The organism is Arthrobacter rhizophilus, assembly GCF_026241105.1.
Classification (GTDB): Bacteria; Actinomycetota; Actinomycetes; order Actinomycetales; family Micrococcaceae; genus Arthrobacter.
The window spans coordinates 56,932-112,557 of record NZ_JAPFFT010000005.1; the positions used below are offsets into that span (position 1 = coordinate 56,932).

Here is a 55,626-nt window from a genome sequence, read left to right on the forward strand (position 1 = left end):
CTCGCTGTGGACTGGCCTGAACGGCCGCTTTCCTGTCTCATCCGACGCTAGTACGAGCCGCTGACAATTTTGCGTGCGACTTCGTCTATGTGGAAAACCACAGGATTCGAATGATGCGAAAACCGGTCCGCTAGGGTCAATTTTCCTCTGAAAGGAGCATAGCCTCATCCGAACAGATATTCGAACAAATTTGTTGGCGTGTCCCCGGGAACTGGAAATCAGAAGGTTCCTGAGCCCTTGTCGGCAGGCTTGACGTCCCTGCCGAGCCGTCGCTCCGGCGGAACGTCCTGGACGTCGCACAAGGCAAGCCAGACGTCGCGGGGGCTGTAGCCCGCAGCCAGGGCGTCGCTTGCCGTACGGCCACCGACGCCGGCCAATACAAGGGAGCTGCTGAGGACCCGGGAGTAGCCAGCCCCGAATTCATCGTCCATCAGCCGCCAGAAGTCACTGATCCGCACCAATAGAGTCTCTCACGGGACCGGACTCTAGAATGGTTGTCATGAGCAACACTCCCGACGACGCACCAGAGATGGTGGAGGCAGGCGACAACGTCGACGCCGCCCTCCAGCAGGTGGAACACCAGCTGAGCATGTTCTGGCGACGCGCACGATCGCTGTCCCATCAGTTATCTCGGCAGGTCCATCCCGACATGGAACCAGCTGCTTACGGACTGCTGTCGATCATCCGGAAAGAGGGCCCCATTCGCCTGACGGAGCTCGCCTCATGCATCGGCGTGGGGAAACCGTCGGTGAGCCGCCAGATCGCGTTCCTCGAGAGCATCGGCATGGTCTACAAAGAGGCCGATCCCCAAGATGGCCGTGCGCAGTCGATTCGGCTCACCCCTAAGGGCGAAGAAAAGATGCACCAGGTCCAGGATGCACGCCGGCAGGTATTCCGGGAACGGCTGGGTGAGTGGCCGCTGGAGGAAATCCAGACGCTGGCAGACTACATTGAGCGGCTCAACGCCGCTTACGGCGAAGGAATCGGCAAGGACTGACCCAAGCCACACAGACCCAAGAAGGAGGACCTCCAACTGGAGGCCCTCCTTCATTACTTCAAGTATTCGGCTATGTCTCACCGCACGGTATCCCGGGCGACCGGGCATGAACGTGCTGGATCGCGCTCCGGTAACGGCTTACCGGAGCGCAGGGTCCGTCTAACGGGCTCCGGAGAGCATGCCCTGGGTGAAGTCACCGTTCAATTCGGCGCTCAGCTCACGGTCGAGATCGCGGCCATAGCGCTGGGCGAATTCCTGCGGGACGGTGTCCGGAACGGCGACGCCTTCGGCCACGGCAACCCGGTCACTGACTTCGCGGAGCATGCCGGACAACGGAACGTCCAGGGCCGAGCAGATTGAGGACAGCAACTCTGAGGATGCTTCCTTCTGACCACGCTCAACTTCGCTCAGGTAGCCAAGGGAAACGCGGGCGCTGTGCGAGACTTCGCGGAGCGTACGGCCCTGACGCTGGCGGACATCGCGCAGAACATCACCGATTTCGTGACGCAGTACAACCATTTTGCGCTCCTTCTGTTCGCTCGGTGCCTTCTCGGCCAAGCCCACATCCTTCCAGCGGACAACGCCGTTTACGGATACGGGCTGCTTAACCATCTGTATCGCCTTGCTCCCTCGTGAGTCCGGTTCACCGCTCAGGTGCACCGGTTGTTTCTACATCCTAGGCGCCTCGGCCATTCCGAGGCGACACAATGTAACAACTATTGAGCCTCGGTTTTTGTTCCCGGCTACTTTACGCGTGGTAGGTCGGTCCGAACAAGGCACTCCAGCAAGCGCTCCAGCGCGGCCACATTTGCCTGCGCGCGGATGGCTGGGCGATCCCCGTGGAAGGAGTAGGCGTGCGCCGTAGTTCCGCTCGACGTCGCGACGCCGATGAAGACGGTTCCCACCGGTTTTCCGTCGTGCGGCAAGGGCCCGGCAACCCCCGTTGTGGACACCCCGACGTCGGCGCCGCATGCGCGCCTGGCGCCGTCGGCCATGGCCACCGCCACCGCGGCGTCGACGGACCCGACCGCAGAGAGCAGCTCCGACGAGACCCCCAGAACCGCCGCCTTCACTGAATTCTGATAGGCGACCACGCCGCCCTGGAGCATGCCTGAGGCGCCCGGTGTATCAGCGAGGGTCGCAGCAACCAGGCCGGCCGTCAGCGATTCCGCGGTAGCCACCGTAAGGCCGCGCTCGATGGCCAGGGCGACGGCGGTCGCGGCCACCTCGTCGGCGGTCCAGCTCATGCAGCCCGCCTTCCTGCGGCTCGGAGCTTGACGGCCTCGATGACGTACTCGGCGCCGGTCCACACCGTGATGGCGAGGGCGACCAGCATGACCCAGAAGGCAACGCTCCCGAGCCATGGCGCAAGGGAATACAACGGCAGGATGTAAAGGAAGATGGCGACCGTCTGGATGACGGTCTTGAGCTTGCCGCCACGCGAGGCCGGCATGACGCCGTAGCGGATGACAAAGAAGCGCAGGGCGGTGATCCCCCATTCGCGCACGAGGATGAGGATGGTGATCCACCAGGGCAGCTCCCCCAGGGCTGAAAGAAGAACCAGCGCGGATCCTATGAGCAGCTTGTCCGCGATGGGGTCGGCTATCTTGCCGAAGTTGGTGACGAGGTTGCGGCTCCGGGCGATGTCGCCGTCGAGCTTGTCAGTATAGATGGCCACAGCGAAGGCGACCACGGCGGCCCAGCGCCATATGCCGTGCTGGCTGTTGTCCGCGAGGAGAAACCACACGAAGAACGGGACCAGGACAATTCGAAGCATCGTCAGGATGTTTGGCAGGTTCCAGATGTCCGATCCGTTGGAACCGGCTTTGCTGCCCTCGGATGTAGTCACTCCCCTAGGCTACCGTCCGGTCAGTGACCAGGCGTCCTCGCCGCCGTCGTCCTCGTCATCGGGGCTGTCTGCCACGTCGTGGTAATCCGTCACCTGCTTGCGGCGTTCGAGATCGGCGGCGACCAGGTCTTCGGCGTAGCCTCCGACGGCGATGTTCGCGTTCGCGTTGTCGCTGAGGGCGGCGGTGTGCGCATCAGGCGTAGCTGGCGCCTCCTGGCCCTTCATGGCTGCCAGCACGGGAGCGAGGTCGTCCGGCTTGACCAGGACATCGCGGGCCTTGGAGCCTTCCGACGGCCCCACGACCCCGCGCGATTCCAGCAGGTCCATGAGGCGGCCGGCCTTGGCGAAGCCGACGCGAAGCTTGCGCTGCAGCATCGACGTGGAGCCGAACTGCGTGGTGACCACGAGTTCTGTAGCCTGCAGCAGGACTTCGAGGTCGTCTCCGATGTCGTCGTCGATCTGCTTCTTCTGCGCCTCGGGCGCGACGTCGTCCCGGTAGACGGCCTTGAGCTGGCCCTTGACGTGCTCCACCACCCGGTGGATTTCGGATTCGGTGACCCAGGCGCCCTGCACACGCATCGCCTTGGAGGCGCCCATGGGAAGGAAGAGCGCGTCACCTTGGCCAATGAGCTTCTCCGCGCCGGGCTGGTCCAGGACCACACGGGAGTCGGTGACAGAGGACGTGGCAAAGGCCATGCGGGAAGGAACGTTGGCCTTGATCAGGCCCGTCACAACGTCCACCGAAGGACGCTGGGTCGCCAAAACCAAGTGGATACCGGCGGCGCGGGCAAGCTGGGTAATTCGAACGATGCAGTCTTCGACGTCCCGCGGGGCCACCATCATGAGGTCGGCGAGTTCGTCCACGATCACCAGCAGGTAGGGGTACGGCTTGATGACGCGCTTGGAGTCAACCGGCGGAATCACCTTCCCGGCGCGGACTGCCTTGTTGAAGTCATCGATGTGCTTGAAACCATAGTTGGCAAGGTCGTCATAGCGGGCGTCCATTTCGCGGACCACCCATTGCAGCGCCTCAGCAGCTTTCTTGGGGTTGGTGATGATCGGAGTGATCAAGTGTGGAACGCCCTCGTAGGCGGTGAGTTCCACGCGTTTGGGGTCCACCATGACCATGCGGACCTCGTCCGGCGTGGCCCGCATGAGGATGGACGTAATCATGGAGTTCACAAAGGACGACTTACCGGCACCCGTGGCACCTGCCACGAGCAAGTGGGGCATCTTGGCGAGGTTTGCGACGACGTAGCCGCCCTCGACGTCCTTGCCGACGCCCATCACCATGGGATGGTCTGTGCGCCTCGCGTTTTGGCTACGCAGGACATCGCCGAGGGACACGGTCTCGCGATCCGTATTGGGGATCTCGATGCCGATTGCTGACTTGCCGGGGATCGGGCTGAGGATACGGACATCGCTTGACGCCACCGCGTAGGAGATGTTCTTGGACAGGGCTGTCACGCGCTCCACCTTGGTGCCCGGCGCAAGTTCAATCTCGTAGCGGGTCACGGTGGGGCCACGGCTGAAGCCGGTGACCGTGGCGTCCACGTTGAACTGCTGCATGGTGTCCGTCAGGGCAGCTACCACGGCGTCGTTCGCTTCCGTGCGTTCCTTCGGGATGGAACCAGGAGTCAGGTTGTCCGACGACGGCAGTGTGTAGGTCACGTCGCCGGCGAGTGAAAGTTGTTCGGTGCGCTGCGGAATCGGTGTCGGGGGCGGCGGCGGACTGACAGGCGATGAAGGCACAATGACGGGCGGCACGGCCGGCGAAAGGGCTGCGGCCGGCGCGATCATGGGGATAGCTTCTGTGGCGTTGTCCGCATCTGCCTTCGGGCTTCCAAGTCCCTGTGCGGCCTTGATCTTCTCGACGGCGATTTCGGCTTGGGTCGGGCGGCGCACCCCGGGCGGCACGGAAGGCGCGCCCTTCGCGGGAGGGGCGTCGTCGTCGACGATTGCGTGCTCGAAAGCCTCATCGCCGACGTAGCCTTCAAGCCCGGCGTCGTCGTCGTGGTCCCTGCCGAAGAAGCGCTTGCGGCGTTTCTTCTTCGGCCCCACGGCCACCTCGTTTTCGTGGAGGTAACTGCGATCGTGCGAATCACCGTGTCCGGCGTCGGCATCCATCAGGTCGACGCCCATGAGGTGCTCGTATGCGCCGCGGATACGTCGGGGAATGGCGCCGAAAGGCGTGGCCGTGACAATGAGGAGGGAGACGAACGCCAAGGCGCCGTAGACGATGACCGGTACTGCGGGATGGATGACGGCAAGCGGCGACGCCGCCAGGAAGCCAAGGATTCCCCCGGCTCGCCGGAGACCGTCGAAGCCATCAGCGACGGTCGGATGGCCCCCGATGATGTGGGCCAAACCGGTGCCGGCGAAGGTCATGACCAGGAAGCCGATGCCCACGCGGTTGTTGCCGCGACTGTCCCACGGCTGCCGGAAGAGGCGGATTGCGCAGACGAAAAGCATGAGCGGCAGAATCAGCGACACCCAGCCGAAGGTCCCGTTCACGATGCCATAGACGACGTCCGGGAACCAACCTTTGAAGCCCCACCAGGCGAAGGTTGCGATGAAGACACCGAGCGCCAGGTTGAAAAGCGCGGCGCCGTCCCGGCGGTCCGAAGGATCAAGGTCGCTGACGTCGTGGCCGATCCGGCGAATGCCTGCACCCACCACGTGGCCGATTCCCAGCCATGCTCCAGCAAACGCACGCAGGATCCAGGGTTGTTGGGGTTCGACGACGGCAGCCTGCTTGCCGCGGGCCGTCGCTGTGCCGCTCCTGCCGGACTTGGCCGGGGTCCGGCCGCTGCCCGAGCCGCCGGATTTGTTATTGGAGCTGCCTCTAGGCGCGGAGGTAGTACGAGTCGCCATACCCGCCACGGTACCCCAGTCCGTGCGGAATCCCGCGGATTTCAGGGGCGCGGAGGAACCATGTTGCCCCTGTTGAACAATCAGTGGGCTCGGTGTCACCCGGACCTGGGCCCGAGCACACGAACGGCCCGGTTCGCAAGAACCGGGCCGTTCGGAGACTGGCTCCGGGGCGTCCGTGCTGGTTATGCCTCTAGAAGCTAGGCCTCCAATACCAACGGGATGATCATGGGTCGCCGGCGAAGCTTGCGGTTGACCCACGTTCCGATCACGCGACGGACCACTTGCTGCAGCTGGTGGTTGGTGTGGTCCGCGTGGTGGAGCACTGCGTCTTCAAGGGCGGCGTTGATCTTGGGAATGATCTCATCGAACACGGAATCGTCCTCGGCCACGCCGCGGGCGTGGATCTCCGGGCCTGAGACAATCTTGCCCGTGGTGCGGTTGATCACGGTGATGACGGAGATGAAGCCCTCGTCGCCGAGGATCCTGCGGTCCTTGAGGTCGGCGTCGGTGATTTCACCCACGCTTGAGCCGTCAACGTACACGAAGCCCACTTCAACCTGGCCCACAACGTTGGCCTTGTGGTCCCTGAGGTCGATGACCGTGCCGTTATCGCTGAGGATCACGCGGTCCGACGGGACGCCGGAGTCCTCCGCCAGGTTGCCGTTGGCGATGAGGTGGCGGGTTTCGCCGTGCACGGGCATGGCGTTCAGCGGTTTGAGGATGTTGTAGCAGTAAAGCAGTTCGCCCGCGGCTGCGTGGCCGGAAACGTGCACCTTGGCGTTGCCCTTGTGGACGACGTCGGCGCCGAGTTTGAGCAGCCCGTTGATGATCCGGTAGACGGCATTCTCGTTGCCGGGGATGAGGCTTGAGGCCAGAATGACGGTGTCGCCTTGTCCGACCACTACCCGGTGGTCGCCATTAGCCATGCGGGAAAGAGCTGCCATGGGCTCACCCTGGGAGCCCGTGGACATCAGGACTACGCGGTGGTCCGGCAATTTTTCGATGTTCTTGATGTCCACGAGGATTCCCGGTGGGACGTCAAGGTAGCCCAGCTTTGCCGCGATGGCCATGTTGCGTACCATCGACCGGCCCACAAAGGCGACGTTGCGGCCGTGCTTGGCGGCGGCGTCGAGAACCTGCTGGACACGGTGAACGTGCGAGGAGAAGGACGCAACGATGATGCGCTTTTTGGCCTGGCCGAACAGACGGTCCAGCGTGGGACCGATTTCCTTCTCGGCCGTGGTGAAACCTGGGACATCCGCGTTGGTGGAGTCGGCCATGAACAGGTCCACTCCTTCTTCGCCGAGGCGGGCGAAATGGCGCAGGTCCGTGATGCGGCCATCCAGGGGCAGCTGGTCCATCTTGAAGTCGCCTGTGTGCAGCACATTGCCGCCGGCGGTTCGGATGAAGACAGCCAAGGCGTCCGGAATCGAGTGGTTGACTGCAACGAATTCACATTCGAACGGCCCGAACTGCTCTACTTGCCCTTCGGCAACCGTGAGCGTGTACGGCTTGATCCGGTGTTCCTGGAGCTTGGCCTCAATGAGTGCAAGCGTCAGCTGGGAACCGACCAAGGGCAAGTCCGGGCGCAGGCGCAGAAGGTACGGCACAGCGCCGATGTGGTCTTCGTGGCCGTGCGTCAGGACGATGGCAACGACGTCGTCGAGCCTGTCCTCGATGTACGAGAAATCGGGCAGGATGAGGTCAACACCCGGCTGTGTCTCTTCAGGGAAGAGCACGCCGCAGTCGACAACCAGCAGCTTGCCGTTGATTTCGAAAACGGCCATGTTGCGGCCAATCTCCCCCAGCCCCCCAAGGGGCACAATCCGGAGTGTTCCCTGCGGAAGTTTGGGCGGGGTGGCAAGTCCGGGAAGGGCGGTTTGGGTCATAATGCGCTACTTTCCGGCGGAATCCTTCTAGACAGTGAAGTCCATTCCAGCTTCCGCCAAGTCCTCGCGGATGGTTGCGATCTCGGCGGCGTCCGGCTCCACGAGGGGCAAACGGACAACCGAGTTGGGCAGGACTCCCTGCCATTTAAGAATTTGTTTGGCGGCGACAGCGCCTTGGACCCGGGTCATGGTTGCACGGACCACCGGTTCCAGTTCGAAATTGATCTTGCGCGCCGTGCCGAAGTCGTTCGCGTTGATGGCGTCGACCAGCTCACGGAATCGGCGGGTGACCACGTGCGTCGTGACGCCTACCAGGCCGACTGCGCCCAGTGCCATCCACTGGAGGGTCAGGCCATCGTCCCCCGAGTAGAAAAGAAGGTCCGTTTCGGCCATGACGCGCGTTGCGGCAGCGAAATCGGCTTTGGCATCCTTGACCGCGACGATGTTGGGGTGGGCGGCAAGACCGATCATGGTCTCCGGTGCGATCTGGATGGAAGAACGCCCGGGAATGTCGTACAACATGACGGGCAGCTCCGTGGCCGACGCAATGGTCTCGAAGTGGGCCCGGACGCCGGCCTGGCTCGGCTTGTTGTAGTACGGCGTGACGATCAGGAGGCCGTCTACGCCGAGTTTCGCCGCTTCCTGGGAGAGGTGCACTGAGTGTGCGGTGTCATTGGTTCCGGTTCCCGCGATGATTGCGGCGCGATCGCCGACGGCTTCCTTCACGACGCGGAACATGCCGAGGTTTTCCGCATCCGTGAGCGTTGACGTCTCTCCGGTTGTTCCCGTGACAACCAGGCCGTCGCAGCCGTCGTCGACGAGCTTGACTGCCAGTTCCGCTGCCTGCTTGTAATCGACTTCGCCGTCCTTGGTGAACGGGGTGACCATGGCGGTCAGAAGGGTACCGAGAGCAGGAACGTTCGTACGAGAGTCAGACATATGAAAAACGTTACCCTGTCAGCTGCGGGATAGGAGAATGGCGGCGTCGCGATTGTCGTCAAATTCAGCGAAATGGGAGCAAGGCCTCAGGCTGAAGCGTCGCGATGGCGATTGCCGAACGTCGTTGGGCTGTCCGGGCTCTTCCCCTCGGGCTTCGCAGCCGTCTCCGACGAGCAATACCGGGCAACCGCCGATTCCCGCATGCGGTCCGCCCACGCACACAGCCGCTGGGCGGCACGCACATAGTTGAACAGTTCAACAGGGGTCAACGCTTCGAGGTCAGTCTCCGCGAGCCGCCTGGCAAGCTCGGCTCCCGGTTGCTGATCGCCCAGAACGGTTCCCTCGCGCCGCCACTGCACATCTTCCGGCGGCTCCCCCGCGACGAGTTGCCGGAAGAGGAAATCGACGACGCCCGGGCTCATCGCCTTCATGGGCGCGTCCAGGCCTTGGGGGTACGCGTTCGGCCGCTTCGAAGGATCGTTCATGCAGCCATGGTATTCGAACATATATTCGAATACAAGATTCTTCCGTTCGGACCGACCGCGGCTACTGCTCGGCCGCGGTGGGCTGCGCACGGAAGAGGCGCACGGCGTCGCGCATGGATTCCCTGGCACGCTTGCGGTCGCCGGCGGCATCGTAGGCGCAGCTAAGACGGAACCAGGAGCGCCAGTCCTCGGGCGCAGCCTCGGCCTCCACGCGGTACTTCTCGAACTCTGCGTCCGCGGCGGCGCGGACGATGCGCCCACCAGGCGTACGCGGCAGGTTGTCCACAGGCAGGCCGCCCTCGGCTTCGAGCACCTTGGCCATTTTCTCGGTGCGGGCGCCAAAGAGCAGTTCGCGGACCAACGCCCAGGCTCCGATGATGGGGAGCACCAGGTAGGCCGCGCCGATTCCCTTGGCTACCAGGTTCTGGTCGCTGAGCAGCAGGATCGAACGCTGGAAGGTGACCACCAGGTAGAGAACCAGCAGCAGCGTGACAGCGCCCACCCAGATCTTGGTGCGGTTCTTCTTGAATGCGTTCCAGAGCGAACCCATGCGCCTACAGCCCCAAGTCCAGGTAGCAGTCCAGGCCGACTGTCAGCCCGGGGTGGGCCGCAACGTTGCGCAGTCCCAGCAGCACGCCGGGCATGAAGGAAGCCCGGTCGAAGGAATCGTGGCGGATGGTCAGTTGCTCCCCCGGACCACCGAGTAGCACTTCCTGATGCGCCACGAGCCCGCGCAGGCGGACGCTGTGGACGCGGACCCCGTCTACGTCGCAACCGCGCGCACCGTCGAGGGCGGTGGCCGTAGCGTCCGGGCTGACCGGGACGCCGGCTTCTTCGCGGGTGGCCGCGATGAGCTGCGCCGTACGGACGGCCGTGCCCGAAGGCGCGTCCACCTTGTTCGGGTGGTGAAGCTCGACGATCTCGACCGATTCAAAATATTTGGAGGCTTTGGCCGCGAACGCCGAGGCGAGGACGGAACCGAGGGCGAAGTTAGGTGCGATCAGGACCCCTGAGCCGGGGTTCACTGCAAGCAACTCGCGCAAGGCGTCAAGCCGCGCGGCGTCCCAGCCGGTGGTGCCGACAACAGCGTGCATACCGTGCTCGACGGCGAAACGGACGTTAGCTTCGGTGCTGTCCGGAACAGTCAGGTCCACAACATACTTGGCACCGGCGTCGAGCATTACATCAAGGGAATCGCCGCGTCCGAGTGCCGCGACGAGCTTCATGTCTGCGGCTGCCTCCACCGCCTTGACGGCTTCGATACCCATGCGCCCGTGGGCGCCCAGCACGGCAACAGCAAGTTGTTCGGTCATGCCCTTAACCCTACCGGGCGGAGCGCGCCGGGATCGCCCGGTGACAACCCCCAGCTACTCCCCTGCGCCGCCGGCTACTCGTCCGCCCCGACCCATTCCACCGTCCCGTCGCTGAAGAACTGTTCCTTCCAGATGGGCACCTGCGCCTTGATCCTGTCCACAAGCTCCGAGCACACGGCGAAGGCCTGTCCACGGTGGGCAGCGGCAACGGCACAAACGAGCGCAGGCTCACCGATCTCCAGCATGCCGATCCGGTGGGCCGCCCAAATGCGGACAGGCTGGGCAGCCTCTCCCGAGTGCTCCGCCACGAGCTGCGCCACGACGTCGGCCATGACTTGGTGGGCGGTGGGATGGGCGCTGTAGCTGAGCCTGTCCACGGGCTTGCCGCCGTCGTGGTTGCGGACCACGCCGCTGAAGCTCACCACCGCTCCCGCCGTGTCGGATTCCACTGCTGCGATGGCTTGATCCACGGAGATCGCTTCAGCGCTGAGGATCGCGCTGATTACTTCGAAGTCGGTTTCAGTGGTCATGGTTTCCCTCCAACTGATCGCACAGGTGGGCGATCACGGGATCAAGGACGGCAAGCCCGTCCATCACGCCCTTCGGCGAACCCGGCAGGTTCACGATGAACGTCTTGCCTGCAGTGCCCGCATGCCCCCGGCTCAGCATGGCCATAGGGGTCTTGGCGGCCCCTGCGCGGCGGATGCCTTCCATGAGGCCGGGTATTTCGCGATCCAACAGCGGCAGCGTGACTTCGGGAGTACGGTCGTCGGGGCTGAGGCCCGTGCCTCCGCTGGTAATCACGACGGCGGGTTCCTGGGTCAGGAGCGCACGGATTGCCGCACCGACTGGCTCGCCGTCCGGCACCACCATGACGGGGAACGTCTCGTAGCCGTGTTCGGCCAGCCAGTCCAGGATCACGGGACCGCTCTTGTCCTCATAGATTCCTGCCGCGGCCCGGGTGGAGGCAATGACGACGCCGGCCTTCCGCGGGCCGCGCTGGGGTTCACAGGCGCTCATGCGCGTGACCCCTCGCTGGGCGAGCCGGACGAGGTTGGAAGGACCCAGTCACCGCTCTTTCCGCCGCTCTTGGCGAGCACCTGGATTCCGCTGATCACGGCGTGCTTGTCCACTGCTTTGATCATGTCGTAGACGCTGAGCGCGGCCACGGATGCCGCAGTCAATGCTTCCATCTCCACCCCGGTGACGCCCCTGGTCTTGACCGTCGCCAGCACCACCACTGTGTCCGGACCGAGTTCGAAGTCCACGGTGACCTTGGAAATCGGCAGCGGGTGGCACAGCGGAATGAGTTCGGAGGTCTTCTTGGCCGCCATGATCCCGGCAACGCGCGCCACGGCCAGGGCGTCCCCTTTGGGAAGCTCGCCGGCGCCGAGCAGGGCAAGGACCTCGGAGGTGCTGTGGACGGTTGCGGTGCCGGTAGCCTCGCGCGTGGTCACGGCTTTCTCGGAGACATCGACCATTTGGGCCGTTCCGTCCTGGCGCAGATGCGTAAGGCCGCCAACCATGCCGGCGGGGTCTGAAGTGTCATTCACAACATCCATACTTCCACTTCCGCCCCGGCGTCGAGTTCCGTTACGTCCGCCGGAACCTGGACCAGCGCGTTCGAGTTGGCCAGCGCATGGACGAGATGGGAACCGACGCCGCCCTCCAGCCGGACTGTTCCACCCGGAAGCAGGGTTCCGCGGCGCACCTGGTGCTTTCCCGCGGGAGAGGTAAGCGACTCAGTAAGGCGCGCCTGCAGGCTCGGCCGCAATGCCGGGATTCCCACGACCGCGGCGAGCGCGGGGCGAAGGAACATTTCGAAGGACACGATGCAGCTCACCGGGTTGCCGGGAAATCCGAGGAGGGGCACGCCGTCGAACGTTCCGATCCCTTGGGGGCCGCCGGGTTGCATGGCCACGGACACGAATTCGACCGTTTGGCCATCCATGGCCTGCCTCACCACTTCGTAGGCGCCCTTGCTGACTCCCCCGGTGGTCACGATGAGGTCGATTGCTCCGAGGTGGGTGTGCAGGAGGTCTTTCAGGGCAGCAGGATCGTCACCGCTGATTCCCGTCCGCGTAACCCGGAGACCGGATTGCACCATGGCGGCTTCCAGCAGGGTTCCGTTGGAATCGTAGATCTTGCCCTCCGGCAGGGACGTGCCGGGTTCCACGACTTCATCGCCCGTAGTCACGAGGAGCACTCGTACCGGGGTGCGGGCCTCGACGGCGGTCATTCCCAAGGCCGCGAGCAGCCCCAACTGCCCGGGCCCAAGGACAGTTCCGGCCCGCAAGGCAACGGTCCCCTCGGTGATGTCGCTCCCGGCGTCGCGGACGAACGTTCCCGGCTCGGTTGTCGGAAGGCGGACGGTTGCTGCCACCCCGGGCGCGGGGAAGACATCAGGCACAGCCTGTTCGATGGGCACGACGGCGTCTGCACCCTCGGGCATCATAGCGCCGGTCATGATGGGGGCCGCGGTGCCGGGCACCAGCCGCGCCGGGAACGCGCCCGCCGGTACTGGATCCACGACTGTCAGCTCCGCTCCGACGTCGCTCCCTGAGTGAGGTGCGAGGTCCGCCGAGCGAACGGCAAATCCGTCCATCTGGGAGTTGGCGAACGGCGGCAGGCTGAGCGGCGCCAGGACATCGTCGGCGAGGACGCGGCCGAGCGCGGCCATCAAGGGCAACTCTTCGGTGCTTCCTTGGCGCGCAAGGCCAGACAGAAGCTCCTTGACCGCTTCGCGGTGGGCTGCGACGGATCTGGCCACGGTGTTCCTCCCGATTGTTTTCGCTCAGACCTACACAGCCTAGTGTCAGTTGACGGTGATCCGGATGGTGTGGAATCCCGTGGCCCCGTCCGGAGCCACGGGAGTGCGGGCTTCGGGCTGGGGTGTGCCGGTAGCATCCGTGGCACGGACCTGGACCTCATGGCCTCCAACACCCAATTCAAGGCCTAGCTGCCACTGGTACCACGTGTCCGTGGAGATTCCCGGGGCGAGCTTGGCTTCCTGCCAATTGCCCCGGTCGACCCGTACCTCCACCTTGGCGACACCGCGGTGTTGCGCCCATGCGACCCCGCCGAACTGGACCATTCCGGCCTTGACCGAGCGGCCATCCCGCGGCACACCGATCCGGGATTGCGTCTTGATGGGTCCATGGTCGCTCCAGCCGCGCGGCGTCCAGTAGCCCTGGTCGTCCGCGAAGCGGGTGACTTTCAGCTCCGTCAGCCATTTGGTAGCCGAGACATATCCATAAAGGCCCGGCACGATCATCCGGACGGGGAAGCCGTGTTCCAGCGGCAAGGGTTCACCATTCATTCCGACGGCGAGGATGGCGTCCCGATTGTCGGTGAGCGCTTCGAGGGGAGTACCGGCAGTCCAGCCGTCGGTGCTACGGGACAGCACCATGTCCGCACCGGGCTTGGGCCCGGCCATGGCCAGGAGCTCGCGGACGGGCCAGCCCAGCCAGAGGGCATTCCCGATCAGGTCTCCGCCGACCTCGTTGGATACACAGGCGATGGTCACGTGGCGCTCGATCATCGGTTTGCTCAACAGGGTGGCGAAATCCACTTGGACTTCGCGCTCCACCAAGCCCGTCACCTTGAGGATCCACTCCGGTGGATTCACGGCCGGGGGAATCAGGGCGGTGTCGATCCGGTAGAAGTCGGGGTTCGGCGTGACAAGCGGTTGCAGTCCCGCCAAGGTGAGTGCTGCGCCGTCGGGGACCTTCTGGGCCGGCGTCGCCGGCGCTGGCAGGACAACCCCGCGGCGGAAATCGGAAACCACGGTTCCTGCCCTGCGCGCCACGGTCGTCACGATTCCCGCGACCACGGCTGCTATTGCCGTTCCGCCCAACAATTGCACGAAGCTCCGGCGGGCCAATGGCATGTCGCTGGCCTCCGGTCCGGGGCGCCAGGTTTCGAGCCGTTGGGTCAGGAGGCGGAGGAACAGCATGGTGACCATCGTGGCTACGACCGGCGCGATGGCTGCGGTGGGTGCCGCCTGGGCGCGGGTCAAAACGGCAGCCAATCCGGCGGCTCCGGCGAGCAACGCGAGCACGAGCCCCGCTCCCTTTCGCCGGTACTCCAGGAAGCCGGCGAGCGCAGCAAGGACCAACGTCACCAGCGCGATGCTGACGATCAGGGCGATTTTGTCCGCGGTGCCGAAAAGGCTGACGGCCAGTTCCTTGGCCCAACCCGGTACGGCGTCGATCACCACGCCGCCAAGTGCTGTGACGGGTGAGACGGTCGGACTCAGGAACCCGGCCAGCAGCTCTCCGGCTGCCACCCCGAGACCGATGGCCACCACGCCGCACGCCGCAGCCCAACGTGCCGCCGTCCTGGTACTGCGTTTCTCTGCCTTCGGAGCGGTACTGCTCATGTGTTGCCTGCCTGTTTGGTGCCCGCTAAAGGAGTTGTGTCAGCGGGAGCTGCTTCTATCGGGTATGCGCCGGTGTCCGATGCTGCTGCTTGTGCGCCTGAGGGAAGGCGCAGAGTGAATCGGCACCCCTCCCCGGTATTCGCTACCGTGACGCTGCCGCCATGGGCCTTGACGATGCCTGCCACCATGCTGAGCCCCACACCGGCTCCGCTGTAGCGCGGTTGTCCTGCTTCGAACCGCATTCCTGGGCTCCTGGAGCGGTTCTTTTGCCATCCGGTTTCAAAAACGTGTGCGAGATCTTCGTCATCGATGCCCCCGCAACTGTCCGCGACGTCGACGACGGCGTCGCCGCCTTCGCGTCCGACGCTTACCCGGACGCCGCCGTCGGGCCGGCTGTAGATAATCGCGTTCAGCAGCACGTTGCGGACGGCCCTTCCCAGGCTGGGCCCGTCCGCGACGGCCATGCACTCCCGCTCGCCACCTCCGTCGAGTTGGATGCCGCGCTGCGCGGCAAGCGGGGCAAGATCGGCGATGGCGTCGCTCACGAGATCGTAGAGGTCCAGGGCTTCCGCGCTCAGACGGAGCGTTCCCGCCTGGATTTTGGACAGTTCAAGGAGGTCGTTGACCATCACCGCCATCTGGTCCGTCTGCCCGATGATCTTGCGGTAGTAGGCGGGAACGTCGGCCACCATGCCGTCTTCCAGTGCTTCGGCCATGGCCCGCATGCTCGCCAAGGGAGTCCGGAGGTCGTGCGAGATCCAGGAGACCAGTTCGCGGCGGGCGGTCTCGACGGCGGCTTCCCGTTTCCGGGATTCCTCCAGTTTGAGGCTGCTCGCTTCGAGTTCCTGGGCGAGCTGGGCCAGCTCGGAGTTCATGGCCGGCGCGGTTCGCCGCGATGCCGATGGTGGCAGGACGGAGCCGTCGAGGGCTTCGCCGCTGCCGAGGCGGCGCGTGGCGGCCACGAGCCGGATGACGTTGCGGGACACTCCGGCGCCGAGGACCAGGGAGATGGCAATTGCTACGGCTGAGGCCACCGCCAGGATGTACCACATGACTTCGAGGTCCCGGGCCGAAATGAACATGGCGTTGAACGCGCTCACCATGCCGGCCACAAGAACGCCAACGGTGGCCACCACCACGAGGCATATCTGCACCAGGATCGAGGCACCGCGCAGGAAACGCAGTAGGGCAAGGGTCAAGGCGCCGATGGAGACAGCCCAAAGGAGCATCCAGGACAGGATCGTGAACATTTCAGATGCCTGCATGTCCACCATCCTTAGCGTCGAAGCGGTAACCGACTCCCCAGACAGTCTTGAGAAGAACCGGGGTTGTGGGGTTGTCCTCGATCTTTTCGCGCAAGCGGCGGACATGTACCGTCACGGTGGACAGATCCCCGAAGTCCCAGCCCCACACCGCCTTGATGAGGTCCTCACGGCTGAATACCTGGTTGGGCCGGCGGAGCAGGAAAGCCAACAAATCGAATTCGCGCACTGTCAACGTCAGTGGCTTTCCATCATGGAGCACCGTGCGCGAGGCCGGATCCAATTCGAAGCCGGCAAGTTCCACGGGAGGTTCCGGGCTGAATTCCTTGATGCTGCGGCGCAACACGGATTTCACCCGGAGAACCAGTTCGCGCGGCGAGAAGGGCTTAGTGACGTAGTCGTCCGCTCCGGTTTCCAGCCCCAGGATGCGGTCGTCCTCCGTGCCGAGGGCGGTGACCATGATGATGGGAACGCTCATGGCCAGCCGCAACCTGCGGCACACTTCCACCCCGTCGAGTCCAGGCAGCATGCGGTCCAGGATGACTAGATCAGGCCGCCTGGCAGCTGCGAGGCTCAGGGCTGTGAAGCCGTCGCCCGCGAGATCGACCTGGAAGCCTGCCTGGACCAGATAGTCCCGGACGACGTCGGCGATGGTCTGTTCGTCTTCGACCAAGAGGATGCGGCGGTTGCCAGGTTCGGCAGCGTGCAGGGCGGGCTGCGTATTCACACCTTCAGCATAGATTCGCAAAGTGCCCGCGGTGCCTGATCCGGCCGCCCGTGGGCCAACCGTACGTATTCCGTAAGAACTCACGCTTTGCGCTGCCCTCCACCGCGAGCGGCCGACGAACGTGACCAGTGGGCGATATCACTCTTGAGCCCTGCCTGGCGTAGCCTGAATCCATGAGTGTTCAGCTAGGCATGCCGTCGCCCGCTACGGGCGATGGGACAGGGAGCAACATGTCCGCGCCCCCGCCGCGCCCTGCCGGAACCCCTGTGGGCCTGTTCGACCGCTACGGACGCCGGGCTACTGACATGCGGCTGTCCCTGACCGACAAATGCAACCTCCGGTGCACGTATTGCATGCCCGCCGAAGGGCTCGAATGGTTGTCCAAGCAAGCGGTCATGACCGCCGCCGAGATTGTCCGGATAGTGCGGATCGGCGTCGAACAACTCGGGGTGCGCGAACTGCGTCTCACCGGCGGCGAGCCCTTGGTGCGTGCCGACCTCGTGGACATCATCTCCGCCCTCCGGAAGGCACACGCCGATCTGCCGATCTCCATGACGACCAACGGCGTCGGCCTGGACAAGAAGGCGGCCGCGCTCAAGGAAGCCGGGCTCACACGCATCAACGTCTCCCTCGACTCCCTGCATGAAGAGACATTCACCAAGCTGACCCGGCGACCCTTCCTCGCCAAGGTGCTTGCCGGCGTCGACGCCGCCTGGGCCGCGGGCCTCGGACCGGTCAAGATCAACGCCGTCCTCATGCGGGGAATCAACGACGCCGAATCCCCGGACCTCCTGGCCTGGGCTTTGGACCGCCGCTATGAGCTGCGCTTCATCGAGCAAATGCCCCTGGACGCCGATCACGGTTGGACCCTGCGGAACATGATCACCGCAGCGGAGATCCGCGAATTGCTCTCGCGGGACTTCGTGCTCAGCCCGGACCCTCGCGAACGCGACGGCGCACCGGCCGAACGGTTCGAAGTACGACGCCGGGACCCGGCTTCCGCGGAAGCCAACGGAGCTGTTCTAGGCACCGTCGGTATTATCGCCTCGGTCACTGAGCCGTTCTGTTCCGATTGCCGGCGCACAAGGATCACCGCCGAAGGCAAGATCATGAGCTGCCTGTTCTCCCGCGAGGAATTCGATCTCCTCGGCTTGCTCCGGCAAGGGGCCAGCGACGACGAACTCGCCCAACGCTGGCAGGACGCCATGTGGCTCAAACCCAAGGCGCACGGCATGGACCACACCGGCCTCGGCGCACCGGGCTTTGTCCAGCCGGACCGCAGCATGAGCGCCATCGGAGGCTGAAACTGTGCTCGTACGTTATTTCGCTGCCGCACGCGCCGCCGCAGGCGTCGAAGAGGAACACCACGATCTTCCGGAAGGAACAGCCCTGGACGGCCTCATCGCCGCCCTGCTCGCCGTCGAACGTCCGGAACCTCCGGCAGGCACGCCCACGCTGGCCCGGATTATTTCCCGCAGCAGCTTCCTGCGCAATGAGGTGGCGGTTCGCGACCGTTCGGCCGTCCTCGGTGCGGACGACGTCGTCGACGTCCTTCCGCCGTTTGCCGGGGGCTGAGCCGACGCAGGCCGAGGGGTGGTTCTCCGCGCCCGAGGAGCCTACGCTGTGCCTATCCGCGCAACGGCAAAGGACAGCCATGTACACACTCCAGATCGAACACGCTGTGAACGACTTCGCCGCATGGAAGCAGTCATTCGACTCTGACCCGGCAGATCGTGCTGGCTCCGGCGTTGTTTCCTACAGGGTCTTCAGGCCCGTCGACGATTCGCAGCGCGTCCTGATTGAGCTTGATTTCGCCGAGCGGGAGCAAGCTGAATCAATGCTGAACACCTTGCGGACACGGGTGTGGAGCGGCTCTGGAAGGCCGGCCTCGCTCGACGGCGCGCCGGACACCCGGATCGTGGAATCTGTGGAGGCCAAGACGCTCTGACTGTTGTATCTGCTGGACTGTACTTGTTGGACTGCACTCCCCGGACGTCGGCCTTAGACCCGCCTGCAGACCGAGATCATGAACGGGCTGAAGGTCGCGGCATCGCCGAGCCGGAGTTCGGCCATGTGCGTCAGTACCCCGCCATCTACTTTGAAGGTGTGTCTCGCGGTCCCGCGAGGGCTACGCCGCTCAAGCCTCAGCGTGCCGTCCTGCCAGTGGCCACGGGCCGGTGCTTCCGGCGGCCGGCCCATGCTGTCCACGTAGTACCACAGGGTGTCTCCGTGGTCCGGGTCAACCGTGAACACACCGTGCCCTTCGAAGTGCGTACCGTCAGGCTCGACGTGCCGGTAGCTCTGCACCAGGGCGTATCCTCCGGCCGCGCGTGAGAAGGTGACCTCTGCGTCGGCGGTCCGGGCCGGGCCCCACGGAGAAGCGGAAAGCTCGGTGCTCCCCCGCCAATGCCCCAGGAACGTCTCCAGCGCAGTGTTTGCATGACTCTTAAATGGCTCGTTCATGGCGACTCCTGCGCATCGACGATGGATACGTCACCATCATGTTCCCGATCGAGCAGGCTCGTCCAGCCTTCCCCATGGGACATGCCCCCTGTTCCAAGCCAGGAATGGACATATCAGGATCATGTCCGCACCTTGGCTCCAACGGAGGGCATGTCCCTAGGGAGGGGCGTGTGCCTAGAGGCCGAAAGTCTCGGTCTCGTCGAAGGGCCCGACGACCGTCACCGTGCGTGGGGCAGCGGCGAGCACGACGGCGAGCTCCTGCACTTGCTCGGCGGTGACGGCTTTGATCCGGCGAAGCGTTTCGTCAATGTCCTGGAATTCGCCGGAGACTAGTTCGGCGCGGCCCAGGCGGGACATCCGGGAACCGGTGTCCTCCAAGGCCAGGACGATTCCGCCGCACAATTGGCCTACGGCCTTGCGCAATTCCTCGTCCGCGATCCCGTCAGCAGCAAGTTTGTCCAGTTCAGCCCCCAGAAGTTCCAGAACCTGTTTGACCTTCGACGGCGTGCAGCCGGCGTACATGCCGAAGTAGCCTGCGTCCGCGTAGGCGGAGGCAAAGGAGTAGGTGGAATATACGAGGCCGCGTTTTTCGCGGATCTCCTGGAAGAGCCGCGAGGACATCCCGCCACCCAAGACTGCGTTCAGGACGCTCATGACAAAGCGGCGGTCATCGGTGGCAACGATCGAGGGGCAGCCCATGATGATATTGGCCTGCTCCACGGGGCGCTTGACCACATGGAGCCCGGACGTACCGGTGATATCCGCACGTGCGGTGGAACGGCGATCGACCGGGGCCGCGCCGTCTTTCAGCTCCCAGCCGGCTGTCCGCAAGGCATCGAGCACCAGCCGGCAAACGACGTCGTGATCCAATCCGCCGGCGGCGGTGATGACGATTTCGTCAGGCCGGTAGTAGCGGCGGTAGTGCTCCCACACGGAATCGCGCGACACGGCCTTGATGGCAGCCGGGGTGCCGCCGATCGGGCGCCCCAGCGGGTGAATGCCGAGTACCGCGGCCACGAATTTCTCGTGGGCCACATCGGTGGGGTCATCGCTGTCCATGGCGATTTCTTCAAGGATGACGTCGCGTTCCTGCTCGAGTTCCGCCGGATCCAGCACCGCGCCGGTAATCATGTCGGCGATGACGTCGATGGCCATGGGCAGGTCGGTATCCAGCACCCGCGCAAAGTAGCAAGTGCTTTCCTTGGCTGTGGCCGCGTTCGATTCACCGCCCACCTCGTCAAAAGCAGACGCGATCTCGAGGGCCGTACGCCGTCTGGTCCCCTTGAACAAGAGATGTTCCAGGAAGTGGGTGGAGCCGTGCTGGCCCTCTGCCTCGTCGCGGGAACCGACCCCCACCCAGAATCCGATGGTTGCCGAGCGCTGCCCGGGCATGGCCTCGGTGAGCACGCGAACACCCCCCGGTAGCACCGAACGCCGGACAACGGAGCCGCCTTCGGCACCATGGATCAGTTCGCCGCCGGGCACGGTCTGCACCAGAGGGAGGGGTACGACAGTCATCAAGACCTTTCAGTTCTGCGGGAAATCACGGGTGCCAAATCTGGCTGCAATCGTACCAGCGGGCACATCGCCCTTGGGGCGGGAATTCGTTGTTAAACCGGGCAGGACCGGTGGACATGTCCACCGGTCCTGCCGCGTGCAGTGCCGGTTCAGGCTACTCTGCGGATACTTCAGCCTCTTCGGCGGGAGCTTCCTCAGAGACGGCGCCTTCTTCCTCGGCCACAACCGGGGAGAGGGAGAGCTTGCCGCGGTCATCGATCTTGGTGATCTCGACCTGGATCTTCTGGCCCACGGAGACGACGTCGTCGACGTTGTCCACGCGCTTGCCGCTGGCCAGCTTGCGCAGCTCGGAGATGTGCAGCAGACCGTCCTTGCCCGGGGTCAGGGAAACGAACGCGCCAAAGGTGGTGGTCTTGACGACCGTGCCCAGGTAACGCTCACCGATTTCCGGGATCTGCGGGTTGGCAATGGCGTTGATCGCGGCGCGGGCTGCTTCGGCAGCCGGACCGTTGGTGGCGCCGATGTAGACAGTGCCGTCGTCCTCGATGGAGATGTCGGCGCCGGTGTCTTCCTGGATCTGGTTGATCATCTTGCCCTTGGGGCCGATGACCTCACCGATCTTGTCAATGGGGATGTTGACGGCGATGACGCGCGGTGCGAACTCGGAGAGCTCGTCCGGGGTGTCGATGGCGGCGTTGATGACATCCAGGATGTGCAGGCGGGCTTCACGTGCCTGCTTCAGGGCTGCTGCCAGGACCGATGCCGGGATGCCGTCAAGCTTGGTGTCCAGCTGGATAGCCGTGACGAACTCGGAGGTACCGGCAACCTTGAAGTCCATGTCGCCGAAAGCGTCTTCGGCGCCGAGGATGTCGGTCAGGGCTGCGTAGCGGGTCTGGCCGTCAACCTGGTCGGAAACCAAGCCCATGGCGATACCGGCAACAGCGGCCTTCAGCGGCACACCTGCGTTGAGCAAGGACAGCGTAGAGGCACAAACGGAACCCATCGACGTCGAACCGTTGGAGCTGAGGGCCTCAGACACCTGGCGGATGGCGTACGGGAATTCCTCGCGTGACGGCAGCACCGGCATGATGGCGCGCTCTGCAAGGGCGCCATGACCGATTTCGCGGCGCTTCGGGGAGCCGACGCGGCCGGTCTCGCCCGTGGAGTACGGCGGGAAGTTGTAGTTGTGCATGTAGCGCTTGCGCGTGACGGGAGACAGCGAGTCGATCTGCTGTTCCATCTTGAGCATGTTCAGCGTGGTGACACCCATGATCTGGGTTTCGCCGCGTTCGAAGATAGCGGAACCGTGAACGCGGGGCAGGACCTCTACCTCGGCAGTCAGCTGGCGGATGTCCGTCAGTCCACGGCCGTCGATGCGGATCTGGTCCTTGAGGATGCGCTGGCGCACAACCTGCTTGGTCAGGGAGCGGAAGGCTGCGGAGAGCTCCTTCTCACGGCCTTCGAACTGGCCGCCGAGGGCGCCAAGAACTTCGTCCTTGAGCTCGTCGGAGGCGTTGTCGCGGTCCTGCTTGTCGGCGATCTGGAAGACAGCAGCAAGCTTTTCGGCGGCAGCGGCTTCGACAGCGGCGTAGACGTCGTCCTGGTAGTCCAGGAAGATCGGGAACTCAACCGTGGGCTTGGCAGCGCGGGCGGCCAGGTCGGCCTGGGCCTCGCACAGGGCCTTGATGAACGGCTTGGCAGCTTCGAGACCCTCGGAAACAACTTCTTCAGTGGGAGCTGTAGCGCCCTGTTCCTTGATGAGGTTCCATGAGTTGTCCGTGGCTTCGGCTTCAACCATCATGATGGCGACGTCGTCACCGGCAATGCGCCCGGCGACAACCATGTTGAAGACGGCGTTTTCGAGCTGGGAGTGCTTCGGGAACGCAACCCACTGCGAACCCTGCTCGTCGGCGACGAGGGCAACGCGGACGCCGCCGATCGGGCCGGAGAACGGGAGGCCGGAGAGCTGGGTGGACATGGACGAGGCGTTGATGGCCACGACGTCGTAGAGCTCGTCCGGGTTGATCGCCAGGACGGTGACCACGATCTGGACCTCGTTGCGCAGGCCCTTGACGAAAGCGGGGCGCAGGGGGCGGTCCATGAGGCGGCAGGCCAGGATGGCTTCGGTGGACGGGCGGCCTTCACGGCGGAAGAACGAGCCCGGGATGCGGCCGGCGGCGTACATGCGTTCTTCGACGTCGACGGTCAGCGGGAAGAAGTCGAAGCCTTCACGCGGGGACTTGCCCGCGGTGGTTGCGGACAGCAGGGCGGTGTCTTCGTCGATGTAGACCATCGCTGCGCCGGCTGCCTGCTTGGCAAGGCGGCCGGTTTCGAAGCGGATAACACGCTTGCCGAAGCGGCCGTTGTCGATGTTGGCTTCTGAGAACTGGATTTCGGGACCCTCCATTGAGAGTCACCTCCGTTTCTTGGTTTAGCGGAAGTTCGTCCGCATCGACCCAGGCCAGCGTCTGTTCCTGGCCTGTACGACACCCGGTCATCGATCGAGACCCACGGGCTACGCCTTCATCGCAGAAGGCTGTTCCCGGAGATCACTACCGAGGACCGCGAATGCGCGATGCGGTTGAACTCCTGTTAAGTGTTGGATTTAGTTATGGAGAAAAGGCGGCCCGGTCCGCGGAGGATCGGGCCGCCCGAAGTCAAACTAGCGGCGCAGGCCGAGGCGCTCGATGAGCGCACGGTAGCGGGCAATGTCAGTCTTCTTGAGGTAGCCCAGCATGCGCTTGCGACGACCAACCATAGCCAGCAGACCGCGCTGGGTGTGGAAGTCGTGCTTGTGCTCCTTCATGTGCTCAGTCAGATCCTTGATCCGCTGAGTCAGGACTGCAATCTGGACCTCCGGCGAACCAGTGTCGCCCTTGGACGTTGCGTATGCCTCGATGATGGACTGCTTAACAGCGGCTTCAAGTGCCACGTGAACTCCTAGAGTTGTGCCGTGCGTCCCGATTCAGCGCCTCGCTGCCGGGTTGTGATGTGCCAATGACCGCACACAAAACAGGTCCAGCCGCCACGGACTGCAGCCGGATCCATCCCTCAGTTTACCGGCAGCCTGGCAATCTTGTCGAAAGCTGCCGTGTGACCCTCCTCAAAGACGGGTTCCGGTCACTGCCCGATCTCAGTTCGGACGGCAAACAGCTCGGGGAAGAACGTCAGGTCAAGTGCCTTCTGGAGGAATGAAACTCCGCTTGAACCTCCGGTTCCGGTCTTCATGCCGATGGTCCGCTGGACAGTGCGCAAATGCCTGAAGCGCCACAGTTGGAAGTTGTCCTCAAGGTCCACCAGTTCTTCGCAGGCCTCGTAGGCCGCCCAGTTGTCTGCGGCATGTTCATAGATGTGCTTGAAGAGCGGCAAGAGCTCAGGGGCGAACTGGTGTGCCTGGGAGACGTCCCGGTCCAGGACGGACGCCGGAACGTCGTAGCCATGGCGGTGAAGGTAGGCCAGGAATTCGTCGTAGATACTGGGCGCGTGCAGGAGTTCCTCCAGCATTGCCCGCGATTCCGGATCCGAATCGAACACCGGCAGAATCTTGGCGTTCTTATTGCCAAGGATGAACTCGACGGCACGGTACTGGCTCGACTGGAAGCCGGAGGCGTTCCCCAGGAAGCCGCGGAACTGCGAGTATTCCGTGGGGGTCAGGGTGGCCAGCACCGACCATTGCTCGGTGAGGGTCTTCTGGATGTGCTTGACCCTTGCGATGCCCTTGAGCGCGGCGCCAAGATCGTCCTGGCGCAGCCACGTCGCAGCGCTGCGGAGCTCGTGGAGGACCAGTTTCAGCCAAAGCTCCGTGGTCTGGTGCTGGATGATGAACAAGAGTTCGTCATGGTGCTCCGGCTGGCTGACAGGTTGCTGCGCGCTGAGCAGCAGGGGAAGCTGCAGGTAGGAGCCGTAGCTCATGCGTGAGCTGAAATCCTTGACGATGCCTTCGTCGAGTGGCCGGGTGTTCTTCTCAACGCTCACGCTACATGCCCTCCGAATCCCTGCTAACGCATGGGCCTACTTGTTCAGCAAAAGATCGTGGGCCTGGATGACGTCAAGCCGCATCTGATCAACAAGCGCCTCAGGTCCACGGTATGCCACCATGCCCCGCAGCCGCGCAGCAAATTCCACCACGACGGTCTGTCCATAGAGGTTGAAGTCCTCCACGGCCTCTTCCGGGCGGTCGATGACGTGGGCTTCCACCTGGCGGCTCACACCGTCGAAGGTGGGGTTGGAACCCACGGAAATCGCGGCGGGCCAGCGATTTCCGGGCCCGTCGATCAGCCAGCCCGCGTAGATTCCATCCGCGGGCACGTAGCCGGTGGCTCCATGGTCAAGGTTTGCCGTGGGAAAGCCAAGGGCTCGTCCGCGAGCGGCGCCGTGGACCACTTCGCCCCGCATGCGGTGCGGCCGGCCAAGTACCGCGGCCGCGGTCTCGACGTCGCCCTCGGCAAGGGCTTCCCGCACCCAGGTGGAGGAACAGCGGCGGTCCGTGCCGCCGTCGTCGTGGACTGGAAACCCCTCCGCGCCAAATTCGTTGACTACGTGGACGCCGAATCCCAGGTCCCTGCCCAATTCCTGCATGGTGCCGACGTCGCCGGAATTGCCTGCGCCGAAACGGAGATCGTGGCCCACTACGACGTGCGCTGCGTGGAGCCCGTCAAGCAGGACGGTGCCGACGAATTCCTCGGGAGTCATTCCTGCCAGAGCGAGGTTGTATTTCATGACGAGCACGGCATCCACGCCCGCGTCGGCCAAGGCATCGAGCTTGTCCTGCAGCCCCATGATGAGCTCCGGTGCCGAATCGGGCCGGTGGACCAGGGCCGGGTGCGGATCGAAAGTCACGACGACGGACCGCGCGCCGTGCTGCTCCGCGGTGCGCAGGAGCTGCGCCAGCACTTGCTGGTGTCCACGATGGACGCCGTCAAAGTTCCCGATGGTAACGACGCTGGGACCGAAATCCTCGGGGACCTCGGTGGGATCGTTCCAGATGTGGACCATCAACCTCGCCTTTTACTGCTGGTATTCACTATGCCCGGCGGCCTGGTCCGGCGCCGGAATTCTCTAAGGTTACCTGCTGTCCCGAGCTCTCCTGCCAGGGAGCCGAGGCCCGCCGTTCCTACTCCGGAAGCCGTGCCGGGCGTCGCCGGTAGAGCCAGAGCAAGCCAAGGACCGGCAGGATCAGCGGGACGAAGCCGTATCCGCGGCCGAACAAGGACCAGACGGTGTCGTGCGGGAAAGCCACCGGATCGAAAAGGCTGATGGCTCCAACCACGATCACGCCGAGCATTTCCACGAGGACCGCCGCCAAGGACACCTTGAACCAGGTGCGGCCCGGTTTGGCGAGGGAGACCGTGGCCACCAGGTACACCACAGCCGCGAAAGCCGAGAGGATGTGGGCCAGGGGCGCATCCGAGAACTTTGTCAGGATCTGGTATCCGGCACGGGCCGTCGCCGAGATCGCGAAAACCGCATAGACCGCAATCAGCAGCCTCCCGGGACCGGTGTTGCGGGTGTCCCGGTTCTTCTTCTGGGTGGTCTCAACAGTCACTTCGTGTGCTTCTTCCAATGTCAGTACCAGATCTGGTTCATGCGGGCCGCCATGACCAATGCGGTGACGCCCACGGCGCCCATGACGAAATTACTCCAACGGGTCCGCTCCAGGATGGACCAATACACTGCCACGATGGGAAGCATGAGCGCGGTGATGATGTATCCCCAGAACTCCCAGGGCTCCCCCGCAATCTTTTCACCCATCGCCACGCGGATGATCGATCCCACAAGATAGACCAGCAGGACGAGTTCGACGGCGGCCACGGACAGAATCGTAATGTCGTTGGGGGCCTTTTTCATCAGGCCCGCCACGACGCAGATGATCGTGGACAGCAGCCCGACGACGAGGACAGCGTAAAAGTATCCGTCCATGGCTAGTGTGCCTGCTTTTCGTTGTCCGGTGCGAACACCAGCACAGGCTTGGCGAAACTCCCCGTGTCGGCCAGCAACGCCACCAGTTCTCCAGACGGGGAGAACGCGGCAGCGGGGTTCTCGGCGGTGGCAGCCTCCGCCGTGCCCGCATTTGGCCCGGCGGCGATTCTGCGGCCAAAGGAAATTTCGATGGTTTCGGCGTCGCTCAGCTCCCGGTTCGGCATGAGCGCGCGGGCAGCGGCAGACATTTCGAGGACTTCGAGTTCCTCGGCGAGCTGTTCGAGTGTGCGGGCCTGGTCAAGGGAGTACGGCCCCACTTGGGTGCGGCGCAGCGCTGTGAGGTGTCCGCCGACGCCGAGGGCCCCGCCAAGGTCGCGTGCCAGCGCGCGGATGTACGTACCGGAGGAGCACTCAACGGTGACATCGACGTCCACTACCCTGCCGTCGTCGATCCTGCGGATGGCATGGATCTCGAAACGGTGGATGGTCACGGGGCGGGCAGCTAGCTTGACCTCTTCACCCGAACGGACACGGGCGTAGGACCGTTCGCCGTTGACCTTGATGGCGCTGACACTGCTGGGAACCTGCTGGATATCCCCGGTGAGCCGGGCGACGCCGGAACGGATGGCCTCCCCGGTGACCCCGGCGGCACTGCGGCTTTCGGTGATATCGCCTTCGGCGTCGTCGGTGATGGTGGATTCGCCGAGCCGGATGGTGGCGGAGTACGTCTTGGAAGTACCCACGATGTAGGTCAACAGTCGTGTTGCCTTGTTGATCCCCAGCACCAGGACACCGGTGGCCATGGGGTCCAAGGTTCCTGCGTGGCCTACTTTCCGGGTACCGGCCAGCCGCCGCATCCGTCCAACCACATCGTGGCTGGTCCATCCTTGCGGCTTGTCAACGATTACCAGTCCAGAAAGCACGCCTCCCAGTATATCCGCGCCAGGGCATGCATCCTGCGGGGCAGCGTCCCGGAACGGTACGGCGCCGCGGCTAAGATGGCTCCCATGCCAGAGCTTGCCGCGCACGTCCGCGAAGTCCCCGTGAACCAGATCCGCGAGATCACCGAGGCCGCTTGGGCATCTCCCGGGGCGATTGTCCTCAGCATTGGCGAGCCCGGCTTTGCGCTGCCCCGTCACATCCTGGACGCGGGAATCGCTTGCCTGGACAGGGACGAGACCAACTACACCCCCAATGCCGGGATCCCGGCCCTGCGGGAAGCCTTTGCCGACCGATTCCGCGCCCACAACAAGGTGGACGTCGGCACGGAGCGTGTGTACGTCGTGGACGGGGCCCAACAGGGCCTTCACTTCGCCATGAGCCTGCTCCTCTCCCCCGGTGACGAGATCCTGATTCCGAATCCTGGCTATCCCACCTTTGCCATGACCGGCCACCTGCTGAACGCCGTCCCGGTGCAGTACCCGCTCTACCCGGAGCACGAGTTCCAGCCGCGCATCGAGGACATCGAGGCACTGATCACACCCCGGACCAAGGTGTTGGTCCTGAATTCGCCGTCCAATCCCTTGGGCGCGGTGATCGGCGCGGAAGTCACCCGTCAACTGGTGGAACTGGCTGTCAAACACGATCTCTGGATCATTTCGGATGAATGCTACGAAGCCTTCACGTTCGATGTTCCGCACACGAGTCCGGCCCGCTTCGACAGCACTGTTCCCGGCGAAGCGCGGGTCTTCACCTCCCTGACCTTGTCCAAAACCTACGGACTGACGGGACTGCGGATTGGAGCGCTCATTTGCCCGCCGGGCCTGGAGCGGAAGATGAACAACGTCATGGAGGCAATCGTTTCCTGCGTGGCTTCGCCTTCCCAGTACGCCGCCGTCGCGGCACTGACCGGCCCCCAGGACTATGTGGACACCGCCAGGGAGCACTACCGCTCCAACCGGGATGCCGCATCAGCAGTGCTGGCGGAGAAGGGCATTCCCTTCCTGGGCGCCCAAGGAGCTTTCTACCTATGGGCCGACGTCTCGCATGTGAGCGGTGGCGACGTCCGCGCCTGGGTGCGCGCGTTCCTCGCGGAGTTCGGAGTGGCCGTGGCGCCGGGTACCGCGTTCGGTTCCATCGGCGAGGGGTGGATCAGGATCGCGCTGTGCGGCGATCAACAGCAGTTGCTCGATGGCGTCAGACGGCTCCCAACGCGGTCTTGAGGCCCGGCGGCTTGGCAGTTGGCGAAGTTCGGCTCAGTATTTGGTCCGGTTCTTGTGCCCGCGCCATGCATCGAAAGGAGCGTCCGACGCCTGAACCTCCGCGTGGTGGACGGGCAGCAGTTCCGGCCGGATGCCGTTGAAGTACTCGTAGAACACCGCGTCGTCGAAGCCGGCGGCCGCGGCCCCGTGCCGGTCCGCGGCAAAGTAGACCCGGCTTACCCGGCCCCATAAGGCCGCCGAGAGGCACAAAGGGCACGGTTCGCAGCTTGAATAGAGCACGGAGCCGCTGAGATCGAAGCTTCCAAGTTCCGACGCCGCCCGCCGGATCGCGACCACTTCGGCGTGCGCTGTGGGGTCGTTGTCGCGGGCGACCCGGTTGACGCCGTCATGGAGCCGTCCGTCCGGGGTGACCACGACGGCGCCGAAAGGCCCGCCGCCGTCGGCCACGTTTTGCACTGCGAGCCGCAGGGCGTATTCAAGGTAGTTCTCGGGACTCTGAGCTGCATCGTGCGCCGCCATGCTCCGATCTTAGCCATGGCCCGGCCCTTTGACCCGACTTTTCATGGTTAAACAAACAGGACCGGACCGGTAGTCGCCAGGACTGCCGGATCCGGCCCCGCTGAGGAAGTCGGTGGACTACTTGCCGCCGTCTTCGTCGATGTCTTCATCGGCGCGGAGGTCGATGTCTTCTTCGTCAAAATCGTCTTCGTCGATGTCCGCATCCTGCGGGGCATCACTCTTATACGGATCTGCATCGCCTGCGTGCTTGGCGCCCGCGGCCAGCGCGGCCACCTCGGCGTCGCGTTCCTTGGCGGTACGCAGCAGCTGCTCGAGGTTCGACGCGTTGACCGGGATAAGGTCAGCAACGAACTCCAGGGTAGGAGTCAGGCGCACGGTAATGTTGCGGCCCACTTCCTGACGCAGAACACCCTTGGCCTTCTCCAACGCCCTCACAGCATCAGAATGAGCAGCCTCGTCACCGAAAACGGTGTAATACACGGTGGCGTGCTGAAGATCGTTGGTGACGCGGGCATCCGTGATGGTGATGCCCTCAACCCGAGGATCCTTGATCCGCCGGCCCAGTGCCTCAGCAACAACAACCTTAATCCGCTGCGCCAACTTGGCAGCGCGTGCCGGATCAGCCATTTCTACTCCTAAAATTTGCGTACGACGGCGCGGTGGCGACTTGCGTACTTAAGTTCTGTATGCGCGACGCGCCGAAAAAGACACGAAGCGGACCGCGAGCTTCCCACTGAGGCCCGTGGAGCCGATATGGGGGCCCGGGAGTGGCTAAGGTGGCAGCCGAGGGTCCCAATGCGAGCTTGCGAGCGTTGGGAAGGCTGACACCGCTGCCGAAGCTGGGCGGCAGAGGATCGCAGATCCTTTGCCGCCCAGCGTAGGGGCGGGGCCCCCATATCGGCGGAACGGGCCGGATGGCCCCCACAACTCGGAGGCTCCCCGCTAGGACAACTTAGACGCGCGGCTTCTCGCGCATCTCGAAGGTCTCGATGATGTCACCTTCGTTGATGTCGTTGTACGAGCCAAGACCGATACCACACTCGAAGTCCGTGCGGACCTCGGTGGCGTCGTCCTTGAAGCGCTTGAGCGTCTCAACGGTGAGGTTGTCGCCGATGACCTTGCCATCGCGGCTGACGCGTGCCTTCGTGTTACGGCGGATGATGCCCGAGCGGACGATGGAACCGGCGATGTTTCCGAACTTGGAAGAACGGAAGACTTCGCGGACCTCGGCGGTACCGAGCTGGACTTCCTCGTACTCCGGCTTGAGCATGCCCTTGAGGGCCAGCTCGATGTCATCGATTGCCGAGTAGATGACGGAGTAGAAGCGCATGTCAACGCCTTCACGATCGGCAAGGTCGGCCACGCGCTCGGCGGGCTTGACGTTGAAGCCGATGATGATGGCGTTGTCCACCGTGGCGAGGTTGACGTCGTTCTGCGTGATGGCACCCACACCGCGGTGGATGACGCGCAGTTGAACGTCTTCGTCGCCGACGTCGATCTTGAGCAGTGCGTCTTCGAGGGCTTCAACGGCACCGGAAACGTCACCCTTGAGGATGAGGTTGAGGGTGTCGATCTTGCCCGCGGCAACTGCCTGGTCGAAGTCTTCCAGGCTGATGCGCTTGCGACGCTTGGCCAGTGCCGCGTTGCGGTCGGCTGCTTCACGCTTTTCAGCGATCTGGCGGGCCGTACGCTCGTCGGAGGTCACCAGGAAGGTGTCACCTGCACGCGGTACGTTGGACAGACCCAGGACCTGGACCGGACGGGACGGAAGCGCGATGTCGAGGGCGTTGCCGTCTTCATCGAACATGGCACGGACGCGGCCGTGGGCCGTACCGGCCACGATCGTGTCACCGACGGCCAGGGTACCGGACTGGACCAGGACAGTGGCCACGGAACCGCGGCCCTTGTCCAGGTTCGCTTCGATGGCAATGCCTCGAGCGTCCTTGTCCGGGTTGGCGCGCAGGTCCAGGGCGGCGTCTGCGGTCAGCAGGACGGCGTCGATCAGTTCGTCGATGTTGATGTTCTGGCGGGCAGAAACCTCAACGAACATGGTGTCGCCACCGTATTCTTCGGGAACCAGACCGTACTCGGTGAGCTGGCCCTTGACCTTGTCCGGGTTCGCACCTTCCTTGTCGATCTTGTTGACCGCGACGACGATCGGCACGTTGGCCGCCTGTGCGTGGTTGAGTGCTTCCACCGTCTGCGGCATGACGCCGTCGTCGGCTGCGACAACCAGGATGGCGATGTCGGTGACCTTGGCACCACGGGCACGCATGGCGGTGAACGCCTCGTGGCCGGGGGTGTCAATGAAGGTGATGTCGCGCGGAGTGCCTTCGTGGATGTGGCTGATCTGGTAGGCACCGATGTGCTGGGTGATGCCGCCGTGTTCGCCTGCAACCACGTTGGTCTTCCGGATGGCATCGAGCAGTCGGGTCTTACCGTGGTCAACGTGACCCATGACAGTGACAACCGGGGGACGCGGTTCGAGGACGTCGTCGCCTTCGGCCTCCAGCTCGGCATCGAGGTCGATGTCGAAGGAGTCGAGGAGCTCGCGCTCTTCGTCTTCCGGAGAGACAACCTGGACCTTGTAGCCGAGTTCAGCGCCGAGCAGGCCGAAGGTGTCTTCGTCCAGCGACTGGGTAGCCGTTGCCATTTCACCAAGGTGGAACAGCACGGTGACCAGCGCGGCGGGGTTCGCCTCGATCTTGTCGGCAAAGTCCGTGATGGACGAGCCACGACGGAGCCGGACCACGGTGTTGCCGTCGCCGCGGGGTACGGATACCCCACCCAGCGACGGAGCACTCATCTGCTCCAGTTCCTGACGCTTTGCACGCTTCGACTTGCGCTGCTTGCCGCGTCCTGCGCCACCCTTGCCGAAGGCACCCTGGGTGCCGCCACGTCCGCGGCCACCCTTGCCGAAGCCACCGCCGGCGGGAGCTCCGCCACCAGTGCCTGCGCCAGGAGCGCCACCCGGACGGCCGGGGCCACCACCGGGACGACCGGCGCCACCCGGACGGCCTGCGCCACCGGGAGCGGGACGCTCGGTACGGTTGGGCATCATGCCTGGAGTAGGACGGTTTCCTGCAGGCCCACCTGCGGGACGCGGTGCGCCCGGACGGGGAGCACCCGGGCGCGGTGCACCGGGACGCGGTCCACCGGAACCGGCTGCGGGACGGGGACCGCCTGCGCCGGCCGCGGGACGCGGACCACCGGGACGTTCGCCTTCAGTGCGACCGCCACCGGCACGGGGCATACCCTGCGAAGGCGCAAAGGGGTTGTTGCCCGGACGAGGAGGACGCTCGCCGTCGCCACGGCCGCGGGGCATGCCCTGCGAAGTCGCGAACGGGTTGTTGCCCGGACGGGGACCGCCGGGGCGCGGAGCCTGGCCACCGGAACGTGCCGGGGCCGGAGCTTCGGCCTTGGGCGCCGGACGGGCGCCCGGCTTGGCGAAAGGGCTTGCGGTAGCTGCGGGAGCCGCAGGCGCTGCCGGGGCGGGGGTCTCAGCCTTGGGGGCGGGAACCGGAGCCTTGGGCGCTGCAGGGCCCGGAGCCGGGCGTGATGCTGCGGGTGCAGCAGGGGCACCGGGTGCCTTAGGGGTTGCAACGGAAACCGTTGCCGAGGCAGCGGCCTTTGCAGCGCCGGCACCCGGGTAGGCGTCGCGAAGCTTCTTCACGACGGGCGCCTCAATGGTTGAAGAGGCGGAGCGAACGAATTCGCCCAGTTCCTGCAGTTTTGTCACTGCATCTTTGGAAGTAATACCGAGCTCTTTAGCAAGCTCATGTACGCGGACCTTGGCCACATTTCTCCTGTCTCGGTCCGCACCGAGCCAGGCACGAACCGTCTACTTCTTACTGCGGGCCCCAGCCGCGAACGCGGCGGAAAGGCCCTGTGCTGAGCGCAACAAAGTTGTCATCGTTGCGCACTCATCGCTGGGAACTCATCGGGTTTCCATCAGTTTTCTGACCCGCTTTCAGGTTTGGACGGTTTTCCTGCTTTCACGGGGGTGTCCGCAGGGGGCATGACTGCCGCCAGGTAGCGTTCGACGGCGGTGACTTCGCTTGCGCCCGCGAGGGCCCTTGCGAAAGCACGCCGTTTGGTTGCCAGCGTCAGGCATGTGTTGCTGGGGTGCAGCCACGCACCCCGGCCAGCCATCCGGCGTCGTTCATCCACCAGGACGACGGGTGACCCGCCGCCTTCGGCGACGAGCCGGATCAACTCACTCCGGCTGCCTTGTTTCCGGCATCCGATGCAGGTACGCACAGGCTCGCGCCTGGTGTGAAGCAGTTCAGCCACTGGGTGTATCAACCTGCCTCAGTGTCTTTCCCTGCCTTTGCGGTTCTGCTTTCCTTGGCGCTCGCTCCCGCCTTGTTGAGATTGTTGCCTCCACAATTCACGAGCACGCCAAAGCGCACGGACACCGGACATAGGCCCGGTTCCATCCAGTCTAAGCCCCCGGAGGCCCGGCCACCGAATCCATATGGCGCAGGGATCCGGGGCGGGCGCCTCTGGGCGGGTTTAGTTGCTCTTGGCCGGTGCGGCGTCGGAGACGATGTCGATGCGCCAGCCGGTGAGCTTGGCGGCAAGGCGGGCGTTCTGGCCTTCTTTGCCGATGGCAAGGGACAGTTGATAGTCAGGAACAACCACGCGTGCGGACCGAGTGGCCTCGTCGGTGATAGTGACCGAATTCACGCGCGACGGCGAGAGGGAGTTGGCGATGAACGTCGCCGGATCGTCGCTGAAGTCGACAATGTCGATCTTTTCGTCGTTGAGTTCGGTCATGACGGCGCGCACGCGCGAGCCCATTTCACCGATGCAAGCGCCCTTGGCGTTGATGCCGGGGGTGTTCGCCTTGACAGCCATCTTGGTCCGGTGCCCGGCCTCGCGTGCCAGCGCGACAATCTCGACCGAACGGTCCGCGATTTCCGGTACTTCCAGTTCGAAAAGCTTCCGGACGAGGCCCGGGTGTGAACGCGAGAGCGTGATGGAAGGTCCCTTGGCGCCGCGGTGGACATCCACCACAAAGGCGCGCAGGCGGTTGCCGTGGGTGTACTTCTCCCCCGGCACCTGCTCGGGCGGCGGAAGCAAGGCTTCGACGGAACCGAGGTTCACCTGGATCATGTGCGGGTTATTGCCCTGCTGGATCAGGCCGGCGACGAGTTCACCTTCACGGCCCTTGAATTCGCCCAAGACGTTGTCGTCCTCAACATCGCGCAACCGCTGCAGGATGATTTGCCGTGCCGTGCTCGCCGCGATGCGTCCGAACCCGGCGGGGGTGTCCTCGAACTCGCCGATGGCTTCGCCGTCGTCGTCGATTTCCGTAGCCCAAATGGTCACGTGTCCGCTCTTGCGGTCAAGCTCTGCGCGGGCCTTCTCGAAAGCGCCCGGCGTCTTGTGATATGCCACCAAGAGCGCCTGCTCGATGGTGGGGATCAGGAGGTCCAGCGGGATTTCACGCTCACGCTCCAGGAGTCTCAGCGCACTCATGTCAATATCCATTAGGCCTCCTCGGAAGGTCCGTTGTGCTCGTCTTCCAGCCCGGCCTCGTGGAGGTGGCTGAACTCTATCTCGACTTTTCCTTGGCGGATCCTGTCGAAAGGAATCTTCACGGGGTCGCCCTGTTTGGACTTCATCCCTTTCTTGACCTCTTGCTCGGGAACAAGTGTGACGCCGTCGTCGTCGACGGACTGGATCCGGCCCGTCAGGTTGTCGCCCTGGATGACGTTGACCTTGGCCATGCGTCCGCGGGCGCGGTGCCAGTGGCGGGGTTCCGTAAGCGGCCGTCCGACGCCGGGCGAGGAGACCTCGAGGTCGTAGGGACGGGCGTCAGTATTGGGATCGTTGTCCAGAATGTCCGACAGGGCCCTGGAGACGTCCGCGACGACGTCCAGGCTGACGCCGCCGGTTTCTTCCTGGAGCAGGTCGATGATCACGTGGACAACCCGGTGCGAACCGGCAACCTGGATGGCAACATCCTCAAGGTAGAGCCGGCTTGCCTGGACGGCAGGCTCCAGAAGGGCCCTCAACCTGCTTTCCTCCGGGTTGCGGACCTCGTGTTGTGGTGGATTCGTCGGATCCGTTCCAGCCTGGTCTGTTGAAGTCGTGGCTTCCGAATGACTCACTGGCCAGCCGCCTCCCGATAGATGATGTTGTGACTACTAGCTTAACGATATTTGCGGCGCCGTGGTGCACGGGTGGTGCGATCGCGCTGATAGCCCCGGAAATTGAGTGGTCACCCGGTGCCCGTCCAGGCGTACTGGCATCAGATTGCCCGCGAGCGTGACACTATGGTCTGTTGTGAACCACGGGACTGCTGAAAAACCACGAAGCCACGGCTGGACGAGAGCCCTTCTCCTGGCTTTGCTGGCAGTCCTCGTGGTGGGAGTCGGAGCCGTGCTCGTTCCCCGCGACGCCGGAAAACCGCAAGCCCTCCCGTTCTCCGAAACCGCCCGTTCCGAAGCCCTCTCCGCGACGGAGGCGCTCCTGGACAGCGCCTCGCTGCTGGAGGGCACGACGCCGGGTGGCGCCGCGGGCGAGGCGTCCGGTGGCAGTGGACTGCCGGATTCTGTGACGTTGCTGACAAATCAGGCGCGGGCGTTGCTGCCCCCTTCCGGGCAGCCAGCATCGTCCGCTTCCCGCACCCCTGGTGGCGCGTCCCCTAAACCACCGTCCCCAGGTTCCGTATCCCCAAGTTCCGCTGCCACCCCGGACACCACGACTCCGACCGCCTTCGTCTCAGCACTCTCCTCGAGCGCTTCCCGTCGCTTGGCGGACGCCGCACAAGCCGACGGCGGCACGGCACGGCTGCTTGCCGCCGTCGGGACCTCCCAACTGCTTGAGTCATCCAGACTGGCAACAATCTGGGGTCTGCCCGTACCGGAGGCCACCCCCGGGGCGACTCCCGCCCCGACACCGGCCCCGAGCTGCCCCGCTTTGCCCGGAATGTCGGCTACAGCGGCGCCGCCCCCCGGCACAGCTTCGTCCCGGGCCGATCTCCCCGCTGCCGTTGGCGCCGTCGTCAGCTCCGAACAGGAGGCGATCTACGCCTACCAGGTGGCCCTGACCAAGCTGGACGCGAAGGCATCTGCGACCGCTGCCACGTGGCTGGCCCGCCACCAAGAGCTGCTCCGCGGAGCGGAAGCCCAGGGCAGGCTGCACTGTGTTGCCACCCCGCCGCGGGAAGCCGGCTACCGCCTGCCTGCCAGCTTCGCCGCCAAACCCGGGGCCGCACTGGGAGGGATGGAGGCCAGCTCACTGACCGCTTATGCCGACCTCGTGGCGTTGTCAGACGGTGAGACGCGGCAATGGGCCATCGACGGACTGGTCGATGCCGCCAAGCGCAGCCAAGCTTGGGGAACTCCTGTTGGACCATTCCCAGGACTTTCGATTGATAGCGCCGCCCTGCCTCCGCTTCCATCGAGCACTCCGGCTCCGTAGGAAAGCCTTCCTTTGCTGGCGGCTGCGGCCCCCAAGTGCTTGGCTTGTTCCATGGCTTCTACAGAAACTGCCGCCCTGCACGAAAACGAACCACACGACAATGACCTCGCCCACCGGCTCAACTGGCTCCGGGCAGGCGTCCTTGGCGCCAACGACGGAATCGTCTCCGTTGCCGCGATCGTGGTGGGCGTCGCTGGAGCAACGACGAGCACCGGTGCCGTCCTCACGGCCGGCGCAGCCGGACTCGTAGGTGGCGCAGTGTCCATGGCACTGGGCGAGTACGTGTCCGTCAGCAGCCAAAGCGACAGTCAGAAGGCACTCATTGAGAAGGAGCGCCGGGAGCTGGCTGAGCAGCCTGACGAGGAGCTTGCCGAACTGACTGCGATTTACGAGGCCAAGGGCCTGCGGCCTGAAACCGCACGGAAAGTGGCCGTGGAATTGACGGAGCACGACGCCTTGGCCGCTCACCTTTCCGCCGAACTGAACATCGACGAAGACGACATCGTCAGCCCATGGCATGCGGCCTTCGCTTCGGCGATTGCCTTCACCTTGGGCGCGGTGCTGCCTCTGCTTGCGATCTTGCTCCCGCCCCCGGGGCTGCGTGTGCCGCTGACCTTCATTTCCGTCTTGCTCGCGCTGGCAATTACGGGAGCCCTCGGAGCCTGGATCGGTGGTAGCTCGAAGACTCGGGCCGCCGTGCGCGTCGTCATCGGCGGGGCCCTTGCCCTCGCCGCGACCTTCTTCATCGGAAGCCTCCTGGGCTCTACCGGAGTGGTCTAAACCGCTCCAGGACCGGCTTGGGTAGGCTGGCGGTGATGACTACCTTCGTTTCCATCCCTGGCGATCTCCAGGCTCGCTACTCCCGAACAGCGGAGGGACGGGCATGGCTCTCCGGGCTGCCCGGCTTGATCAACAGCAGCTTGGAGCGTTGGCAGTTGTCCGTTGACCTGGAACCGGGGGTGGAACCATGGAACGGCCACGGCGGCATCGTCATTCCGGTCATCTACAACGGCGCCCGTTCAGTGCTCAAAATAGCGTTCCCGCACGAGGAGGCACTTGTTGAACGGCATGCGCTGGCCCTCTGGGGCGGTACCGGAGCGGTAAAGCTGCACGACGCCGATGCCGCGTCCTGCGCGATGGTACTGGAGCGGCTCGACGCTGACCGCTGGCTATACAGCGCCCCGATGGACGAAGCACGCGACGTCTGGGGAACGCTCCTGAAGGAACTCAGCATCGAACCGGACGAGCGGCCGGAGTGGAAAGCGTTCGAGCACATCGCGGCACGGGCAGAGCGCTGGAGCGATGAGTTGCCCGCGGACTGGGAGCAACTCGGCCAGCCCTTCCCCCGCTGGCTCCTGGAAGCCGCGCTGGAAGTGTGCCAGACACGGGGCGCTGTTGGACGCCGCGCGGGCAGGGACGTGTTGGTGCATTGCGATCTGCATTTCATGAACATCCTCCCGCATCCCGACGGCCACCAGTCCGTCAGGAAGCGCAGATACGTGGCCATCGATCCGCAGCCGATGGTCGGGGAGGCAGAATTCGCCGTCGCTCCGATCCTGTGGAACCGTATCCGCGATCTCTCCAGAACGGCTCCGGAACTTGCGCTCCTTGAACGTTGCGCAGATTTCAGCAGCGCGGCCGGCTTGGACGGCGAAGCGGCCCGGGAATGGAGCCTTGTCCGCGAGGTCGAAAACGCCCTGTGGTATGCCCGAAAACCACGGCATGAAGGCGATCTGGCCCGCTCCTTGTGGGTGGCCAGCACCCTCGCGGGGCGGCCCCTGGAGGGACTGCCCGCCGCCCACGACCTGCCCGAACCGGGCGTGGCCGGATCCGATTAGGGTTTTGCGGCTTATGAGGGCACTGGGCCAAGAGGGCTTTGGGCCAAGCCACTCGGCTCAGGCTGTTGCCTCCAACGCATCCTTGATGGCTTGCACGGCAACATCGAGATCGGCTGAATCCGTGGACCAGTTGGTGACCGAAACGCGCAGGATGTCCCGGCCTTTCCATCGCGAACCGGACATCCAGACTCGCCCATCGGCCATAATGAAATCCGTGACGGCCCGGGTCCTCTCGTCTGAACCGAAGGCCAGGGACAATTGCGTGAACACGACGTCGTTGAGCACTTCCACGCCCGGCACTTCTGCAAGCCGCCGGGCCAACTCCGCAGCACATTCCGCACGTCCTGCGACAAGCTGCCGGACGCCGTCGCCACCCAAGGAACGCAATGCCGCCCACACCGGCACTCCCCTGGCCCGGCGGGACAGCTCGGGGACTTTTTCCATGGGGTCGCCGGGGCCGTGATCGTCCTGGATGAGGTATTCGGCGTGCATGCCGATTGCCGATCGAAGGGCGGCGACGTCGCGCACCACCACAATTCCGGCGTCGTAGGGCACGTTGAGGGTCTTGTGGGCATCGGTCCCCCAGGAGTCAGCCAACTCAACCCCCTCGACCAAGGGCCGTAGTCCCGGAACGGCTGCTGCCCACAGGCCGAAGGCGCCGTCAACGTGGACCCACGCGCCGTACTCCTTGGAAACCGAGATCGCCTCGGGGAAAGGATCGAAGGCTCCCGAGTGGAGGTTCCCGGCTTGGAGGCACACAATCGCGGGGCCGGAGCCGGACTGCAGCGCGGCCCTGAGCGCGGCAGGATCGATCCGTCCTTCGGGATCGGCGCGGACAACTTCAGGAGTCCCCAGTCCCAGGAAGCGCAATGCCATGTCCAGGCTCTCGTGCCGCTCGGCTCCTACGAGGACCCGCAGTTTCGGGGCGCCTTGGAGTCCGCCGACATTGACGTCCCAGCCGGCTATGGTCAGCTGGCGCCAGCGGGCCGCGGCGAGTGCCGTGAAATTGGCCATGCTTGCCCCGGTGGCGAATCCGACGTCGGACCCTTCCGGAAGGCCGAGCAGCTCTAGCAGCCAGTGCCCGGCGGCCTCCTCGATTCCGGCTGTGGCGGGTGTGGCGAAACGCAGCCCGGTGTTCTGGTCCCACCCGGAGACCATCCAGTCCGCTGCCATGGCCGCCGGAACCGTACCGCCGATGACCCAACCGAAAAAGCGCCCCGACTGCATCGCCATGAGCCCCGGTTCGGCGTGCTCAGCGAGGAAATCGATGACCGCGGCCGGGTCCAGTCCACTGGCGGGAAGGGGGCCGCCGAAGATCGCGGTGACGTCATCGGCGGTGTTGCCTGGCCGCACAGGCCTCCCAGGCAAGGCCCTCAACCACTCCCGGGTGTGCTCCCATGCACGTTCGAGAGCCTGCTCATAGCCGCTGGAATCGACCCACATGAGTGCATGCTACGCCCACGGCTTCACCCCGGCTATCGCCGGCGGGAACCAGCGCGGTTACTTGGCGAAGTAGTCGTGCCAGACGTCCACGCCGAGTTTGACGATCAACGCGCCAACCACGATCAGGAACACCAAGCGCACAAAGCGACTGCCTTGTTTCACGGCGGTCCGGGCGCCCAGGTACCCGCCGGCCATGTTGGACAGCCCCAGCACGGCACCGACGCCCCACAGCAATGATCCGTGCGGCAGGAAGAACAAAAGCGCCCCGGCGTTGGTGGCCATGTTGACGATCTTCGCCTTGGCGCTGGCCTCGAGGAAGGCATAGCCCATGGCGGAAACGAGGGCGATCACCAGGAACGAGCCAGTCCCGGGGCCGATCAGCCCGTCGTAGAACCCGATCACGGCCCCGATGGCGCAGGCCACGACATAGTGCCTGTGGCCGTCGTGCCGCAGCGCGGTCAGCTCTCCCGCGTTGGGGCGCAGCGCTGTGAAGAGCGCGACGGCGATCAGCGCCACCACGATGATGGGTTTGAACACACTGGAGGGAAGGTTGGCGGCCAAGACGGCTCCGCCGAAGCTGCCGGCGAGGGCAATCACCGCCATGGGCATGGCCGTCTTGAGGTCAGGGCCAACCCGACGGTAATAGGTAACGGCACTGGTTGTTGTGCCGAAGATGGAGCCCATCTTGTTGGTGGCCAACGCCTGGACCGGGGTGATCCCCGGAACCAGGAGCAAGGCGGGGAGCTGGATCAGTCCCCCGCCACCCACCACTGCGTCTATCCAACCGGCTGCGAATCCAGCCACCACGATCATGATGAGCGTGGTGAGCTGAACCGACTCGAAGCCGGAGATCACTTCTGGCGTACGGCGTTGACCACGTAGTCGGCAGCCTTCTCGACCGCCACGTTTTCGGCCTCACCGGTGCGACGGTCCTTGATCTCCACAACACCGTCTACCAAGCCACGGCCGACCGCCACGATGGTGGGCACGCCCACCAGCTCCGCGTCACCGAACTTCACGCCTGGGGAAACCTTGGGGCGGTCGTCGTAAATCACGTCGAGGCCGGCAGCCTCGAGTTCGGCCGAGAGCTTCTCGGCTGCTGCGAAGATTTCCTCACCGCGTCCGACGGCGACCACGTGGACGTCCGCCGGGGCTACCGAGCGCGGCCAGATCAAGCCACGGTCGTCGTTGTTGGCCTCGGCCAGCGCAGCCACGGCGCGGGTCACGCCGACACCATAGGAGCCCATGGTGACCACCACCTGCTTGCCGTTCTGGTCCAGGACTTTCAGGTCAAGGGCCTCAGCATACTTGCGGCCGAGCTGGAAGATGTGTCCCATTTCGATGCCGCGTGCGGTCTCCAGGGGGCCGGAGCCGTCCGGGGCTTCGTCCCCGGCGCGGACTTCGGTGCACTCGATGACCCCGTCCCAGGCGAAGTCGCGGCTAGCTACTAGGCCGAAGACGTGCTTGCCGTCCTGGTTCGCTCCGGTGACCCAGCTGGTGCCGGAGACGATCCGAGGATCCACCAGGAAGAGCAGCTTGGACGTGCCTTCGAGTCCCAATACGGCTTCTCCGAGAGCCAGCCCGGGGCCGATGTAGCCCTTGACGAGTTCCGGGATCTTCTTGAGGTCTTCCTCGTTGGCCGCCTCCAGTCCGATCTCTCCGGCGATAGGCAGGAAGGAACCGATATTGGCTTCGACGCGCTTGAGGTCCACGGCGCGGTCACCGGGAACACCGATGACCACAATCTGGCGCTCGCCCGTGGGCAGAGTGACGGCGAGGACCACGTTCTTGAGGGTGTCCGCGGCAGTCCAGGCGCCGCCGTCGGAATCGCTGCGGGGAGCGAGCTGGTTGGCAGCTGCCACGAGGGTTTCGATGGTGGGTGTGTCCGGAGTGTCCAGGACGCGTGCCGCGGGAGCGTTGCTGAAGTCGACCTCTGCCGGGACCACCGTGGTCACAGCTTCGACGTTGGCCGCGTAGCCGCCCGGCGAGCGCACGAAGGTGTCCTCCCCGATCTCGGTAGGGTGCAGGAATTCCTCGCTCTTGGATCCGCCCATGGCACCTGCCGTCGCGGCAACAGGGATGACCTCGAGTCCAAGGCGCTCGAAGATTTTCAGGTACGCCCCGCGGTGGGCGGCGTAACTGGCGTCCAGGCCGGCGTCGTCGACGTCGAAGGAGTAGGAGTCCTTCATGATGAATTCACGGCCGCGGAGGAGGCCTGCCCGGGGGCGTGCTTCGTCGCGGTATTTGTTCTGAATCTGGTAGAGGCTCAACGGCAGGTCCTTGTACGAGGAGTACAAGTCCTTGACCAGGAGGGTGAACATTTCCTCATGCGTGGGGGCGAGCAGGTAGTCGGCACCCTTGCGGTCCTGGAGGCGGAACAGCCCCTCGCCGTATTCGGTCCAGCGGTTGGTGGCTTCGTAGGGTTCGCGTGGCAGCAGCGCCGGGAAGTGGACTTCCTGGGCGCCAATGGCGGCCATTTCCTCGCGGATGATTGCCTCGACCTTGCGGAGGACGCTCAATCCCAAAGGCAACCATGTGTAGATGCCCGGTGCGGCGCGACGGATGTAGCCGGCGCGGACAAGAAGCCTATGGCTGGCGACTTCGGCGTCGACGGGATCTTCACGCAGGGTGCGCAGGAAAAGCTGGGAGAGGCGAATGACCACGGGTCAGAATCCGTTTCTATGGCAAGAGCTGGCAAAATCTACTGCGTACTAATCTACCGGCTTACAGCCGGGCCACTCGCCCGGGCCTCTTCACGAACGTAGAATCCTGCCCAACGCAGATGAGCCACGCCATGGTGGTTGGAAGCCCCTGGCCGCTGGGCGGCTGGTCATCCTGCCATGGCGTGGCTCAGCGGCTGGTAGGCCGCAGGCGCTGTCTTAGAGGCTTAGTCGGACGTGTCGAATGCCTTCGAAAGATCAACGCTTACAGCCATTTGTTTGTGTTTCCTCTCTGAAACCATCCGCGCCCCAACGACACGGCTGGTCTGAACATATGTGATCGCGGACACTTTATTCAAGGGCTTGGACTTATCAATATTTTGTTGACCGCGACAGGTACCGGGTCTACCTTTTATTCATCACCTGATGAATAAATTACCCCGGAGGCGACGATGTCCCACAGCGCATCAGGAAATACCACCCCAGACATGCCACTGGCGGTCAAGGCGGAGGGCCTGCACGTCACCCGTGGCCACAAGAAGATCCTGCGCGGCCTGGACTTCGCCATGGAGCCCGGCCGCATCACGGGCCTCCTCGGCCCCTCCGGGAGCGGCAAGACCACCCTCATGCGGGGAATCGTCGGAGTCCAACGGCTCACTTCAGGATCCATAGAAGTGCTGGGCCGTCCAGCCGGCACACCATCGTTGCGGCACGACGTCGGGTACGTCACCCAGGCACCGAGCGTCTACACGGACCTCAGCGTCGAAGCGAACGTCAGGTATTTCGGAGCCATGCACAGCGCCTCGGCGGCGGACACCGCGGAGGCGATTGCCGCCGTCGGGCTCGAAGCACTGGCCCGGCGGAAGACTGCAGACCTGTCCGGCGGTGAATTCAGCCGGGTCTCGCTGGCATGCGCGCTCGTCTCGCACCCACAGCTGCTGGTCCTCGACGAGCCGACGGTTGGCCTGGATCCGGTGCTGCGCGCCGAACTGTGGGAACGGTTTGCCGCAATGGCCGAATCGGGCACCACCTTGCTGGTGTCCAGCCACGTTATGGAGGAAGCCTCGCACTGTTCGTCCCTGCTCTTGCTTCGCGACGGCCTGCTGCTGGCGCAACTCAGCCCGGCCGAACTCAGCCAACGTGGCCACAGCAACGACCTGGAAAAGGCCTTCCTGCACATCATCCAGGAAACGAGCGCCGCTTCGAACCGCCGGAGTGCCAATGAAAGCCAGGTGGCGTCATGAATCCGCGGATGATGTTTGCCACTACCAGACGGGTTTTGGAACAACTGCGGCATGACCACCGCAGCGTCGCGCTCATCATGGTGGTTCCCGCCCTGCTGCTCACCGGCGTCTACTATCTCTTCGAGAACGAAACCTTGCCGCCCGGAATCCCCCGGACCTTTGACCGCGTGGGACTCATGATGCTGGCCATCTTCCCGTTCGTGGTGATGTTCCTGGTCACGTCGATCACGATGTTGCGTGAGAGGACCTCGGGGACGCTGGAACGGCTCCTGACGACGCCCATCCACAAGGCCGATCTCCTGTTCGGCTACGCGTTGGCGTTCTCGATCATGGCGGCCCTTCAATCGCTTGTAGCCACGGCCGTGGCCTATTGGATCTTCAATCTGGATATCAAGGGGAGTCCCGGTTATGTGGTGTTGATCGCCGTCATAAACGCTGTGCTGGGGGTCGCCCTCGGTCTGCTGTGCTCGGCCTTTGCCCGGACTGAATTCCAAGCAGTCCAGTTCATGCCAGTAGTGGTGATCCCGCAGATCCTGTTGTGCGGGCTCTTCGTCGCCCGGGACCACATGAACGGCCTCCTGGAGGGCATTTCGAACGTGCTGCCGCTGACGTTTTCGGTTGATGCGCTCCAGCAGATCGCCAGCAACGCCGAGGCGACCCAGGCCATGTGGCAGGACGCCGGCGTGATGGCGGCGATTGTGGTGGGAGTTTTGGTCCTGGCTTCGTTTACCCTACGACGGCGGACCTCATGAGCGGCGCCTTGCCTCCCCTGCGGCGGGGACGCCGCGGCGGCGGCAGCGACTCGCGCGAACTGATCCTGGCGACGGCGCGCCGGCTCTTCGCCGAGCATGGTTTCGACGGCACAAGCCTGCGACAAGTAGCCCGCGAAGCAGAGGTGGACCCGGCCATGGTCCACCATTTCTTCAAGGGGAAGGACGAACTCTTCGCCCAGAGCGTCGAGCTTCCGGCGGATCCTGCGGAGGTGCTTGCCGGCGTCGAATCACTGGATCCGGCGCAGCGTTCGGAGACGATTGTCCGTGCTGTGTTGCGGTTGTGGGAAGGCCCGGCGCAGCACGGACTCGTGGCATTCGTCAGGGGAACCATTGGCTCCAAGGCCAAGACCGCCTTGCTGCGGGAGATGGTTGCCCGGACCATCCTCTCCAGGATCACATCCGGACTTTCCGGCTCGCCCGAAGAGGCCCGGATGCGCGGAAACCTTGTTGCCACGCAGATGGTCGGGCTTATGCTGATGCGCTATGTAGTCCGGCTCGAACCACTGGCTTCGGCCTCCCAGGACGAGGTGGTGCGGCTCGTGGCACCGAACGTCCAGCACTACCTCACAGGCGAACTGGTTCTCCCCAAGTGACTCGCAGTTGTTGTCGTTATCAGGGCTCATAACGACAACTACTGCGAGCTAGTTGGGCCAGTCAGTACAGAACGGTAGCGAAGGTTCCGAGGCGTTGGAAACCGACCCGCTCATAGGTGGCGCGCGCCCTGGTGTTGTATTCGTTGACGTACAGGCTGGTGACCGGCGCGAACTTCTGGGCCAGGACAACCACGCCGGCCATGTACCCGGCGCTGAGTCCTTGGCCGCGGAACTCGGGGTTCATCCAGACGCCTTGGACCTGGGTTGCCTGCCCCGTGACGGCACCGAGTTCGGCTTTGAACTTCACGGTTCCACCGTCGATGTGCACCAAGGAATGGCCTTGCCGGATCAGCCCGGCCACCCGGCGGCTGTAGAAGTCCTCGCTCCCGAGAAAGGGCGAATAACCCACTTCTTCTTCGAACATGGCTGCACAAGCGGGCAGGATGCGGTCAAAGTCGGCGATGTCTCCGAAACAGAGCTGCGGGTTGGCTTGGACAGCGGGTGGGCCCGATATTGCCAGGAGCGGCTGGTCGGCGCGAACCTCGTGGGCGAAATGACCCAGTTGCTCCAACCGGGAGTGAAGTGCCAGCACGGACTGCGCGGGCCCGAAGATCGAGGCATAGCGACGGCCTGCCCTGTGCGCAGCTGAGGCCACGCGGGCAGCCAATTCCGGGTCGAGCTGCACCGGAACCAGATTGGCACCGGCCCAGCAGGCACCCACCAGGGTGTCGCCGTCGAACACTCCGAACACGCTCGCGCCGCCGGAAGTGGGGGCGGCGCTCCCCGACGAGTCAAGGTGCGCCAAAATGAAGACGTTCGCTACAGCGTCTTCCATCGCGAGCGCGCGAAGCGACCGGGTGTCGGCGGCGCCGAGCACCCGGACGGTGACACCGTCCAGCCCGGTTCCATCTTTACTACGAGACGCTAACCACGGGGCTACCCTTGACAGCACCTTCGCCATCGGCCTCCCCTATCTCTTCAGCGATACGCATGGCCTCTTCGATCAGTGTCTCAACAATCTGGCTCTCGGGAACAGTCTTGATGACTTCACCCTTCACAAAGATCTGCCCCTTGCCGTTTCCGGAAGCGACGCCCAGATCGGCTTCGCGAGCCTCACCCGGACCGTTCACTACGCAACCCATGACTGCGACGCGAAGCGGAATCTCCATTCCTTCAAGTCCGGCGGTGACCTGCTCGGCGAGCGTGTAGACGTCCACCTGGGCGCGTCCACAGGAGGGGCAGGAGACGATTTCCAACTTGCGCGGGCGCAGGTTGAGGGACTGCAGGATCTGGTTGCCTACCTTGATTTCCTCAACGGGCGGCGCGGACAGGGACACGCGGATGGTGTCGCCGATGCCGCGGGACAAAAGTGCACCGAAGGCTGTTGCGGACTTGATGGTCCCCTGGAACGCCGGTCCGGCCTCGGTCACGCCAAGGTGCAGGGGCCAATCGCCCTTTTCGGCAAGCATCTCGTAGGCCGCCACCATGATCACGGGGTCGTTGTGTTTGACCGAGATCTTGAAATCGTGGAAGCCGTGTTCTTCGAACAGGGAAGCCTCCCACACGGCCGATTCCACGAGGGCTTCCGGTGTGGCTTTGCCGTACTTCTTCAGGATGCCGGGCTCCAGGGATCCCGCGTTGACGCCGATCCGGATGGAAGTCCCGTGGTCCTTGGCGGCCTTGGCGATTTCCTTCACCTGATCGTCGAACTTGCGGATATTGCCCGGATTGACCCGTACCGCGGCGCAACCGGCCTCGATCGCGGCGAAGACGTATTTGGGCTGGAAGTGGATGTCCGCAATGACCGGGATCTGCGACTTCCGGGCAATGATCGGCAGCGCCTCGGCGTCATCCGCGGAAGGGCAAGCGACACGCACGATGTCACAGCCGGACGCCGTCAGCTCCGCGATCTGCTGCAGCGTGGCATTGATGTCCGTGGTGGGGGTGGTGGTCATCGATTGCACGCTGATGGGTGAATCGGAGCCGACGCCCACCGAACCCACCTTGATCTGGCGGGTCTTGCGGCGGGGCGCGAGAACGGGGGGCGGGGCTGATGGCATTCCCAGGCTGACCGAGGTCACGTGGACTCCTTGGGTTGAAGTGGGTGGATCGTGGGGCTGGGTTCCGGGCCCCGTCCGGTCAAGCGGCTAGGAAGCGTGGGTGGAGAGCACTCCGATAATGGGATTCCACTCCGAGGTCCGGATGCCTGCAATCCCTTGTGCAGCGGCGAAGGGGTCCTCCTTCAGCGTGGCGTTCAGCTCGGACTCGTCTGCGGCTTTGAGCAGCAAAAGCGCCCCCGCACCGTCGGCGTAAGGGCCGCTTGCCAGGAGGGTCCCCTGCTCGGCAAGGCCGGCGAGCCAGGCACGGTGGGCGGGGCGGTTCGCGTCGCGCACCCCGGCGGACTCGGCGTCGTACACGTACTCAACAGCGAAAACAGTCATATGGATAGCCTATCCCCCCAGTACAATTCAGGGGCCAGCCCAATCCGGGGCGTCCACCGCGCGCCTCCGGCACCTGCCGGATCAGGCAGATCAGGCAGATCAGGCAGATCAGCCAAAGATATTGACGGGCTTGACGATGTCGGCGTAGATCAGGAGCGCCCCCATGGCCATGAGCACGCTGGCCACGACGTACGTCAGCGGCAGGAGCTTGGCGATGTCGAAAGCGCCGGGATCCGGCCGGCCGCGCAGCTTGGCGATCCGACGCCGGGCTCCCTCATAGAGCGCGCCGGCCACATGTCCGCCGTCGAGCGGCAGCAGCGGAACCAGGTTGAAGATGGCGAGAGCGAAGTTCAGCCCCGCGAGGAGCCCCACGAGCGCTCCGACGCGCGATTGCAGCGGAACCTGATCCATGGCCGCGACTTCACCGGCAACCCGGCCGACTCCCACCACACTGATGGGACCGTTTGGATCGCGCGGCTCCGAGCTGAAGGCCGCTTGCGCCACGCCGACCACCCTGGCGGGCAGGTTGAGGATGACTCCGGCGATTTGCTTAATGTTCTCGCCAGCCATCGGAAGAACGGTCGACGCCGGCTGGGGCACCATGGCGGTCTGGGGACCGATGCCGAGGAATCCGACTTCCTCATATAACGGCTTGCCGTCCGCGCCTTTGGCCTGCTGACCGTTGTCTCCAATGACAGGGCGTGCGGAAAGGACCGGGGTTACTTGGGAGGTGACGCTCTTGCCGTCACGCTCCACGGTGACCTGGACGGCCTTGCCGGCGGAAGCCCGGATCCAGCTGCTCATTTCAGCCCAGCTTGTGACAGGCTTTCCGTCGAAGCTGGTGACAACGTCGTTGGGTTGGAGCTTGGCGACCGCCGCCGGGGTCAGCTGGCAGTTCGGCGAACTGGGATCAACGGTCTCTCCCGCTTTCACCTGGCACTTGGACACATTGGCAATGGTGGTAGTGGCGGTGGATACACCGAAGCCCATGAGCAACACCGCGGTCAGCACAAGGCCAATGAGCAGGTTCATAGCCGGGCCGCCCAGCATGATGATGATCTTTTTCCAGACCGGCAGCCTGTAGAAGACCCTGTTCTGGTCGCCCGGTCCCACGTCCTCATGGGCCGCGGACCGGGCCTCGGTGGCGAGGGTTTGGAACATGCCGGTGCTGGACGGACGCACGCTGCCATCGTCCTGGTTGGGCGGGTACATGCCGATCATGGAGACGTAGCCGCCGAGCGGAATGGCCTTGAAACCGTATTCGGTCTCGCCTTTCCGTGTGGACCACAGGGTAGGGCCGAAACCGATCATGTACTTCGTGACGCGCACTTTGAAAAGCTTGGCGGGCACGAGATGCCCCACCTCGTGCAGCCCGATGGAGACGGCCACGCCGATCGCGACGAAGACGACTCCGAGAATGAACAGGATGACGGGATTCATGCCTTAAGTACTGCTTCCTAAAGGGTGCTGTTGGCTAAACGATCGTGGGTGCGCGTGCGTGCCCATCTCTCAGCATCCAACACCGAGTCCACCGTCAGCTCCAAGGATCCTGAATGTTCGCTGAGGACGGACTCCACCGTGTCCACAATATCCGTGAACCTGATCCTGCCGGCATGGAAGGCTTCAACGGCTTCCTCGTTGGCCGCGTTGAAGACAGCCGGGAAAGTACTGCCTTGCTTCGCGGCGTCCTTGGCCAGCTCCACCGCGGGGAATGCTACCGAGTCAAGGGGTTCGAAGGTCCAACTGGTGGCCTGGGTCCAGTCGCAGGCCTTGGCGGCCCGGGGCACGCGGTCCGGCCACCCGAGCCCAAGGGCGATGGGCAACCGCATGTCCGGCGGCGAAGCCTGGGCGATGATGGAGCCATCCACGAACTCCACCATGGAGTGCACCACTGACTGCGGGTGCACCACGACGTCGATCCTGTCCAAAGGGACGTCGAACAGAAGATGCGCTTCGATGACTTCCAGGCCCTTGTTGACCAGGCTGGCTGAGTTGGTGGTGACCATCAGGCCCATGTCCCACGTGGGGTGGGCAAGAGCCTCGGCCGGCGTAACGTCGCGGAGCTGCTCGCGGTTCCGGCCCCGGAACGGACCGCCGGAAGCTGTCAGGATGAGTTTTTCAACCTCGTTGTCAGTTCCCGCGCGGAGGCACTGGGCAATGGCCGAGTGTTCGGAATCCACGGGCACGATCTGGTCAACGGCTGCGGCGGCCTTCACAAGGGCACCGCCCACAATCAGGGATTCCTTGTTCGCCAAGGCGAGGATGGCGCCGGACTTGAGGGCTGCCAGCGTGGGGGCCAAGCCGATGGAACCGGTGATGCCGTTGAGTACGACGTCCGCTTCGATCGCGGCAATCTTGGTGGACGCGTCCGGTCCCGTGATGATTGCCGGATCATAGTTCCTGAGTCCGACGGCGGAGGCGGCAGCACCGATGAGTCTCTGGAGTTCATGGGCGTCGCCATAGGCGATCCCGACTGCCTGCGCCTTAGTGTGGACAGCCTGCTGCGCGATCAGTTCCAAGTTGCCGCCACCCGCGCTCAGTGCCACGACCTCGAACAGGTGGGGGGCTGCGTCGACCACCTCAATCGCCTGTGTGCCAATGGAACCAGTGGACCCGAGGAGAATGATCTTGCGCGGCTGCATGGCTTAAGTATCCCGCACGCCAGGCGTAGCGTTGTTTTGTGGACTGGGTCTCGTGGTTCGAGGCGCCGGACTATGAATTCGCCCGGCAGGTGCTCCAGCGCGGCACGGCCGCGCTCTACTTCATCGCGTTCCTGTCCAGCCTCAACCAATTCCCGGCGCTCCTCGGTGAACAGGGGCTTCTCCCTGTCCCCCGGTACGTTGACGGTCACAGGATCCTGCGCAGACCCAGCTTGTTCCGCTGGAAGTATTCGGACACTTTGCTCCGAGCAGTCTGCGCCACCGGACTCGCCATCTCCTTGACTCTCGTGGGCGGACTTCCGCAGCTTGGCCCACCGTGGCTTCCCCTGGCCGCGTTCCTTGCTCTGTGGCTGCTCTACATGTCGATCGTCAACGTTGGCCAGACCTTCTACGGCTTCGGCTGGGAGATGCTGCTGCTCGAAATGGGATTCACAGTTGCATTCCTCGGTTCGGACCAGACTCCCCCGCCTAAGACCATCCTCGTGCTGCTCGTGTGGCTGTTGTTCAGGCTGGAGTTCGGCGCCGGCATGATCAAGATCCACGGCGGAAGCGAGTGGCGTGATTTAACCGCCCTGTACTACCACCACGAAACGCAGCCCATGCCCGGACCGCTAAGCCGCCAGGCGCACCTCCTACCCAAGCCCCTTCACCGCGTGGAAGTGCTCGGCAACCACTTCGCCCAACTGGTGGTGCCGTTCTTCCTGTTCGCTCCACAGCCGCTAGCCAGCATTGCCGCCGGAATCGTGGTCTTCACGCAGCTCTGGCTGGTGGGGAGCGGGAACTTCGCGTGGCTCAACTGGTCCGCGATCGTGCTTGCCTTCGCTGCAGTGAGCGATCCCGAGGCCCATGCGGTGCTGCCGTTCATTCCACAGCAGCGCAACCCGGCCTCCGCGGCGGTTCCGCAGACCCCGTTGTGGTGGCTCGCCGTCGTACTCGCAGTGACTGTGTTCCTCCTGGCGCTCAGCTATTGGCCCATCCGCAACCTGCTCTCGCGGGAGCAGCTCATGAACGCCAGCTTCAACCGCTGGCAGTTGGTCAACACCTACGGGGCGTTCGGTACGGTGACCCGGCACCGGGTGGAAATCGTGGTGGAGGGCACGCAGGCGGACGTTCCCGTCGATGAGGCCGACTGGCGCGAATACGGCTTCAAGGGCAAACCCGGCGACCTCCGCCGGCTCCCCCGCCAATGGGCGCCGTACCACCTGCGCCTCGACTGGTTGATGTGGTTCCTGCCCTTGCGCACCGTCCACGAGGAGTGGTTCTACGCGTTCCTCGGGAAACTGCTCGACGCCGACCAGCCCACCTTGCGCTTGTTGCGCCAGGACCCGTTCGACGGCGCACGGCCGCGTTGGGTGCGGGCACGCAGCTTCCTCTACCGCTTCGCCACGAGGGCCGAGTTCCGCGAAACGGGCCAGCGTTGGATCCGGATGGAGCTCTACGAGGTCATCGCCCCCTTGGGCCATCCGCCGTCGCGGCGGCGTGGACGCTAGGACTGAGCCTTTAGGAAAGCCGTGCCCTGTGCAGCGTCGATTCGGCGTGTTTGAGGATAGGACCGTCCACCATCTTCCCCTTGTGCTGGAACACGCCGGTACCGGCCGCAGCCGCAGCTTCAAGCAACTCCCGTGCCTCAGCGACGGCGTCCGGCGAGGGTGCGTAGGCTTCGCGGACAACGGCAACCTGGTTCGGGTGGATGCAGGCCTTGGCTCCGAATCCGCTGGCCACGGCGTCGGCGGATTCCACGGCTAATCCGGCAAGATCGGGAATGTCGACATAGACCGAATCGATGGCTTCCTTGCCCGCAGCCTTGGCGGCGAGCAGCACCGCGGAACGGGAATGCATGGCGACGGCCCGGTAGCCGCCGTCGTCCTTGCGGCTGGAGGTGCCGCCCATGGAGGCGATCAGGTCCTCGGCACCCCACATGAGCCCGACGACGTTGGGGGCCTGGGCGATCTCGCTCGCGTTGAGGATCCCCTTGGCCGTCTCGCACAGCGCGATGACGTGGTACCCCTCGAGCACTTTCAGCTGTTCGCCGGACTCGGCCTTGGCCAACATCACGGTGCGGTACGGCGTGTGTTTGAGGCAGTGCAGGTCCTTCTCGAAGTCCGGGGTGCCAGCCGGGTTGACGCGCACAATCGTACGGCTGGGGTCGAGTTCGGCGGTCTCGGCGCCCGAGCCAAGCTGGGCGAGGATGGCGCCCCGGGCGCGTTTCTTGTCCGCGGGGGCGACCGCGTCCTCGAGGTCCAGGATCACGGCGTCGGAACGCTCGGCGGCCTTTTGGTACCGTTCCGGACGGTCGGCGGGGCAGAAAAGTAGTGCGGGGCCCATCGTGAAGGTCATGTACTGATTGTCCCCCGTTGCGCCTCGAGATGCGCGGTCCGGGTCCACATGAGGCAAGCCCTCGTGGCCAAGGCCACAACCGTTCCGTCTTGGTTGCGGCCGGTGTGCTTCATGGTCACGACGCCCTGCCCGGGACGCGACGACGACGCCCGCTTCCCGGTCACGACAGTCTCGGTGTAGAGGGTGTCGCCGTGGTAGAGCGGGTGCGGAAAAGAGACGTCCGTGAGGCCAAGCTGGGCAATGATGGTGCCCTGGGTCAGCTGCGTGACGGATTGCCCCACCATGGTGGACAACGTGAACATCGAGTTCATGAGTCGCTGGCCGAATGGCTGGGCGGCACTCCAGGCCGCGTCCAAGTGCAATGCCTGGGTATTCATGGTCAGTGTGGTGAACAGGACGTTGTCCGTTTCCGTGACGGTCCGGCCGGGCCGATGGGCGTAAACAACGTCTTCCTCAAGCTCGTCGAAGTAGAGTCCCCGCTGTTCAATAATTCGGGGTCCAGCCTTGCCCGGGGTTTCAGGGCTCGCTGTCATACAGTCAGCTCCTGGTCTTCTTCGAAAAGCTCGACGCCGGTCGCAGCCGCAACGTCCTCTGCAGACACATTCGGCGCCAACTCGCGAAGGACCAGCCGCGATGCCCCACCCTCGGAGACCACGTCGATCACGGCGAGATCCGTGATGATCCTGTCCACGCAGCCCTTCCCTGTCACCGGCAACGAGCATTCCTTGACGATCTTGGGCTTGCCGTTGCGGTCAACGTGCTCCATCATCACGATCACCCGCTTGGCGCCGAAGACGAGATCCATGGCGCCACCCATGCCCTTGACCATCTTTCCCGGGATCATCCAGTTGGCCAGGTCCCCGTTGGCCGCAACCTCCATGGCGCCCAGCACGGCCACGTCCACATGGCCGCCGCGGATCATGCCGAACGATGTTGCGGAGTCGAAGAACGCTGCGCCCGCATTGACGGTGACCGTTTCCTTGCCTGCGTTGATCAGGTCGGGGTCCACGGCGTCCTCTGCCGGATAAGGGCCGACGCCCAGGATGCCGTTTTCGGAATGCAGGATCACTTCGACTCCGGCAGGGATGTAGTTGGGAATCAGGGTGGGCATGCCGATCCCCAAGTTGACGTACTGTCCATTGCGGAGCTCGCGGGCCACGCGGGCGGCCAGTTCGTTCCGTGTCCAGCCCTTGCCTTCGTGATGTTCGACGTTGGCCCGGCGGTACTCGTGCCTGACCGCCTCGGGACGCGGCGGCACATCCTGGGTGATGTTCGATTCCATGGCTACGCTCCTGCCTGATCGGTAGTGCCGGCAGCTTCGGTAGTGCCGGCAGCTTCGGTAGTGCCCGCAGCCGATGCCTGGGTCAACGCAACTGTCCGCTTTTCGATACGCTTCTCCGTGTCCGGTGCAAGCACGACCCGCTGGACGAAAATGCCTGGAGTGTGGATGTTTTGCGGATCGAGTTCGCCTGGCTCCACGAGCTCTTCTACCTCGGCGATGGTGATCCGGGCAGCCATGGCGCACAACGGATTGAAGTTCATGGCCGTCGCGTGGAAGACGAGGTTCCCGTGACGGTCGCCCTTCCAGGCATGGACCAGTCCGAAATCGGGCGTCAGGGATTCCTCCAGGACATAGTCCGCGCCGTTGAACGTACGCACTTCCTTGGGAGAGGATGCGATCGCAATGTTCCCGTCGGCGTCGTACTTTTGCGGAAGGCCGCCTTCCGAGACCTGGGTCCCGACGCCGGCCGCCGTGAAGAACGCGGGGATGCCGGCGCCGCCGGCGCGCAGTTTCTCAGCGAGGGTGCCTTGTGGGGTGAGGACCACCTCGAGCTCGCCGGCTAGGTACTGCCGCGCGAACTCCTTGTTCTCACCAACATAGGAACTAATGGTCCGGCGGATGCGCCCGTCCCTGAGCAAAATACCCAGGCCCCAGTCGTCCACGCCGCAGTTGTTGCTGACCGTTTCAAGGTCCTTGGTGCCTTGATCGTGGAGCGCATCGATCAGCGCCACGGGGATACCGCACAAGCCGAACCCTCCGACGGCGAGCGAGGCACCGTCGTGGATGTCCTTCACCGCGTCCGCGGCGCTGGCAACAACTTTGTCGATCATCGTTTACCTTCCCTGACGGTTAAAGGCCCAGCTCGCGGGCGATGAGCATCAACTGGACCTCGGTGGTGCCTTCCCCGACTTCCAGGATCTTGGAGTCGCGGTAGTGCCGTGCCACCGTGAATTCGTTGATGAAGCCATAGCCACCGAACACCTGGGTGGCGTCCCGTGCGTTGTCCATGGCTGCCTCGCCTGCGACCATCTTAGCGATGGCTGCTTCGGTCTTGAACGGCTTGCCGGCCAGCATCCTCGCGGCCGCATCGTAGTAGGCCAAGCGTGCCGTGTGGGCCCGCGCCTGCATGCGGGCGATCTTGAACTGGATGGCCTGGTACTTGCCGATGTGGTGCCCGAAAGCCATACGTTCCTTGGCGTATTTCACGGACAATTCGACGCAACCTTGTGCCGCGCCCGTGGCGAGGGCGGCGATGGCGATACGGCCTTCGTCCAGGATGGACAGGAAGTTGGCATAACCCCGCCCCTGGACACCGAGCAGGTTCTCTTCGGGCACCCGGACGTTGTTCAGTGTGAGCGGGTGGGTGTCGGAGGCGTTCCAGCCCACCTTGTTGTAGGCCTTTTCCGCGGTGAACCCGGGCGTGTCGGTGGGAACCAGGATGGTGGAGATTTCCTTCTTGATGCTCCCGTCCTTGCGTTCATGCTGTCCGGTGACGGCGGTGACGGTGACCAGGCGCGTGATGTCCGTCCCGGAGTTGGTGATGAACTCCTTGTTGCCGTTGATGACCCAGCGGCCGTCCTCAAGGTGTGCGTTCGTCTTGGTGCCGCCTGCGTCCGAGCCAGCT

Annotated in this window: 57 protein-coding genes (1 of these 57 only partly in view); 12 read left to right on the forward strand and 45 right to left on the reverse strand. The window is 64.3% G+C overall.

Annotation, left to right across the window (positions count from 1 at the left end):
• Positions 1-218 precede the first annotated feature (218 nt).
• Positions 219-458, reverse strand: a complete 240-nt coding sequence (locus OOZ51_RS06315; RefSeq protein WP_265978369.1) for a DUF3046 domain-containing protein — start codon at positions 456-458, stop codon at positions 219-221.
• Positions 459-499: 41 nt separating this feature from the next.
• Between OOZ51_RS06315 and OOZ51_RS06320 the strand changes: the two genes are divergently transcribed.
• Positions 500-997, forward strand: a complete 498-nt coding sequence (locus OOZ51_RS06320) for a MarR family winged helix-turn-helix transcriptional regulator (protein WP_184735788.1) — start codon at positions 500-502, stop codon at positions 995-997.
• Between the two features lie 159 nt (positions 998-1,156).
• On the opposite strand, the gene OOZ51_RS06325 is transcribed toward OOZ51_RS06320, so the two are convergent.
• The 16 genes from OOZ51_RS06325 to OOZ51_RS06400 form a co-directional block, all read right to left on the reverse strand.
• Positions 1,157-1,609, reverse strand: coding sequence for a helix-turn-helix domain-containing protein (locus OOZ51_RS06325; RefSeq protein WP_265978371.1), 453 nt, complete (start codon positions 1,607-1,609; stop codon positions 1,157-1,159).
• 131 nt (positions 1,610-1,740) lie between these two features.
• A complete protein-coding gene (locus OOZ51_RS06330) occupies positions 1,741-2,244 on the reverse strand; it encodes a CinA family protein (RefSeq protein ID WP_265978372.1) in 504 nt (167 codons plus the stop codon).
• On the reverse strand, positions 2,241-2,846 hold the full coding sequence (gene pgsA / locus OOZ51_RS06335; RefSeq protein WP_265978374.1) for a CDP-diacylglycerol--glycerol-3-phosphate 3-phosphatidyltransferase: 606 nt from the start codon (positions 2,844-2,846) through the stop codon (positions 2,241-2,243). The genes OOZ51_RS06330 and pgsA overlap by 4 nt, the downstream gene beginning before the upstream one ends.
• Positions 2,847-2,855: 9 nt before the next feature.
• Positions 2,856-5,720 (reverse strand): FtsK/SpoIIIE family DNA translocase, encoded by a 2,865-nt coding sequence (locus OOZ51_RS06340; RefSeq protein ID WP_265978376.1) that lies wholly within the window; start codon positions 5,718-5,720, stop codon positions 2,856-2,858.
• Between the two features lie 197 nt (positions 5,721-5,917).
• Positions 5,918-7,609: a ribonuclease J gene (locus tag OOZ51_RS06345; RefSeq protein ID WP_265978378.1), complete on the reverse strand. Its 1,692-nt coding sequence runs from the start codon at positions 7,607-7,609 to the stop codon at positions 5,918-5,920.
• Between the two features lie 27 nt (positions 7,610-7,636).
• Positions 7,637-8,548 carry a 4-hydroxy-tetrahydrodipicolinate synthase gene (gene dapA, locus OOZ51_RS06350; RefSeq protein ID WP_265978379.1) on the reverse strand — a complete coding sequence of 304 codons (912 nt, stop codon included), beginning with the start codon at positions 8,546-8,548 and terminating at the stop codon, positions 7,637-7,639.
• Positions 8,549-8,634: 86 nt separating this feature from the next.
• On the reverse strand, positions 8,635-9,033 hold the full coding sequence (locus OOZ51_RS06355; RefSeq protein ID WP_265978380.1) for a hypothetical protein: 399 nt from the start codon (positions 9,031-9,033) through the stop codon (positions 8,635-8,637).
• A gap of 61 nt (positions 9,034-9,094) precedes the next feature.
• Positions 9,095-9,583, reverse strand: a complete 489-nt coding sequence (locus tag OOZ51_RS06360) for a hypothetical protein (protein WP_265978382.1) — start codon at positions 9,581-9,583, stop codon at positions 9,095-9,097.
• Positions 9,584-9,587: 4 nt separating this feature from the next.
• A complete protein-coding gene (gene dapB / locus OOZ51_RS06365) occupies positions 9,588-10,346 on the reverse strand; it encodes a 4-hydroxy-tetrahydrodipicolinate reductase (RefSeq protein WP_265978383.1) in 759 nt (252 codons plus the stop codon).
• Between the two features lie 74 nt (positions 10,347-10,420).
• Positions 10,421-10,876, reverse strand: coding sequence for a molybdenum cofactor biosynthesis protein MoaE (locus OOZ51_RS06370; protein ID WP_265978384.1), 456 nt, complete (start codon positions 10,874-10,876; stop codon positions 10,421-10,423).
• The gene (locus OOZ51_RS06375) at positions 10,866-11,366 is read right to left on the reverse strand and encodes a MogA/MoaB family molybdenum cofactor biosynthesis protein (RefSeq protein WP_265978385.1); all 501 of its coding nucleotides are present in this window, start codon (positions 11,364-11,366) and stop codon (positions 10,866-10,868) included. Before OOZ51_RS06375 ends, OOZ51_RS06370 begins: the two co-directional genes overlap by 11 nt.
• Positions 11,363-11,908: a cyclic pyranopterin monophosphate synthase MoaC gene (gene moaC, locus OOZ51_RS06380; protein WP_323054687.1), complete on the reverse strand. Its 546-nt coding sequence runs from the start codon at positions 11,906-11,908 to the stop codon at positions 11,363-11,365. Before moaC ends, OOZ51_RS06375 begins: the two co-directional genes overlap by 4 nt.
• Entirely contained in the window at positions 11,896-13,116 is a 1,221-nt protein-coding gene (locus OOZ51_RS06385; RefSeq protein WP_265978387.1) for a molybdopterin molybdotransferase MoeA, read from the reverse strand. Before OOZ51_RS06385 ends, moaC begins: the two co-directional genes overlap by 13 nt.
• Before the next feature lie 45 nt (positions 13,117-13,161).
• Positions 13,162-14,727, reverse strand: coding sequence for a molybdopterin-dependent oxidoreductase (locus OOZ51_RS06390; RefSeq protein ID WP_265978388.1), 1,566 nt, complete (start codon positions 14,725-14,727; stop codon positions 13,162-13,164).
• Complete coding sequence (locus OOZ51_RS06395; RefSeq protein ID WP_265978390.1) at positions 14,724-15,992, reverse strand: sensor histidine kinase; 1,269 nt, start codon at positions 15,990-15,992, stop codon at positions 14,724-14,726. Before OOZ51_RS06395 ends, OOZ51_RS06390 begins: the two co-directional genes overlap by 4 nt.
• A complete protein-coding gene (locus OOZ51_RS06400) occupies positions 15,979-16,716 on the reverse strand; it encodes a response regulator transcription factor (RefSeq protein WP_265978393.1) in 738 nt (245 codons plus the stop codon). The genes OOZ51_RS06395 and OOZ51_RS06400 overlap by 14 nt, the downstream gene beginning before the upstream one ends.
• 173 nt (positions 16,717-16,889) lie before the next feature.
• Here OOZ51_RS06400 and moaA point away from each other — a divergent pair, with 173 nt between their 5' ends.
• The 3 genes from moaA (at position 16,890) to OOZ51_RS06415 (ending at position 18,664) form a co-directional block, all read left to right on the forward strand.
• Positions 16,890-18,020 carry a GTP 3',8-cyclase MoaA gene (gene moaA, locus OOZ51_RS06405; protein ID WP_416346352.1) on the forward strand — a complete coding sequence of 377 codons (1,131 nt, stop codon included), beginning with the start codon at positions 16,890-16,892 and terminating at the stop codon, positions 18,018-18,020.
• A 4-nt stretch (positions 18,021-18,024) separates the two neighbouring features.
• Entirely contained in the window at positions 18,025-18,291 is a 267-nt protein-coding gene (locus tag OOZ51_RS06410) for a MoaD/ThiS family protein (protein ID WP_265978395.1), read from the forward strand.
• Between the two features lie 79 nt (positions 18,292-18,370).
• Positions 18,371-18,664 carry a hypothetical protein gene (locus tag OOZ51_RS06415; RefSeq protein ID WP_265978397.1) on the forward strand — a complete coding sequence of 98 codons (294 nt, stop codon included), beginning with the start codon at positions 18,371-18,373 and terminating at the stop codon, positions 18,662-18,664.
• A 53-nt stretch (positions 18,665-18,717) separates the two neighbouring features.
• Here the strand turns inward: OOZ51_RS06415 and OOZ51_RS06420 are convergent, their stop codons facing one another.
• From OOZ51_RS06420 to truB, 9 genes are all read right to left on the reverse strand, one after another.
• Positions 18,718-19,179: a DUF1579 family protein gene (locus tag OOZ51_RS06420; RefSeq protein ID WP_265978399.1), complete on the reverse strand. Its 462-nt coding sequence runs from the start codon at positions 19,177-19,179 to the stop codon at positions 18,718-18,720.
• A gap of 174 nt (positions 19,180-19,353) precedes the next feature.
• On the reverse strand, positions 19,354-20,697 hold the full coding sequence (locus tag OOZ51_RS06425) for a M16 family metallopeptidase (RefSeq protein WP_265978401.1): 1,344 nt from the start codon (positions 20,695-20,697) through the stop codon (positions 19,354-19,356).
• A 154-nt stretch (positions 20,698-20,851) separates the two neighbouring features.
• Positions 20,852-23,104 carry a polyribonucleotide nucleotidyltransferase gene (locus OOZ51_RS06430; protein WP_265978402.1) on the reverse strand — a complete coding sequence of 751 codons (2,253 nt, stop codon included), beginning with the start codon at positions 23,102-23,104 and terminating at the stop codon, positions 20,852-20,854.
• A gap of 255 nt (positions 23,105-23,359) precedes the next feature.
• The gene (rpsO, locus tag OOZ51_RS06435) at positions 23,360-23,629 is read right to left on the reverse strand and encodes a 30S ribosomal protein S15 (protein WP_028266602.1); all 270 of its coding nucleotides are present in this window, start codon (positions 23,627-23,629) and stop codon (positions 23,360-23,362) included.
• Between the two features lie 188 nt (positions 23,630-23,817).
• A complete protein-coding gene (gene kynA, locus OOZ51_RS06440) occupies positions 23,818-24,672 on the reverse strand; it encodes a tryptophan 2,3-dioxygenase (RefSeq protein ID WP_265978408.1) in 855 nt (284 codons plus the stop codon).
• 36 nt (positions 24,673-24,708) lie between these two features.
• On the reverse strand, positions 24,709-25,692 hold the full coding sequence (locus OOZ51_RS06445; protein WP_265978409.1) for a bifunctional riboflavin kinase/FAD synthetase: 984 nt from the start codon (positions 25,690-25,692) through the stop codon (positions 24,709-24,711).
• A gap of 118 nt (positions 25,693-25,810) precedes the next feature.
• On the reverse strand, positions 25,811-26,260 hold the full coding sequence (locus OOZ51_RS06450) for a hypothetical protein (RefSeq protein ID WP_416346353.1): 450 nt from the start codon (positions 26,258-26,260) through the stop codon (positions 25,811-25,813).
• 2 nt (positions 26,261-26,262) lie between these two features.
• Entirely contained in the window at positions 26,263-26,616 is a 354-nt protein-coding gene (locus OOZ51_RS06455; RefSeq protein WP_265978413.1) for a hypothetical protein, read from the reverse strand.
• A 2-nt stretch (positions 26,617-26,618) separates the two neighbouring features.
• Positions 26,619-27,539: a tRNA pseudouridine(55) synthase TruB gene (gene truB / locus OOZ51_RS06460; RefSeq protein WP_265978414.1), complete on the reverse strand. Its 921-nt coding sequence runs from the start codon at positions 27,537-27,539 to the stop codon at positions 26,619-26,621.
• 84 nt (positions 27,540-27,623) lie between these two features.
• Here truB and OOZ51_RS06465 point away from each other — a divergent pair, with 84 nt between their 5' ends.
• A complete protein-coding gene (locus tag OOZ51_RS06465) occupies positions 27,624-28,778 on the forward strand; it encodes a pyridoxal phosphate-dependent aminotransferase (protein WP_265978416.1) in 1,155 nt (384 codons plus the stop codon).
• A 33-nt stretch (positions 28,779-28,811) separates the two neighbouring features.
• On the opposite strand, the gene OOZ51_RS06470 is transcribed toward OOZ51_RS06465, so the two are convergent.
• From OOZ51_RS06470 to rimP, 6 genes are all read right to left on the reverse strand, one after another.
• Positions 28,812-29,297, reverse strand: a complete 486-nt coding sequence (locus tag OOZ51_RS06470; protein WP_265978417.1) for a nucleoside deaminase — start codon at positions 29,295-29,297, stop codon at positions 28,812-28,814.
• 117 nt (positions 29,298-29,414) lie between these two features.
• Positions 29,415-29,924, reverse strand: coding sequence for a 30S ribosome-binding factor RbfA (gene rbfA, locus OOZ51_RS06475; RefSeq protein ID WP_265978418.1), 510 nt, complete (start codon positions 29,922-29,924; stop codon positions 29,415-29,417).
• Positions 29,925-30,249: 325 nt separating this feature from the next.
• Positions 30,250-33,096 (reverse strand): translation initiation factor IF-2, encoded by a 2,847-nt coding sequence (gene infB, locus OOZ51_RS06480; RefSeq protein WP_265978420.1) that lies wholly within the window; start codon positions 33,094-33,096, stop codon positions 30,250-30,252.
• Positions 33,097-33,248: 152 nt separating this feature from the next.
• Positions 33,249-33,590, reverse strand: a complete 342-nt coding sequence (locus OOZ51_RS06485; protein ID WP_265978421.1) for a YlxR family protein — start codon at positions 33,588-33,590, stop codon at positions 33,249-33,251.
• 222 nt (positions 33,591-33,812) lie between these two features.
• Entirely contained in the window at positions 33,813-34,793 is a 981-nt protein-coding gene (nusA, locus tag OOZ51_RS06490) for a transcription termination factor NusA (protein WP_265978423.1), read from the reverse strand.
• Positions 34,793-35,416 (reverse strand): ribosome maturation factor RimP, encoded by a 624-nt coding sequence (rimP, locus tag OOZ51_RS06495; protein ID WP_265978424.1) that lies wholly within the window; start codon positions 35,414-35,416, stop codon positions 34,793-34,795. Before rimP ends, nusA begins: the two co-directional genes overlap by 1 nt.
• Positions 35,417-35,573: 157 nt before the next feature.
• Here rimP and OOZ51_RS06500 point away from each other — a divergent pair, with 157 nt between their 5' ends.
• From OOZ51_RS06500 to OOZ51_RS06510, 3 genes are read left to right on the forward strand one after another with little or no spacing between them, the layout of a single operon-like run.
• On the forward strand, positions 35,574-36,731 hold the full coding sequence (locus OOZ51_RS06500; protein WP_265978425.1) for a ferritin-like domain-containing protein: 1,158 nt from the start codon (positions 35,574-35,576) through the stop codon (positions 36,729-36,731).
• A 51-nt stretch (positions 36,732-36,782) separates the two neighbouring features.
• Positions 36,783-37,511, forward strand: a complete 729-nt coding sequence (locus tag OOZ51_RS06505) for a VIT1/CCC1 transporter family protein (RefSeq protein ID WP_265978426.1) — start codon at positions 36,783-36,785, stop codon at positions 37,509-37,511.
• Between the two features lie 35 nt (positions 37,512-37,546).
• Complete coding sequence (locus OOZ51_RS06510; RefSeq protein WP_265978427.1) at positions 37,547-38,569, forward strand: aminoglycoside phosphotransferase family protein; 1,023 nt, start codon at positions 37,547-37,549, stop codon at positions 38,567-38,569.
• A 57-nt stretch (positions 38,570-38,626) separates the two neighbouring features.
• Here OOZ51_RS06510 and OOZ51_RS06515 read toward each other — a convergent pair whose 3' ends face one another.
• From OOZ51_RS06515 to OOZ51_RS06525, 3 genes are read right to left on the reverse strand one after another with little or no spacing between them, the layout of a single operon-like run.
• Positions 38,627-40,012, reverse strand: a complete 1,386-nt coding sequence (locus tag OOZ51_RS06515; protein ID WP_265978428.1) for a pyridoxal phosphate-dependent decarboxylase family protein — start codon at positions 40,010-40,012, stop codon at positions 38,627-38,629.
• A 57-nt stretch (positions 40,013-40,069) separates the two neighbouring features.
• Entirely contained in the window at positions 40,070-40,867 is a 798-nt protein-coding gene (locus tag OOZ51_RS06520) for a sulfite exporter TauE/SafE family protein (RefSeq protein ID WP_265978429.1), read from the reverse strand.
• The gene (locus OOZ51_RS06525) at positions 40,864-42,675 is read right to left on the reverse strand and encodes a proline--tRNA ligase (RefSeq protein WP_265978430.1); all 1,812 of its coding nucleotides are present in this window, start codon (positions 42,673-42,675) and stop codon (positions 40,864-40,866) included. Before OOZ51_RS06525 ends, OOZ51_RS06520 begins: the two co-directional genes overlap by 4 nt.
• 449 nt (positions 42,676-43,124) lie before the next feature.
• Between OOZ51_RS06525 and OOZ51_RS06530 the strand changes: the two genes are divergently transcribed.
• The 3 genes from OOZ51_RS06530 to OOZ51_RS06540 are packed head-to-tail and all read left to right on the forward strand — an operon-like array spanning position 43,125 to position 45,282.
• Positions 43,125-43,916 carry an ABC transporter ATP-binding protein gene (locus OOZ51_RS06530; RefSeq protein WP_265978431.1) on the forward strand — a complete coding sequence of 264 codons (792 nt, stop codon included), beginning with the start codon at positions 43,125-43,127 and terminating at the stop codon, positions 43,914-43,916.
• An 8-nt stretch (positions 43,917-43,924) separates the two neighbouring features.
• Positions 43,925-44,668, forward strand: a complete 744-nt coding sequence (locus OOZ51_RS06535; RefSeq protein ID WP_265978432.1) for an ABC transporter permease — start codon at positions 43,925-43,927, stop codon at positions 44,666-44,668.
• A complete protein-coding gene (locus OOZ51_RS06540) occupies positions 44,665-45,282 on the forward strand; it encodes a TetR/AcrR family transcriptional regulator (protein WP_265978433.1) in 618 nt (205 codons plus the stop codon). Before OOZ51_RS06535 ends, OOZ51_RS06540 begins: the two co-directional genes overlap by 4 nt.
• Positions 45,283-45,343: 61 nt before the next feature.
• On the opposite strand, the gene OOZ51_RS06545 is transcribed toward OOZ51_RS06540, so the two are convergent.
• The 5 genes from OOZ51_RS06545 to dxr all read right to left on the reverse strand — a co-directional run bounded on the left by OOZ51_RS06545 (position 45,344) and on the right by dxr (position 50,365).
• A complete protein-coding gene (locus OOZ51_RS06545) occupies positions 45,344-46,243 on the reverse strand; it encodes a GNAT family N-acetyltransferase (RefSeq protein ID WP_265978434.1) in 900 nt (299 codons plus the stop codon).
• Positions 46,197-47,363, reverse strand: a complete 1,167-nt coding sequence (gene ispG, locus OOZ51_RS06550; protein ID WP_265978435.1) for a flavodoxin-dependent (E)-4-hydroxy-3-methylbut-2-enyl-diphosphate synthase — start codon at positions 47,361-47,363, stop codon at positions 46,197-46,199. The genes OOZ51_RS06545 and ispG overlap by 47 nt, the downstream gene beginning before the upstream one ends.
• A 66-nt stretch (positions 47,364-47,429) precedes the next feature.
• The gene (locus OOZ51_RS06555; RefSeq protein ID WP_265978436.1) at positions 47,430-47,723 is read right to left on the reverse strand and encodes a YciI family protein; all 294 of its coding nucleotides are present in this window, start codon (positions 47,721-47,723) and stop codon (positions 47,430-47,432) included.
• Between the two features lie 108 nt (positions 47,724-47,831).
• Entirely contained in the window at positions 47,832-49,163 is a 1,332-nt protein-coding gene (locus OOZ51_RS06560; protein ID WP_265978437.1) for a M50 family metallopeptidase, read from the reverse strand.
• Between the two features lie 17 nt (positions 49,164-49,180).
• Complete coding sequence (dxr, locus tag OOZ51_RS06565; RefSeq protein WP_265978438.1) at positions 49,181-50,365, reverse strand: 1-deoxy-D-xylulose-5-phosphate reductoisomerase; 1,185 nt, start codon at positions 50,363-50,365, stop codon at positions 49,181-49,183.
• Positions 50,366-50,403: 38 nt separating this feature from the next.
• On the opposite strand from dxr, the gene OOZ51_RS06570 reads away from it, so the two are divergent.
• Positions 50,404-51,873, forward strand: coding sequence for a lipase maturation factor family protein (locus tag OOZ51_RS06570; RefSeq protein ID WP_265978439.1), 1,470 nt, complete (start codon positions 50,404-50,406; stop codon positions 51,871-51,873).
• Positions 51,874-51,883: 10 nt separating this feature from the next.
• On the opposite strand, the gene OOZ51_RS06575 is transcribed toward OOZ51_RS06570, so the two are convergent.
• The 5 genes in view from OOZ51_RS06575 to OOZ51_RS06595 are tightly spaced (at most 19 nt apart) and all read right to left on the reverse strand, a layout consistent with a single transcriptional unit that may run on beyond the window.
• Positions 51,884-52,720 carry an HpcH/HpaI aldolase/citrate lyase family protein gene (locus OOZ51_RS06575; protein WP_265978440.1) on the reverse strand — a complete coding sequence of 279 codons (837 nt, stop codon included), beginning with the start codon at positions 52,718-52,720 and terminating at the stop codon, positions 51,884-51,886.
• A complete protein-coding gene (locus OOZ51_RS06580; RefSeq protein ID WP_265978442.1) occupies positions 52,717-53,253 on the reverse strand; it encodes a MaoC family dehydratase in 537 nt (178 codons plus the stop codon). Before OOZ51_RS06580 ends, OOZ51_RS06575 begins: the two co-directional genes overlap by 4 nt.
• The gene (locus OOZ51_RS06585) at positions 53,250-54,002 is read right to left on the reverse strand and encodes a CoA transferase subunit B (protein WP_265978443.1); all 753 of its coding nucleotides are present in this window, start codon (positions 54,000-54,002) and stop codon (positions 53,250-53,252) included. The genes OOZ51_RS06580 and OOZ51_RS06585 overlap by 4 nt, the downstream gene beginning before the upstream one ends.
• A gap of 2 nt (positions 54,003-54,004) precedes the next feature.
• Positions 54,005-54,832, reverse strand: a complete 828-nt coding sequence (locus OOZ51_RS06590; protein ID WP_265978444.1) for a CoA transferase subunit A — start codon at positions 54,830-54,832, stop codon at positions 54,005-54,007.
• Between the two features lie 19 nt (positions 54,833-54,851).
• Positions 54,852-55,626: the 3' portion of an acyl-CoA dehydrogenase family protein gene (locus OOZ51_RS06595; RefSeq protein ID WP_265978446.1), read on the reverse strand. It continues 389 nt past the right edge of the window; only the last 775 of its 1,164 coding nucleotides appear in the window; the start codon falls outside the window, past its right edge; its stop codon occupies positions 54,852-54,854.

What these genes read in the sequence shown, in the direction of transcription:
- OOZ51_RS06535 (WP_265978432.1), top strand. Translation starts at nt 43,925, where the DNA reads ATGATGTTTGCCACTACCAGACGGGTTTTGGAACAACTGCGGCATGAC.
- OOZ51_RS06465 (WP_265978416.1), top strand. Translation starts at nt 27,624, where the DNA reads ATGCCAGAGCTTGCCGCGCACGTCCGCGAAGTCCCCGTGAACCAGATC.
- OOZ51_RS06560 (WP_265978437.1), bottom strand. Translation starts at nt 49,163, where the DNA reads ATGAATCCCGTCATCCTGTTCATTCTCGGAGTCGTCTTCGTCGCGATC.
- OOZ51_RS06470 (WP_265978417.1), bottom strand. Translation starts at nt 29,297, where the DNA reads ATGGCGGCGCACGATGCAGCTCAGAGTCCCGAGAACTACCTTGAATAC.
- OOZ51_RS06455 (WP_265978413.1), bottom strand. Translation starts at nt 26,616, where the DNA reads ATGGACGGATACTTTTACGCTGTCCTCGTCGTCGGGCTGCTGTCCACG.
- OOZ51_RS06415 (WP_265978397.1), top strand. Translation starts at nt 18,371, where the DNA reads ATGTACACACTCCAGATCGAACACGCTGTGAACGACTTCGCCGCATGG.
- OOZ51_RS06340 (WP_265978376.1), bottom strand. Translation starts at nt 5,720, where the DNA reads ATGGCGACTCGTACTACCTCCGCGCCTAGAGGCAGCTCCAATAACAAA.
- OOZ51_RS06545 (WP_265978434.1), bottom strand. Translation starts at nt 46,243, where the DNA reads ATGGCGAAGGTGCTGTCAAGGGTAGCCCCGTGGTTAGCGTCTCGTAGT.
- dxr (WP_265978438.1), bottom strand. Translation starts at nt 50,365, where the DNA reads ATGCAGCCGCGCAAGATCATTCTCCTCGGGTCCACTGGTTCCATTGGC.
- OOZ51_RS06530 (WP_265978431.1), top strand. Translation starts at nt 43,125, where the DNA reads ATGTCCCACAGCGCATCAGGAAATACCACCCCAGACATGCCACTGGCG.
- moaA (WP_416346352.1), top strand. Translation starts at nt 16,890, where the DNA reads ATGAGTGTTCAGCTAGGCATGCCGTCGCCCGCTACGGGCGATGGGACA.
- dapB (WP_265978383.1), bottom strand. Translation starts at nt 10,346, where the DNA reads ATGACCGAACAACTTGCTGTTGCCGTGCTGGGCGCCCACGGGCGCATG.
- OOZ51_RS06585 (WP_265978443.1), bottom strand. Translation starts at nt 54,002, where the DNA reads ATGGAATCGAACATCACCCAGGATGTGCCGCCGCGTCCCGAGGCGGTC.
- OOZ51_RS06390 (WP_265978388.1), bottom strand. Translation starts at nt 14,727, where the DNA reads ATGAGCAGTACCGCTCCGAAGGCAGAGAAACGCAGTACCAGGACGGCG.
- OOZ51_RS06425 (WP_265978401.1), bottom strand. Translation starts at nt 20,697, where the DNA reads ATGACTGTCGTACCCCTCCCTCTGGTGCAGACCGTGCCCGGCGGCGAA.
- OOZ51_RS06540 (WP_265978433.1), top strand. Translation starts at nt 44,665, where the DNA reads ATGAGCGGCGCCTTGCCTCCCCTGCGGCGGGGACGCCGCGGCGGCGGC.
- nusA (WP_265978423.1), bottom strand. Translation starts at nt 34,793, where the DNA reads ATGGATATTGACATGAGTGCGCTGAGACTCCTGGAGCGTGAGCGTGAA.
- OOZ51_RS06320 (WP_184735788.1), top strand. Translation starts at nt 500, where the DNA reads ATGAGCAACACTCCCGACGACGCACCAGAGATGGTGGAGGCAGGCGAC.
- OOZ51_RS06555 (WP_265978436.1), bottom strand. Translation starts at nt 47,723, where the DNA reads ATGACTGTTTTCGCTGTTGAGTACGTGTACGACGCCGAGTCCGCCGGG.
- dapA (WP_265978379.1), bottom strand. Translation starts at nt 8,548, where the DNA reads ATGTCTGACTCTCGTACGAACGTTCCTGCTCTCGGTACCCTTCTGACC.
- OOZ51_RS06505 (WP_265978426.1), top strand. Translation starts at nt 36,783, where the DNA reads ATGGCTTCTACAGAAACTGCCGCCCTGCACGAAAACGAACCACACGAC.
- OOZ51_RS06575 (WP_265978440.1), bottom strand. Translation starts at nt 52,720, where the DNA reads ATGACCTTCACGATGGGCCCCGCACTACTTTTCTGCCCCGCCGACCGT.
- OOZ51_RS06375 (WP_265978385.1), bottom strand. Translation starts at nt 11,366, where the DNA reads ATGAGCGCCTGTGAACCCCAGCGCGGCCCGCGGAAGGCCGGCGTCGTC.
- OOZ51_RS06515 (WP_265978428.1), bottom strand. Translation starts at nt 40,012, where the DNA reads ATGTGGGTCGATTCCAGCGGCTATGAGCAGGCTCTCGAACGTGCATGG.
- OOZ51_RS06330 (WP_265978372.1), bottom strand. Translation starts at nt 2,244, where the DNA reads ATGAGCTGGACCGCCGACGAGGTGGCCGCGACCGCCGTCGCCCTGGCC.
- OOZ51_RS06345 (WP_265978378.1), bottom strand. Translation starts at nt 7,609, where the DNA reads ATGACCCAAACCGCCCTTCCCGGACTTGCCACCCCGCCCAAACTTCCG.
- OOZ51_RS06445 (WP_265978409.1), bottom strand. Translation starts at nt 25,692, where the DNA reads ATGGTCCACATCTGGAACGATCCCACCGAGGTCCCCGAGGATTTCGGT.
- moaC (WP_323054687.1), bottom strand. Translation starts at nt 11,908, where the DNA reads ATGGATGTTGTGAATGACACTTCAGACCCCGCCGGCATGGTTGGCGGC.
- rbfA (WP_265978418.1), bottom strand. Translation starts at nt 29,924, where the DNA reads ATGGCTGATCCGGCACGCGCTGCCAAGTTGGCGCAGCGGATTAAGGTT.
- OOZ51_RS06360 (WP_265978382.1), bottom strand. Translation starts at nt 9,583, where the DNA reads ATGGGTTCGCTCTGGAACGCATTCAAGAAGAACCGCACCAAGATCTGG.
- OOZ51_RS06325 (WP_265978371.1), bottom strand. Translation starts at nt 1,609, where the DNA reads ATGGTTAAGCAGCCCGTATCCGTAAACGGCGTTGTCCGCTGGAAGGAT.
- OOZ51_RS06420 (WP_265978399.1), bottom strand. Translation starts at nt 19,179, where the DNA reads ATGAACGAGCCATTTAAGAGTCATGCAAACACTGCGCTGGAGACGTTC.
- OOZ51_RS06590 (WP_265978444.1), bottom strand. Translation starts at nt 54,832, where the DNA reads ATGATCGACAAAGTTGTTGCCAGCGCCGCGGACGCGGTGAAGGACATC.
- OOZ51_RS06430 (WP_265978402.1), bottom strand. Translation starts at nt 23,104, where the DNA reads ATGGAGGGTCCCGAAATCCAGTTCTCAGAAGCCAACATCGACAACGGC.
- OOZ51_RS06355 (WP_265978380.1), bottom strand. Translation starts at nt 9,033, where the DNA reads ATGAACGATCCTTCGAAGCGGCCGAACGCGTACCCCCAAGGCCTGGAC.
- OOZ51_RS06395 (WP_265978390.1), bottom strand. Translation starts at nt 15,992, where the DNA reads ATGCAGGCATCTGAAATGTTCACGATCCTGTCCTGGATGCTCCTTTGG.
- OOZ51_RS06510 (WP_265978427.1), top strand. Translation starts at nt 37,547, where the DNA reads ATGACTACCTTCGTTTCCATCCCTGGCGATCTCCAGGCTCGCTACTCC.
- OOZ51_RS06370 (WP_265978384.1), bottom strand. Translation starts at nt 10,876, where the DNA reads ATGACCACTGAAACCGACTTCGAAGTAATCAGCGCGATCCTCAGCGCT.
- OOZ51_RS06580 (WP_265978442.1), bottom strand. Translation starts at nt 53,253, where the DNA reads ATGACAGCGAGCCCTGAAACCCCGGGCAAGGCTGGACCCCGAATTATT.